The organism is Corynebacterium sp. Z-1, assembly GCF_031844665.1.
Classification (GTDB): domain Bacteria; phylum Actinomycetota; class Actinomycetes; order Mycobacteriales; family Mycobacteriaceae; genus Corynebacterium; species Corynebacterium sanguinis.
In genome coordinates, this window is record NZ_CP134621.1 from 1019992 (window position 1) to 1076388 (window position 56397).

Annotated in this window: 54 protein-coding genes and 1 tRNA gene (2 of these 55 cut by a window edge); 34 read left to right on the forward strand and 21 right to left on the reverse strand. The window is 66.4% G+C overall.

Annotation, left to right across the window (positions count from 1 at the left end):
* Both RIU96_RS05015 and RIU96_RS05020 read left to right on the forward strand, forming a co-directional pair.
* On the forward strand, positions 1-1280 hold the 3' portion of the coding sequence (locus RIU96_RS05015; protein ID WP_144317329.1) for a phosphomannomutase/phosphoglucomutase. The gene continues 94 nt to the left of window position 1, outside the view; the window shows 1280 of its 1374 coding nt (coding positions 95-1374); its start codon lies beyond the left edge, outside the window; it ends in the stop codon at positions 1278-1280.
* 20 nt (positions 1281-1300) lie between these two features.
* A complete protein-coding gene (locus RIU96_RS05020) occupies positions 1301-2272 on the forward strand; it encodes a hypothetical protein (protein ID WP_136652963.1) in 972 nt (323 codons plus the stop codon).
* Positions 2273-2279: 7 nt separating this feature from the next.
* Here the strand turns inward: RIU96_RS05020 and RIU96_RS05025 are convergent, their stop codons facing one another.
* Positions 2280-2981 carry a hypothetical protein gene (locus RIU96_RS05025; protein WP_144690331.1) on the reverse strand — a complete coding sequence of 234 codons (702 nt, stop codon included), beginning with the start codon at positions 2979-2981 and terminating at the stop codon, positions 2280-2282.
* A gap of 215 nt (positions 2982-3196) precedes the next feature.
* On the opposite strand from RIU96_RS05025, the gene RIU96_RS05030 reads away from it, so the two are divergent.
* From RIU96_RS05030 to secA, 9 genes are all read left to right on the forward strand, one after another.
* The gene (locus RIU96_RS05030) at positions 3197-3556 is read left to right on the forward strand and encodes a DUF4259 domain-containing protein (RefSeq protein ID WP_136652961.1); all 360 of its coding nucleotides are present in this window, start codon (positions 3197-3199) and stop codon (positions 3554-3556) included.
* A 124-nt stretch (positions 3557-3680) separates the two neighbouring features.
* The gene (ahcY, locus tag RIU96_RS05035) at positions 3681-5156 is read left to right on the forward strand and encodes an adenosylhomocysteinase (RefSeq protein ID WP_311205158.1); all 1476 of its coding nucleotides are present in this window, start codon (positions 3681-3683) and stop codon (positions 5154-5156) included.
* Positions 5157-5161: 5 nt separating this feature from the next.
* Positions 5162-5767 (forward strand): dTMP kinase, encoded by a 606-nt coding sequence (locus tag RIU96_RS05040; RefSeq protein WP_259789940.1) that lies wholly within the window; start codon positions 5162-5164, stop codon positions 5765-5767.
* A gap of 9 nt (positions 5768-5776) precedes the next feature.
* Positions 5777-6460, forward strand: coding sequence for an MtrAB system response regulator MtrA (gene mtrA, locus RIU96_RS05045; protein ID WP_136652958.1), 684 nt, complete (start codon positions 5777-5779; stop codon positions 6458-6460).
* A 29-nt stretch (positions 6461-6489) separates the two neighbouring features.
* Positions 6490-8037, forward strand: a complete 1548-nt coding sequence (gene mtrB / locus RIU96_RS05050) for an MtrAB system histidine kinase MtrB (protein WP_136652957.1) — start codon at positions 6490-6492, stop codon at positions 8035-8037.
* 3 nt (positions 8038-8040) lie between these two features.
* Complete coding sequence (locus RIU96_RS05055; RefSeq protein WP_311205159.1) at positions 8041-9753, forward strand: LpqB family beta-propeller domain-containing protein; 1713 nt, start codon at positions 8041-8043, stop codon at positions 9751-9753.
* A 7-nt stretch (positions 9754-9760) separates the two neighbouring features.
* Positions 9761-10366: a ComF family protein gene (locus RIU96_RS05060; RefSeq protein ID WP_311205160.1), complete on the forward strand. Its 606-nt coding sequence runs from the start codon at positions 9761-9763 to the stop codon at positions 10364-10366.
* Positions 10367-10464: 98 nt separating this feature from the next.
* A complete protein-coding gene (hpf, locus tag RIU96_RS05065) occupies positions 10465-11148 on the forward strand; it encodes a ribosome hibernation-promoting factor, HPF/YfiA family (protein WP_136652955.1) in 684 nt (227 codons plus the stop codon).
* A 156-nt stretch (positions 11149-11304) separates the two neighbouring features.
* Complete coding sequence (gene secA, locus RIU96_RS05070) at positions 11305-13848, forward strand: preprotein translocase subunit SecA (RefSeq protein WP_136652954.1); 2544 nt, start codon at positions 11305-11307, stop codon at positions 13846-13848.
* A gap of 399 nt (positions 13849-14247) precedes the next feature.
* On the opposite strand, the gene RIU96_RS05075 is transcribed toward secA, so the two are convergent.
* Positions 14248-14613, reverse strand: coding sequence for a hypothetical protein (locus tag RIU96_RS05075; RefSeq protein WP_259810134.1), 366 nt, complete (start codon positions 14611-14613; stop codon positions 14248-14250).
* Positions 14614-14741: 128 nt separating this feature from the next.
* Here RIU96_RS05075 and RIU96_RS05080 point away from each other — a divergent pair, with 128 nt between their 5' ends.
* Together RIU96_RS05080 and RIU96_RS05085 are read left to right on the forward strand one after the other, a co-directional pair.
* Complete coding sequence (locus tag RIU96_RS05080) at positions 14742-15158, forward strand: HAD-IA family hydrolase (RefSeq protein WP_144317325.1); 417 nt, start codon at positions 14742-14744, stop codon at positions 15156-15158.
* On the forward strand, positions 15155-15649 hold the full coding sequence (locus RIU96_RS05085; RefSeq protein ID WP_136652951.1) for a DUF6912 family protein: 495 nt from the start codon (positions 15155-15157) through the stop codon (positions 15647-15649). Before RIU96_RS05080 ends, RIU96_RS05085 begins: the two co-directional genes overlap by 4 nt.
* Here RIU96_RS05085 and rsgA read toward each other — a convergent pair.
* Both rsgA and aroA read right to left on the reverse strand, forming a co-directional pair.
* The gene (gene rsgA / locus RIU96_RS05090; protein ID WP_259792641.1) at positions 15623-16648 is read right to left on the reverse strand and encodes a ribosome small subunit-dependent GTPase A; all 1026 of its coding nucleotides are present in this window, start codon (positions 16646-16648) and stop codon (positions 15623-15625) included. The genes RIU96_RS05085 and rsgA overlap by 27 nt on opposite strands.
* A 6-nt stretch (positions 16649-16654) precedes the next feature.
* Positions 16655-17938 carry a 3-phosphoshikimate 1-carboxyvinyltransferase gene (gene aroA / locus RIU96_RS05095; protein ID WP_259807013.1) on the reverse strand — a complete coding sequence of 428 codons (1284 nt, stop codon included), beginning with the start codon at positions 17936-17938 and terminating at the stop codon, positions 16655-16657.
* Between the two features lie 69 nt (positions 17939-18007).
* On the opposite strand from aroA, the gene RIU96_RS05100 reads away from it, so the two are divergent.
* Positions 18008-18658 (forward strand): SOS response-associated peptidase, encoded by a 651-nt coding sequence (locus RIU96_RS05100; RefSeq protein ID WP_144317322.1) that lies wholly within the window; start codon positions 18008-18010, stop codon positions 18656-18658.
* On the opposite strand, the gene RIU96_RS05105 is transcribed toward RIU96_RS05100, so the two are convergent.
* Positions 18655-19116: an aminoacyl-tRNA deacylase gene (locus RIU96_RS05105; RefSeq protein ID WP_259792643.1), complete on the reverse strand. Its 462-nt coding sequence runs from the start codon at positions 19114-19116 to the stop codon at positions 18655-18657. The two genes, RIU96_RS05100 and RIU96_RS05105, sit on opposite strands and share 4 nt — an antisense overlap.
* A gap of 35 nt (positions 19117-19151) precedes the next feature.
* On the opposite strand from RIU96_RS05105, the gene RIU96_RS05110 reads away from it, so the two are divergent.
* A complete protein-coding gene (locus RIU96_RS05110; RefSeq protein WP_396136762.1) occupies positions 19152-19736 on the forward strand; it encodes a sigma-70 family RNA polymerase sigma factor in 585 nt (194 codons plus the stop codon).
* Positions 19737-20003: a mycothiol system anti-sigma-R factor gene (gene rsrA, locus RIU96_RS05115; protein WP_136652945.1), complete on the forward strand. Its 267-nt coding sequence runs from the start codon at positions 19737-19739 to the stop codon at positions 20001-20003.
* 80 nt (positions 20004-20083) lie between these two features.
* Here the strand turns inward: rsrA and RIU96_RS11955 are convergent, their stop codons facing one another.
* Together RIU96_RS11955 and RIU96_RS05120 are read right to left on the reverse strand one after the other, a co-directional pair.
* Positions 20084-20158, reverse strand: a complete 75-nt coding sequence (locus tag RIU96_RS11955; protein ID WP_095066802.1) for a 50S ribosomal protein bL37 — start codon at positions 20156-20158, stop codon at positions 20084-20086.
* Between the two features lie 95 nt (positions 20159-20253).
* Positions 20254-20517 carry a WhiB family transcriptional regulator gene (locus tag RIU96_RS05120; RefSeq protein ID WP_136652944.1) on the reverse strand — a complete coding sequence of 88 codons (264 nt, stop codon included), beginning with the start codon at positions 20515-20517 and terminating at the stop codon, positions 20254-20256.
* A gap of 492 nt (positions 20518-21009) precedes the next feature.
* Between RIU96_RS05120 and RIU96_RS05125 the strand changes: the two genes are divergently transcribed.
* Entirely contained in the window at positions 21010-21477 is a 468-nt protein-coding gene (locus RIU96_RS05125; RefSeq protein ID WP_136652943.1) for a hypothetical protein, read from the forward strand.
* On the opposite strand, the gene RIU96_RS05130 is transcribed toward RIU96_RS05125, so the two are convergent.
* Together RIU96_RS05130 and RIU96_RS05135 are read right to left on the reverse strand one after the other, a co-directional pair.
* Entirely contained in the window at positions 21474-22667 is a 1194-nt protein-coding gene (locus RIU96_RS05130; protein WP_259810433.1) for an Rv3212 family protein, read from the reverse strand. The genes RIU96_RS05125 and RIU96_RS05130 overlap by 4 nt on opposite strands.
* Positions 22664-23956, reverse strand: coding sequence for a DEAD/DEAH box helicase (locus RIU96_RS05135; RefSeq protein WP_144690343.1), 1293 nt, complete (start codon positions 23954-23956; stop codon positions 22664-22666). Before RIU96_RS05135 ends, RIU96_RS05130 begins: the two co-directional genes overlap by 4 nt.
* Positions 23957-24093: 137 nt before the next feature.
* Here RIU96_RS05135 and RIU96_RS05140 point away from each other — a divergent pair, with 137 nt between their 5' ends.
* From RIU96_RS05140 to RIU96_RS05170, 7 genes are read left to right on the forward strand one after another with little or no spacing between them, the layout of a single operon-like run.
* A complete protein-coding gene (locus tag RIU96_RS05140; protein WP_136652940.1) occupies positions 24094-24318 on the forward strand; it encodes a DUF3107 domain-containing protein in 225 nt (74 codons plus the stop codon).
* Between the two features lie 21 nt (positions 24319-24339).
* Entirely contained in the window at positions 24340-25281 is a 942-nt protein-coding gene (locus RIU96_RS05145; protein ID WP_136652939.1) for a DUF3152 domain-containing protein, read from the forward strand.
* Between the two features lie 31 nt (positions 25282-25312).
* The gene (locus RIU96_RS05150) at positions 25313-26005 is read left to right on the forward strand and encodes a hypothetical protein (protein ID WP_246062717.1); all 693 of its coding nucleotides are present in this window, start codon (positions 25313-25315) and stop codon (positions 26003-26005) included.
* 19 nt (positions 26006-26024) lie between these two features.
* Complete coding sequence (locus RIU96_RS05155; RefSeq protein ID WP_144317314.1) at positions 26025-29081, forward strand: ATP-dependent DNA helicase; 3057 nt, start codon at positions 26025-26027, stop codon at positions 29079-29081.
* Between the two features lie 16 nt (positions 29082-29097).
* Positions 29098-32385, forward strand: coding sequence for an ATP-dependent helicase (locus RIU96_RS05160; RefSeq protein ID WP_144318563.1), 3288 nt, complete (start codon positions 29098-29100; stop codon positions 32383-32385).
* 27 nt (positions 32386-32412) lie between these two features.
* Positions 32413-33504 (forward strand): potassium channel family protein, encoded by a 1092-nt coding sequence (locus RIU96_RS05165; protein ID WP_144318562.1) that lies wholly within the window; start codon positions 32413-32415, stop codon positions 33502-33504.
* Entirely contained in the window at positions 33494-35542 is a 2049-nt protein-coding gene (locus RIU96_RS05170) for an ATP-dependent DNA helicase UvrD2 (protein ID WP_311205162.1), read from the forward strand. Before RIU96_RS05165 ends, RIU96_RS05170 begins: the two co-directional genes overlap by 11 nt.
* 3 nt (positions 35543-35545) lie before the next feature.
* Here the strand turns inward: RIU96_RS05170 and RIU96_RS05175 are convergent, their stop codons facing one another.
* On the reverse strand, positions 35546-36388 hold the full coding sequence (locus tag RIU96_RS05175) for a hypothetical protein (protein ID WP_259884594.1): 843 nt from the start codon (positions 36386-36388) through the stop codon (positions 35546-35548).
* 34 nt (positions 36389-36422) lie between these two features.
* Here RIU96_RS05175 and RIU96_RS05180 point away from each other — a divergent pair, with 34 nt between their 5' ends.
* Complete coding sequence (locus RIU96_RS05180; protein ID WP_181729759.1) at positions 36423-36923, forward strand: M48 metallopeptidase family protein; 501 nt, start codon at positions 36423-36425, stop codon at positions 36921-36923.
* 6 nt (positions 36924-36929) lie between these two features.
* On the opposite strand, the gene RIU96_RS05185 is transcribed toward RIU96_RS05180, so the two are convergent.
* Entirely contained in the window at positions 36930-38315 is a 1386-nt protein-coding gene (locus tag RIU96_RS05185) for a zinc-dependent metalloprotease (RefSeq protein ID WP_136652934.1), read from the reverse strand.
* Positions 38316-38419: 104 nt separating this feature from the next.
* Here RIU96_RS05185 and RIU96_RS05190 point away from each other — a divergent pair, with 104 nt between their 5' ends.
* Complete coding sequence (locus tag RIU96_RS05190) at positions 38420-39493, forward strand: YlbL family protein (protein WP_144317311.1); 1074 nt, start codon at positions 38420-38422, stop codon at positions 39491-39493.
* Here the strand turns inward: RIU96_RS05190 and RIU96_RS05195 are convergent.
* Entirely contained in the window at positions 39490-40122 is a 633-nt protein-coding gene (locus tag RIU96_RS05195) for a hypothetical protein (RefSeq protein ID WP_144317310.1), read from the reverse strand. The two genes, RIU96_RS05190 and RIU96_RS05195, sit on opposite strands and share 4 nt — an antisense overlap.
* 9 nt (positions 40123-40131) lie before the next feature.
* Entirely contained in the window at positions 40132-40656 is a 525-nt protein-coding gene (locus RIU96_RS05200) for a PPA1309 family protein (protein ID WP_136652931.1), read from the reverse strand.
* A 93-nt stretch (positions 40657-40749) separates the two neighbouring features.
* Between RIU96_RS05200 and RIU96_RS05205 the strand changes: the two genes are divergently transcribed.
* Together RIU96_RS05205 and RIU96_RS05210 are read left to right on the forward strand one after the other, a co-directional pair.
* Positions 40750-43698 (forward strand): UPF0182 family protein, encoded by a 2949-nt coding sequence (locus RIU96_RS05205; RefSeq protein ID WP_259787887.1) that lies wholly within the window; start codon positions 40750-40752, stop codon positions 43696-43698.
* A gap of 135 nt (positions 43699-43833) precedes the next feature.
* Positions 43834-43907 (forward strand) — tRNA-Met (locus RIU96_RS05210).
* Between the two features lie 48 nt (positions 43908-43955).
* On the opposite strand, the gene RIU96_RS05215 is transcribed toward RIU96_RS05210, so the two are convergent.
* A complete protein-coding gene (locus tag RIU96_RS05215) occupies positions 43956-45302 on the reverse strand; it encodes a glycosyltransferase 87 family protein (protein ID WP_144317308.1) in 1347 nt (448 codons plus the stop codon).
* A gap of 241 nt (positions 45303-45543) precedes the next feature.
* Between RIU96_RS05215 and RIU96_RS05220 the strand changes: the two genes are divergently transcribed.
* On the forward strand, positions 45544-46302 hold the full coding sequence (locus RIU96_RS05220; protein ID WP_144317307.1) for an SDR family NAD(P)-dependent oxidoreductase: 759 nt from the start codon (positions 45544-45546) through the stop codon (positions 46300-46302).
* Between the two features lie 62 nt (positions 46303-46364).
* Here RIU96_RS05220 and RIU96_RS05225 read toward each other — a convergent pair whose 3' ends face one another.
* Complete coding sequence (locus RIU96_RS05225) at positions 46365-46511, reverse strand: hypothetical protein (RefSeq protein WP_311205191.1); 147 nt, start codon at positions 46509-46511, stop codon at positions 46365-46367.
* A 105-nt stretch (positions 46512-46616) separates the two neighbouring features.
* On the opposite strand from RIU96_RS05225, the gene RIU96_RS05230 reads away from it, so the two are divergent.
* On the forward strand, positions 46617-48059 hold the full coding sequence (locus RIU96_RS05230; RefSeq protein WP_311205163.1) for a flavin-containing monooxygenase: 1443 nt from the start codon (positions 46617-46619) through the stop codon (positions 48057-48059).
* On the opposite strand, the gene RIU96_RS05235 is transcribed toward RIU96_RS05230, so the two are convergent.
* The gene (locus tag RIU96_RS05235) at positions 48056-48958 is read right to left on the reverse strand and encodes a cation diffusion facilitator family transporter (protein WP_259787888.1); all 903 of its coding nucleotides are present in this window, start codon (positions 48956-48958) and stop codon (positions 48056-48058) included. The genes RIU96_RS05230 and RIU96_RS05235 overlap by 4 nt on opposite strands.
* A gap of 48 nt (positions 48959-49006) precedes the next feature.
* Between RIU96_RS05235 and RIU96_RS05240 the strand changes: the two genes are divergently transcribed.
* Positions 49007-49177: a glycerol dehydrogenase gene (locus RIU96_RS05240; RefSeq protein WP_136652564.1), complete on the forward strand. Its 171-nt coding sequence runs from the start codon at positions 49007-49009 to the stop codon at positions 49175-49177.
* A gap of 15 nt (positions 49178-49192) precedes the next feature.
* On the opposite strand, the gene RIU96_RS05245 is transcribed toward RIU96_RS05240, so the two are convergent.
* Complete coding sequence (locus tag RIU96_RS05245; protein WP_144772413.1) at positions 49193-50314, reverse strand: ThiF family adenylyltransferase; 1122 nt, start codon at positions 50312-50314, stop codon at positions 49193-49195.
* A 41-nt stretch (positions 50315-50355) separates the two neighbouring features.
* On the opposite strand from RIU96_RS05245, the gene RIU96_RS05250 reads away from it, so the two are divergent.
* The gene (locus tag RIU96_RS05250; protein ID WP_144772414.1) at positions 50356-52161 is read left to right on the forward strand and encodes a BCCT family transporter; all 1806 of its coding nucleotides are present in this window, start codon (positions 50356-50358) and stop codon (positions 52159-52161) included.
* On the opposite strand, the gene RIU96_RS05255 is transcribed toward RIU96_RS05250, so the two are convergent.
* The 3 genes from RIU96_RS05255 to thiO are packed head-to-tail and all read right to left on the reverse strand — an operon-like array spanning position 52158 to position 54243.
* A complete protein-coding gene (locus RIU96_RS05255) occupies positions 52158-52937 on the reverse strand; it encodes a thiazole synthase (protein ID WP_144741562.1) in 780 nt (259 codons plus the stop codon). The genes RIU96_RS05250 and RIU96_RS05255 overlap by 4 nt on opposite strands.
* A gap of 5 nt (positions 52938-52942) precedes the next feature.
* Positions 52943-53152, reverse strand: coding sequence for a sulfur carrier protein ThiS (gene thiS, locus RIU96_RS05260; RefSeq protein ID WP_136652380.1), 210 nt, complete (start codon positions 53150-53152; stop codon positions 52943-52945).
* Positions 53149-54243 carry a glycine oxidase ThiO gene (gene thiO / locus RIU96_RS05265; RefSeq protein WP_144741559.1) on the reverse strand — a complete coding sequence of 365 codons (1095 nt, stop codon included), beginning with the start codon at positions 54241-54243 and terminating at the stop codon, positions 53149-53151. The genes thiS and thiO overlap by 4 nt, the downstream gene beginning before the upstream one ends.
* A gap of 109 nt (positions 54244-54352) precedes the next feature.
* Here thiO and RIU96_RS05270 point away from each other — a divergent pair, with 109 nt between their 5' ends.
* Positions 54353-54727 carry an ectoine synthase gene (locus RIU96_RS05270; RefSeq protein ID WP_136652378.1) on the forward strand — a complete coding sequence of 125 codons (375 nt, stop codon included), beginning with the start codon at positions 54353-54355 and terminating at the stop codon, positions 54725-54727.
* 103 nt (positions 54728-54830) lie between these two features.
* Positions 54831-56066 (forward strand): Nramp family divalent metal transporter, encoded by a 1236-nt coding sequence (locus RIU96_RS05275; protein ID WP_288725517.1) that lies wholly within the window; start codon positions 54831-54833, stop codon positions 56064-56066.
* Positions 56067-56068: 2 nt separating this feature from the next.
* On the opposite strand, the gene RIU96_RS05280 is transcribed toward RIU96_RS05275, so the two are convergent.
* On the reverse strand, positions 56069-56397 hold the 3' portion of the coding sequence (locus RIU96_RS05280; protein ID WP_144741557.1) for a GNAT family N-acetyltransferase. The gene runs 103 nt beyond the window's last position; 329 of the gene's 432 nt are visible here — the last part of the coding sequence; its start codon lies beyond the right edge, outside the window; it ends in the stop codon at positions 56069-56071.

A 56397-nucleotide genomic window follows, 5' to 3' on the forward strand; every position in this document is an offset into this window, starting at 1 on the left:
TCTCTGACGCGGGCGCGGCGTTCGCGCACATCCTGCGCGGCGAGGGGGAGACCCGCATCGCCGTGGGCTACGACATGCGCCCCTCCTCCCCGGCGCTGGCCGAAGTGTTTGCGCGTGGTGCGGCATCCCAGGGCCTCGACGTTGTCGAGCTCGGCCTGACCTCGACCGACGAGCTGTACTTCGCCTCGGGCAGCCTCGAGTGCGCCGGCGCCATGTTCACCGCCTCCCACAACCCGGCCCAGTACAACGGCGTCAAGCTGTGCCGCGCCGGGGCAAAACCCGTCAGCACCGACACCGGGCTTGCTGCGATCTCACAGCTCATCCTCGACGGCGTGCCGGCGTACGAGGGCGTTGCGGGGGGCGTCGAGAAGCGAGATGTGCTCAGCGACTACGCGGCCTTCCTGCGCGAGCTGGTGCCCGTGCCGTCGCGGCGCCCGCTCGTCGTCGCCGTCGACGCCGCGAACGGGATGGCCGGTCTGACCGTGCCCGCCGTTTTAGACGGGGTTGACGTGCGCCCGCTCTACTTTGAGCTCGACGGCACCTTCCCCAACCACGAGGCCAACCCGCTGGACGCGAAGAACCTCGAGGACCTACAGAAGCTCGTGGTGGAGCAGCGCGCCGACATCGGGCTCGCGTTTGACGGGGACGCGGACCGCTGCTTCGTCGTCGACGAGCGGGGTGAGCCCGTGTCGCCGTCCGCGATCACCGCACTGGTGGCGGCGCGCACGCTCGCCGAGCACCCGGGGGCGACGATCATCCACAACGCGATTACCTCGCGCGCGGTGCCAGAAATCGTCGCTGAACAGGGCGGAAGGGCCGTGCGCACGCGCGTGGGCCACTCCTACATCAAGGCGCACATGGCCGAAACGGGCGCACTGTTCGGCGGAGAGCACTCCGCCCACTACTACTTCGCCGAGTTCTTCAACGCCGACTCGGGCCTGCTCGCCGCCCTCCACGTGCTCGCCGCGCTCGCCGAGCAGGACCTGCCTCTGAGCGAGCTGATGGGCGAGTACGACCGCTACGCCGCCTCTGGCGAGATCAACTCCGAGGTCGACGACCAGGACGCTGCGACCGAGCGCGTTGTCGAGGCATTTGCGGAGCGTGCGGTGGGCGTCGACAAGCTCGATGGCGTCACCGTCGAGCTGAGCGAGACCCCGCCGGTGTGGTTCAACGTCCGCGCCTCCAACACCGAGCCGCTGCTGCGCCTCAACGCTGAGGCCCCGACGCGCGCTGAAGTGGACGCGATCGTCGAGGAAGTCCTCGGCATCATCCGGGCGTAGCCGCCACGTAGGCTGGGCCCATGGACGACCAGCAATACTACGACGGTTCGGGCCGCTACGACCGCGAAACCGTGCTGTTTTTCGACGTCGCGCACGAAGGCGCCCAACTTCGGGCGGTGGCCGAGGCGGCGCAGCGGTTGGATTCGCTGCGCGCCGTTGACCCGCGAAGCGTCGTGGTGATCGCGACCGACCAGATCTCGCGCGCCGCGGCCCAGGCCGTGGTGGAGCTGCGCGCGCCCCTGCGGCTGCCGGTGGTAGTGACGCCCGTGCTGCCCAGCTACGTCGGGCCGCTCGACGTCGTTGTTATCGTGGGCGACGCCGCCGAGGATGACGGGGTCTCGCGCGCGCTGATCACCGCGTCGGCCCGAGGCGCCGAGACCGTTCTGGCTGGTCCCGCGCGCGGCCCGCTTCTCGACGACGCCCCCGACGCCACCCTCATCATCCCCGCGCTGCCCACGTCAGCGGGCACCTCGCCGCTGCGCGCATTCGGTGTGTTTACCGCGGTCCTCGACGCGCTCGAGCAGCCAGCGGAGCTGATTTCCACCCAGCTGCAGGCGATGGCCGAGGACGTTGATGAGGAGCTCGTGGGCTTAAGCCCCCAGCGCGATGAGGCGGTCAACGCCGCGCGGCAGCTGCGTGCGTTCGCTTCCGGGGCACGGGTCATCCACACCGGCTTCGAGCGCTGCGGGGCCGCGGTGGCCTCAGTCGCGGCGCAGGTCTGGTCGGCGCGCTCGATGGCGTCGGGGTTTGTGGAGCACCGCGAGCTTGACCGGGCGGTGGAACAACCCGCCCGCGACATCTTCCACGATCCGTTCATCGACGGGGAGCAACACCATGTGGCGCTCAAGGTAGTGGTGTGGAATCAGGCCGACGTCGCGCTCGCCGACGCCACTGCGCAGTGGTGCGAGCCGTCGTCGGTAGGCGAAGAATCGACGGTTGCGCGGCTGATCGTCCGCGCGCTCGCCGCCACCGCAATGGACGAGCCAGCTTAAATCCGGCTTATTGGAAAACCTGCTGGAGGCGGTCCCACCACGTCTTCGGGTCGGTGGAGGTCGGCGGGAGGGCCTGCTCGACCGGGTCCGGCAGCTGCTGGGGAGCAGCGAGCTGCTCGGCCGGGGCACTCTCCGCCGGGTTCTGCACATCGGTGGAATTAACGCCCGGTGACGCGGGCACAGTTGCGTCCGTCGGAGCGGTTGCGGGTGTGCTCGGCGGCGCAGCCGGGGCCGGAGTCTCCGGTGCGGCCTCAGCCGGGGCAGTCGGGACGGGCTCCACAGCCTGCCCGGTGGGACCTGCCGGTGCAAGATCGGTACCCAGCGCGTCGCCCTGCGGCGCGGCAACAGAGGTGGGAACGACGTTGGAGGGGCGGTAGACGCGCGTTGGGGTGGCCGCGCGTGGAGCCGGGTTAACCACGGCGTTCGGCGGGAGCAGCGGATCGCGCTCTGTATTGCCGGCGGCCTCAGGGCTCTGCGTGTTCTCGGCGGCCTCGCCCTCCGTGGGCGCTGTCGACTCCGGCGACGTGGCTCCGCGCATTACGGGCTGGCTCGTCCGCTCGGTGGTGGAGGGTTCAGCCGCATCGGCCTGGTAGGCGGGATCCGCAGAGGAGGTGGGAGAGGACATCTTCCACACAGCCACGCCGACCCCGATGGCGAGGGCAAGGCCGACCGCCATGAAGACAGAAACGATGCGTTTTGAGTCGTTCATGGCGTGCCCCTTTCCCTGAGATTAGTTACAGCTTGGTAACGGTTTGATTCCGACTTTGATTTTATAGCACGTCGGAGGCCATTTGTGAAGCCACCACACCGACGTTCCGGTGGTGCGTACTAGACAGATGGCGTACTAAGGGGATAGCAATGACAGTGAACACCGGTGGCGCACCCCACCTCACCCTCCGCACCACAGACAGGAGACCAACAGCAATGAGCGCCTGGGACAAGGACATCTTCTCGCGGGAAGAAAACGTCGACTTCCTCGATGAGCTTTCCGAGCTCGACCCCGACGACGTTGCCGAGTCCGTCCGAGATGCGGTGCTACTAGCGGCTAACGCGGACTCGGCGACAGAGGAAGAAATCGCCAACGGTCTTGCCGCCGCGACGATCGCAGCGATCTGGTCCGGAGCTCCATTCAGTGCGGGCGAGATCGTCGATAGCTACCCGTTTATCCGCTCCGCCTCGGCCGAGATCGACGAGAAGCTCGCGGAGGCGGCGGTGTCCGTCCTCGAGGCCGCGGAGACCGAGGACGACCAAGACGTCGACCCCTTCGTCGAAGCCCTCTCCTAACTAGCCGCCTCATTCAGCGCGGCCGCGAAGCCGGTGCGAGGGGGCTGGGCGACTATGGTGGGAGCGAACAATCCATGGGCCACAAGTTTCAAGCCCTCTTTATAACTGGGAGTAACGACAAGAAATGAACGACGCGAGCGGCGCAGCCGACCACGGGACCGACCTCACGGCGGATTACAAGATTGCCGATATCAGCCTCTACGAGGCCGGACGCAAGCAGATCGAGCTCGCCGAGTACGAGATGCCGGGCCTGATGCAGCTGCGCCGCGAGTACGCCGAAGAGCAGCCCTTGGCGGGCGCGCGCATCTCCGGGTCGATCCACATGACCACGCAGACCGCCGTGCTCATTGAGACGCTCGTCGCGCTCGGCGCCGAGGTCCGTTGGTCATCCTGCAACATCTTCTCCACCGAGGACGCGGCCGCCGCGGCCATTGTGGTCGGCAAGGACGGCACCCCGGACAACCCGCAGGGCGTGCCCGTGTTCGCCTGGAAGGGCGAGACCCTCGACGAGTACTGGTGGTGCGTGCGCCAGATCTTCAACTGGGGCGAGGGCGTGTACCCGAACATGATTCTTGACGACGGCGGCGACGCCACTATGGCCGTGATCAAGGGCATGGAGTTTGAGAAGGCCGGTGCGGTGCCCAACTCCCAGCCCGGCGACTCTGACGAGCAGGTCGCGTTCTACTCCATGCTGAGCGAAACGCTCGCCGCCGACAGCGGCGTGTGGACGGCGACGGCGGCCGCGGTCAAGGGCGTAACAGAAGAGACCACCACGGGCGTGCATCGTCTCTACCACTTCGCCAGGGAGGGCATTCTGCCCTTCCCGGCAATGAACGTCAACGACGCCGTGACCAAGTCGAAGTTCGACAACCGCTACGGCACCCGCCACTCCGTCATCGACGGCATCAACCGCGGCACCGACGTGCTCATCGCGGGCAAGAAGGCGCTGGTGTGCGGCTACGGCGACGTCGGCAAGGGCGTTGCCGAGGCGCTCGACGGCCAGGGCGCGATCGTGTCCGTCACCGAAATCGACCCGATCAACGCCCTGCAGGCGCTGATGGACGGCTACCGCGTTGTCACCGTCGACGAGGCGATCGCGGAGTCGGATCTCGTGATCACCGCCACCGGCAACCTGGGGATTATCACCTTCGACGACATGCTGAAGATGAAGGACCACGCGGTGCTGGGCAACATCGGCCACTTCGACAACGAGATTGACATGCACTCGCTGCTGCACCGCGACGACGTCAGCCGCACCCCAATCAAGCCGCAGGTGGACCTGTTCCACCTGCCGTCCGGCAACTCGATCATCGTGCTGTCCGAGGGCCGCCTGCTCAACCTGGGCAACGCCACTGGCCACCCGTCGTTCGTGATGTCGAACTCGTTCGCTGACCAGACGATTGCCCAGATCGAGCTGTTCACCAACGGCGCGCAGTACGACAACGAGGTTTACCGCCTGCCGAAGAACCTCGACGAGAAGGTCGCCCGCATCCATGTCGAGGCCCTCGGCGGCACGCTCACGGAGTTGACCAAGGAGCAGGCGGAGTACATCGGCGTCGATGTCGCCGGCCCGTTCAAGCCGGAGCACTACCGCTACTAGGCGCCATGATCATCGCGGTAGAGGGAATCGACGGCGCCGGCAAAAATACGCTGGTTAACGCCATCAAAGACGGGCTCGGCGCGGAGACTCTGGCGTTTCCGCGCTACGCGGAGTCCATCCACGCGCAGCTCGCGCGGGAGGCGTTGCACGGCCGGATGGGCGATCTCGTGGACTCGGCGCACGGGATGGCTACCTTGTTCGCGCTGGATCGGGCGGGAGCCAAGCCGCTTCTCGACGCCTTCACGAACGCCCCGGACAAAATCATCATCCTAGACCGCTACGTCGCCTCGAACGCCGCGTACACGGCAGCGCGCACCGGCGACGATGCCGCCGCCAGGTGGGTCTTTGAGCTCGAGTTCGAGCGCCTCGGTCTGCCCCAGCCCGACCTGCAGGTGCTGGTGGACACCGACCCCGCGGAGGCGGGGCAGCGCGCGCGCCGCCGTGAGGAAAGCGACGCCGCGCGGGTGCGCGACCGCTACGAGCGCGACGTATCTTTGCAGCATGACACGTTCGCCGCGTATGAGCGACTGGCGGATACCGGCTGGGCGGGTCGGTGGGTCAAGGCGTCCGACGCTGCGACTATTATGCAAGCGGTAGAGAACCTACGTTAAGGAGTCGTCGTGCCCCACAGGATTTTGGTCGTCGATGATGACCCAGCCATCAACGAGATGCTGACTATCGTGCTCGAGTCGGAAGGCTTTGAGACGCAGTCGGTGACCGACGGCGCGGCGGCGGTTCCGGCCTTTAACGACTACGACCCCGACATCGTTCTTTTGGATTTGATGCTGCCGGGGATGAATGGCGTGGACATCTGCCGCGAGATCCGCAAGGTCTCCGCGGTGCCGATCGTGATGCTCACGGCGAAAACCGACACCGTCGATGTGGTGCTGGGCCTGGAATCGGGTGCTGACGATTACATCACCAAGCCGTTTAAGCCGAAGGAACTCATCGCGCGTATCCGGGCTCGTCTGCGCCGCACCGAGGAGGAGCCCGCCGAGGTGCTTACCATCGGCGACCTCACCATCGACGTGCCGCAGCACATGGTCACGCGCGACGGCGCCGAGATCGCCCTGACCCCACTCGAGTTTGATCTGCTCCTGGAGATGGCGCGCAAGCCCAACCAGGTCCATGCCCGTGAGGAGCTGCTGGAATCCGTCTGGGGCTACCGCAACGCCTCTGACACCCGCCTTGTCAACGTCCACGTCCAGCGCCTGCGTTCGAAGATTGAGCACGATCCGGAGAACCCGGAGATCGTTTTGACCGTGCGCGGCGTCGGGTATAAGACGGGCAAGCCGGGGGTGTAAGACTTCTGAACACTAACTCCGTTCGGCGGGTGCGGGAGCACGTCGCCGAGGCATGGCGCACGTCCCTGCAGGTCAGGTTCGTGGGCACGGTGCTGATCGTGTCCACCGCGGTCATGCTGGTCCTGGGCTTTGCGTTGGCCTCGGTGGTGGCCCAGAGGGTGACCACCGCGAAGGTGGGCCTGGCGACGACGGAAATCGAGCGCGCCCGGGTGGTGGCCGAGGAGCAGATTGACGGTTCAGGGTCGACGGGGTCAACCCAGACGCGCTTCAACTCCGCGCGCGCCGTGCTGGGGCAGAGGTCGCAGCAGGATTCGGAGGCTGCCGCCGTCTACGAGCCGGTGCTGCTGTTAGAAAACGCCGATGGCTCGCTGACCACCTCGCCGGAGGGCTATGAGGTGCCGGAGCGGCTGCGCCAGTTCGTTTCTGAAGGCAACGTCGCCTACCAGTTCCACGAGGCGCTGCGTTCCGACGGCTCAAGTTACAAGGCCCTGATCGTGGGCACCCCGACCAGCTCGGATATCCCGGGCCTGCAGGTGTATTTGGTGATGAGCATGGAGGCCGAGGCGTCGACCCTCGCGCTGATGCGCGGCCTGTTGGTCTCGGCCATCCTGGTCGTCGTGGTCCTGCTCGTCGGCATCGCGTGGCTCGCCTCACAGCAGATCGTGGCCCCCGTGCGTTCCGCGTCGCGCACGGCGGAGCGCTTCGCGGCGGGGCATTTGCGCGAGCGCATGCCCGTCGACGGCGAGGACGAGATGGCGGTCTTGGCGCTGTCGTTTAACGACATGGCGGATAAACTGTCGCGCCAGATCACCCAGCTGGAGGAGTACGGTGACCTGCAGCGGCAGTTCACCTCCGACGTGTCGCATGAGCTGCGCACGCCGCTGACCACTGTGCGTATGGCTGCGGACATGATCGCCGCCGACCCGGACAGCTTGGAGCCGACCACGAGGCGCGCCTCCGAGCTGATGACGCGTGAGCTCGACCGCTTCGAGGAGTTGCTGGGGGACCTGCTCGAGATTTCGCGTCACGACGCTGGCGTGGCCGACCTCTCGCCCGCGAAGATGGATGCCCGCGCTCCGATTGAAGCGGCGTGGCAGCACACGCGACACCTGGCTGACGAGCTCGACGTTGAGGTGAACTTCATCGTCCCGGACGAGCCGGTGCAGATCGAGGGCGACTCCCGGCGCATCGAGCGCGTGATCCGCAACCTCATCGCGAACGCCGTGGACCACTCCGAGGGCAACCCCGTGACGGTGGAGCTAACGCAGAACGACGAGGCGGTCGCGATCACGGTGACCGACGAGGGCATCGGACTCAAGCCCGGGGAGGAAGATCTTGTGTTTAACCGCTTCTGGCGCGCGGACAAGTCGCGCAAGCGCCACTCGGGAGGCACCGGCCTGGGCCTGGCGATTGCGCGAGAAGACGCCCTGCTGCACAAGGGAACCCTTGACGCGGCGGGTACCGTCAACGTTGGATCGCAGTTCCGCCTTGTCCTTCCGCGAGACCCGCGCACGGGGTTTGTCACCGCCCCGGTTGACCTGAAAGCGCCCACGGCGCGAACGGCGAAAGGAGCCTAAGTGATGCGTAGTTTCCGCGCGCGGCCCAGCCGTGTTGTTTCGGCGCTCGCGGCGCTGACCGCGGGCGCGCTGGTTACGTCCTGCGCCTCGCTGCCGACGGATTCGGCGCCGCAGGTGATTCGCAGCTTTGACGCCCCGACACAGGTCAACCCCGATATCACGCCTGCGCCTGACAGTGACCCTGACGTACTGCTGCGGGATTTCTTCGCGGCCTCCGCGGTGCCGGCGGGCAACTACGAGGGTGCGAAGAGCTTTCTCACGGACGCGGCGCGCCAGGCCTGGGACCCCAGCGCCTCGACGATCGTCGTGGACCGGATCAGCGTGAACACCCTGGCTAGTGGAGGTGACACCCAGAGCTTCAACGTGCAGGGCAACGTCATCGGGGAGTTGCGACCGGGCGGCTCTTTTATCCCCGCGCGCCAGGGTTACGAGGCGACGATGGAGGTCCAGCGCGTCGACGGCCAGTGGCGGATCTCGTCCCTGCCGGCCGGTGCTGTGATCGAGCGCACGGAAATGCGCAACCGCTACCAGCCGTTTAACCTGTACTTCTTCAACCGCGACGGCACTCAACTCGTGCCGGATCGTCGCTGGGTGTTCGCCGAGCGTGACACCTTGGAAACCACGCTGATTACGCTTCTGCTTCGCGGGCCCTCGGAGCGGGTACGCACGGCGTTCAAGTTCGATCTTCCTGCCGAGGCCGCCTACACCGGGGTGGAAGACGGTGCGTACACGTTCACGGGTCTAAGCGGGTTGGGGGAGCAGGAGCGCCTGCGCTTCGCGGCCCAGCTGGTGTGGACCTTGGCCGGTGCCGGTGTGAGCGGGCCGATTGCGATCTACGCCGACGGTGATCCTCTGCTGCCGGGAACGGAAAGCTTCTCACGCGAGGACTTCCCCAACGTCAGCCCGGCGGCGACGGTGGAGGAAGAGCGGCTTTACACCCTGGCGGGTGGACGCCTGTTCGAGGTGGCCGAGGAGACGGCACAGCCGATGGATGGCAGGGTTGCTGAGCAGGGCAATATCGTCGCCGCTGACGTCACCGCGGCTGGTGACTACGCAATCATCACCGGTGCTGAGGGGGACCAGGTGTTCCGCGCGGGAGCGTTTGAGCAGGGTGCGCGCGAGATTTTAAGGGGCGATAACTTCACGCGACCGACGTTTGAGAGCTCAGGCTCCGGGATCTGGACGGTCATGAATGGCCGCCAGGTGCAGCGCGCCGTGCGGGCCCCGTCGGGGGAGTACTCCACGGCGGAGGTGGTTGTCGAGCTGCCGCAGGGCGTCGACGGAAGTATTTCGGTGCTGCGGCTGTCCAACACGGGGGTTCGCGCGGTCATGGTGATCGAGGGCACGCTGTATACCGGCATTGTTGAGCAGTACGGCGACGGCGAGCGCCGCGTGATTAACGTTCTGGAGTACGCGCCGGATTTGGCGGGCAGCGTGATTTCGGCGGACTGGCAGCCTGACGGGTCGATCATCGCGGGTACCAGTAACCCGGGCTCGCCGGTGGTGCGCGTGGAGCAGGACGGTTCGGGTACAACGGGCAAGCCGATTGGAAATATCACCGCGCCGGTCGTGGCTGTCGCGGCGGGGGCGGACATGATCTACGCCACAGACGCGAACGCGGTGCTGCAGCTGCCGTCGGGTGCGACAGACGTCCCGAACTGGCGCGAGGTGCCTGGGTTGCAGGGTGTGCGATCCGTTCCGATTGTGGCCCGGTAGGCCGGAAATGTTTGAGCTGGTCCTGCCGCGGCGCTGCGCGGGGTGCGCGGCGGCGGGCCAGGTTCTGTGCGAAAAGTGCCAACACGCGCTCGCTGCGCTGCCGTACCGCGTGAGTACGGGCGTCGATACGCTCGCGCCCGTGTTCGTGCTCGGCCCGTACGCGGGCGCGCACCGCGGCATTGTGCTGTCAATGAAGAAGCGCGCCAACCTCGCTGTTCGCAGGCACGCGGGCATGCTTCTCGACGCCGCACTGACGCACCTCGAGGCCCGCGGTGAGATCCCGGAGGGCGCGGTGCTGGTGCCCGCCCCGACGCGCCGGGCGGCGGCGCGTGCTCGCGGCGGCGACCCGGTGGAGGCTCTGTGCCGAGCCAGTGGCAGGCCGACGGCCGCGGTGCTGAGCCTGGCGCGGGCCGCGCGGGATCAGTCGGAGCTCTCCGCCGCGCAGCGGCGGGCGAACCTGGCGGGGCAGGTGCGGTGCGCGGCGGTGCCGGCGGGTGTGGTCATCGTGGTCGATGACGTGGTGACGACCGGCTCGACGCTGCATGCGAGCGTCGCAACGCTGCTTGCCCGCGGAGCCGACGTGCGTGCTTGCGTGGCGCTGTGCGGGGCGTGAGTGCCGCGGAGTTGGTGGCACGTTTGCTCACGGGCGGCCGCGGCCCGCTTGTATAGTGGATATACCACCATATTCGCTGCTAGCAAGGGAGGAAGCAGATGACTTCTGCAGACAACAACGACGCCAACGCCGTCTTGAGCCCGGAGGCGCAGGTGACCATCACCGGGCGCAACGTCGAGGTCCCCGAGCACTTCCAGGAGCGCGTCAACGCCAAGCTCGCCAAGATTGAGAAGCTTGATCCGACGCTGAATTTCTTCCACGTCGAGCTCAAGCACGAGCCGAACCCGCGCCGTGAGGCGCAGGCGCAGCGCATCCAGATCACCGCCACCGGCAAGGGCCACCTCGCCCGCGCCGAGGCCAAGGAGGACAGCTTCTACGCGGCCCTCGAGTCGGCGATTGGCAAGCTGGAGCGCTCGCTGCGCAAGGTCAAGGTGCGCCGCGAGATTTCCCGCTCCGGCCACCGCGCTCCGAAGTCCACCGGCCAGATCGCCGCGGAGCTCGAGGCACAGGCCCGCGAGGCGCGCGCAAACGCCGGCGGCCAGTTCGACGTGGACCCGTACGCTGACCAAATCGAGGACGTTCAGCCGGGCCAGGTCGTGCGCCGCAAGGAGCACCCCGCCACGCCGAAGAGCGTCGACGACGCCCTGTCCGAGATGGAGCTGGTCGGCCACGACTTCTACCTCTTCATTGACAAGGAGACCAACCGCCCGTCGGTGGTGTATCGCCGTCACGCGTTCGACTACGGCCTGATCTCGCTCGTGGAGACGGACGACAACGCCTAAATGAGGTTTCCGCAGCGCCGCCTGTGAGGGTTTTCGCCCTTGCAAGGCGGTGCTCGGTCTTTTAAGGGTGACTTCCCAGCGACGGTTGTCAGCCATGGCGGTACTATGGCTGGTTGGCAGTAGTTTATTTCCACCAACATGAAGGACTCCTAGCACGTGTTTGGACTTTCAAAGCTTCTCCGAGCCGGTGAGGGTCGCACCGTTAAGCGCCTCGCCAAGATGGCCGACGAGGTCATCGCCCTCGAAGACGAGTACGCGAGCCTGAGCGACGCTGAGCTCAAGGCAAAAACCGCCGAGTTCAAGCGGCTCATCGCGGACGGCACCAGCTTGGACGAGCTGCTTATCGACGCCTTCGCCACCGCCCGGGAGGCCTCGTGGCGCGTGCTGGGCCAGAAGCACTACCGAGTCCAGGTCATGGGTGGCGCGGCGCTGCACTTCGGGTCCGTCGCCGAGATGAAAACCGGTGAGGGCAAGACCCTGACTTCTGTGCTTCCGGCGTACCTCAATGGCCTTGAGGGCAAGGGAGTGCACATCGTTACCGTCAACGACTACCTGGCTAAGCGCGATGCCGAGATGATGGGTCGCGTGCACCACTTCCTGGGCCTCGACGTGGGCGTGATCTTGTCCGAGATGCGCCCGCCGGAGCGCAAGAAGGCCTACGCGGCGGATATCACGTACGGCACGAACAACGAGCTCGGTTTCGATTACCTGCGCGACAACATGACCCGCTCGACGGCGGATATGGTCCAGCGCGGACACAATTACGCCATCGTTGATGAGGTCGACTCGATCCTGATTGATGAGGCGCGCACCCCGCTGATTATTTCGGGCCCCGTCGACGGTTCGAGCCAATTCTTCACCGTCTTCGCGCAGCTCGCGCCGCGCATGCGCGAGGGCATTCACTATGAGGTGGACAAGCGCAAGCGCACCATCGGCGTGACCGAGGAGGGTGTGGAGTACGTCGAGGACCAGCTCGGCATCGACAACCTGTACGCCCCGGAGCACTCCCAGCTGGTGTCGTACCTCAACAACGCGATTAAGGCCAAGGAGCTCTTCGAGCGCGACAAGGACTACATCATCCGCAAGGGTGAGGTGTTGATCGTCGATGGCTTTACCGGACGCGTGCTGGCGGGGCGACGCTACAACGAGGGCATGCACCAGGCCATTGAGGCCAAGGAAAACGTCGAGATCAAAAACGAGAACCAGACTTTGGCGACCGTGACCTTGCAGAACTACTTCCGCCTCTACGACAAGCTCGCCGGCATGACGGGTACCGCGGAGACGGAGGCCGCCGAGCTGCACCAGATCTACGGCCTCGACGTCGTGGCAATTCCGCCGAACAAGCCGAACCAGCGCGTTGACCATGACGATTTGGTGTACAAAACCCAGGAGGCGAAGTTCGCCGCTGTGGCGGATGATATTGCTGAGCATGTCGAAAACGGCCAGCCGGTGCTAGTGGGCACGACCTCGGTCGAGCGTTCCGAGTACCTGTCTCAGCTTCTCACCCGCAAGGGTGTCAAGCACAACGTGCTCAACGCGAAGCACCACGAGGAGGAGGGCCGAATCATCGCCGAGGCGGGGCTGCCCGGCAAGGTGACGGTGTCGACGAACATGGCCGGCCGCGGCACCGACATCGTGCTCGGCGGCAACCCGGAGGTGCTGCTCGACGCCCGGCTCCAGGAGCAGGGTCTTGACCCCTTCGAGGACGAGGAGCGCTACCAGGAGGCGTGGAACGAGCAGCTGCCGAAGGCGCGCGAGCGGTCAATGCAGCTTGGCGACGAGGTCCGCGAGGCCGGCGGCCTGTACGTTATCGGCACGGAGCGCCACGAGTCGCGCCGCATCGACAACCAGTTGCGCGGCCGTTCGGGCCGCCAAGGCGATCCGGGTGAGACCCGTTTTTACCTCTCCATGCGTGATGAGTTGATGGTCCGCTTCGTCGGCCAGACCATGGAGAACATGATGAACCGCCTCAACGTCCCCGATGACGTGCCGATCGAGGCGAAGATGGTCTCCAACGCGATCAAGGGCGCGCAGAGCCAGGTGGAGAACCAGAACTTTGAGATGCGCAAGAACGTGCTCAAGTACGACGAGGTGCTCAACGAGCAGCGCAAGGTGGTCTACCGCGAGCGCCAGGAAATCCTCGGCGCGAAAGACATCAAGGACCAGATCCGCCGCATGATCACCGACACCGTCGGCGCCTACGTCGACGGCGCGACGGCGGAAGGCTACGTGGAGGACTGGGACCTCGATGAGCTGTTCAACGCGCTCGACTCCCTCTACGGCCCGTCCGTGACGCCGCAGCAGCTTATCGACGGCTCCGAGTACGGCCGTCCCGGCGAGCTCACCGCCGGCCAGCTACGCGAAGCCCTCGTCGCCGACGCCCAGGCCCAGTACGACGCGCTGGAGGCCAACGTCGCCGCGATTGGCGGGGAGGCGCAGATGCGCAACGTCGAGCGCATGGTCATCCTGCCGGTGATCGACACGAAGTGGCGCGAGCACCTCTACGAGATGGACTACCTCAAGGAAGGCATCGGCCTGCGCGCGATGGCGCAGCGCGACCCGCTGGTGGAGTACCAGAAGGAGGGCGGCGACATGTTCCACGCGATGGAGGAGGCCGTCCAGGAGGAAACCGTGCGCCAGCTGTTCATGATGCGCAAGCAGTTCGAGCAGCAACCGGGAGCTGAGACCGCGACGACTTAGAAGGTGGGCCGTTGTGAGTGACAAAAGTTGCACCAGCGTTGCAACTTTTGTCATTTTCCCAGGTGGTGTGGAGGCCTGATGTAAAACTTGTCACTGCTGACCCTCGGCGATTCACCCGCGAAAGGGTTTCTACTGTCGTACCGAGCTCGGACTTCGGGCTTCCTGCTTCCCGCGTATCGTGCGATGGTCGCAGTCATGTTGAAGAACCCGCTAGTCATTCTGCTGATCCCCGTCACGTGCGTGGGGATACTGCTGAACGGAGTGCAGATTGTCACCGGCGACTTCTCCCACCCGCTGTACTCCCAAGGAAAAACCCTCACCTTGCTGGGAGGTATAGGGTGTGTCCTTTACGCGCTCAGCGTTTACCGCCGGCGGCGCCGCGGGAAGTAGCGTGTCGACCTACAGCACCTTGAACGACACTAGGCGCGCGTCGCGCACGCGGGCGACGTAGCCGAAGCGCCGCCCGCCAACGTCGACGGTGCCAAACAACTCCCCGCCCTCGCGTGCGTGGCACGTGACAATGCGCACCGGTCCGCGCACCGCCAAAGCCCTTTGCTTAGCCTTGACGTGGTTGCGCACCCCGAGCGCGTACAGCTTCGATTTAAGAGTCGCCGCGTCGCGGTTGCCAAAGGCCGCGTCGAGGGCACCGCGCACCAGGGGTGAGACGTTAGCCGTGGGCTCGGCGCGGTCTTGGGGCCTGGCCGAGGGCAACTTCCTGGGCACCAAAACGTGCATGTACTGCTGCCCTGGCACTGGGTAGAACACGTTTGCTCCTTACGCGGTTGGAAAGCGGGGTAGGTAGGATTGTGGCACGATTAGGCAGCGCCGCAAGGGCGCTAGCGCACAATAAAGTAAGCACGAAAACTAAGCTCACAGAGAGGTTTCCTATCCTGATGCAGGCACTCATCATTGACTACGCCGGAGTTCTCGACACCGATGCCGAGGACCAGCGCCGGTGGCGCACCTTGATTGAGTCCGTGAAGGACACGGGCATTAAAACCGCCATCCTCTCCAACGTCGAGGCCGAGGGGGAGCAGGCCGACCAGGTGCGCGAGTGGGAGTTCCGCGGGATAGTCGATGCGGTCGTGCTCTCTGGCGAGGTGGGTGCGCGCAAGCCCGAGCGCGCCGCGTTCCAGGCCGCCGCGGACGCGGTCGACGCCCCGCTGGCCGACTGCGTGATGATCGACGACGACATCATGAACGTGCGCGGCGCCGTGGAAAACGGCATGATCGGCATCCTGCACACCGCCTTCGAGCGCACCGCTGTGGAGATCCAGTCCCTGTTCGACATTGAGGGTGAGTTCGAGTGAGGGTCTACATCCCGGCGACGTTTTCCATGCTGGCCTCGCTCAAGGACAACGGCGTTCTCCACCCCCGCAACGGCTGGGGTTTCGCCGCGACACCAAAGCTGACGGAGCTTTTCACCTCGGGCGATCAGGAGGAGATTGAGGCGATTGCGTTCGACGAAGCTGCGTTGGCGTCAATACGCTTGCTCACGATTGGGGACGAGGAGCAGTTCCCGCACCGCCGAGTGGTTGTCTCCGCCGATGTGGAGGCCACCGGCGAACCCGAGATGGGGGAGTCCGTGGTCCGCATCGCGGGGCCCGTTGAGCTCAAAGACGTCGCCGCGCTGCATATCGACGTCGCCGAGGCCGAGGCCGCCACCGCGAAGGCGATTGACAACGTCGATGCCGCGGATCTCGGCGACGAGGACGCCGAGCTGGCGGTGGGCGACGCCCAAGACAACTACATGGCCTTCTACGACCCCAGCGAGCTACCGTTTATCATCGAGCTGCTTTAGCTCCCACTCGTTGTTCGAGTGCAGCGCCTCCAGCAGGCGTCGGACAGCGAGCGCGCGCCTGCCCACCGGGGAGGAGTGATCGAGCTCGTCCCACGAGCACTCCGGGTCGGCGGGCGGGCCGAGGTGCGTGCAGCCGCGCGGGCAGTCCTCCGCTGCCGCGGCGAGCTCGGGGAACACGCCGACGATCTCGTCGGGACTGACGTGGGCCAGCCCGAAGGAGCGGATGCCGGGGGTGTCGATGATCCAGCCGCCGCCGGGCAGCTCGAGCGCTACCGACTGGGTGGAGGTGTGGCGGCCCTTGCCCACCCCGGAAACCTCGCCGGTTTCCCGGTTGGCGTCGGGAACGATGCGGTTGACCAGTGTCGATTTGCCCACGCCGGAGTGGCCGATGAGCGCGGAGAGGCGACCCGTGATGCGTTTGGTGAGCTGCTTGATGTCGTCGTCGATGCCGACCTCCATCACGTCGACGTCGAGGTCTTCGAGCTCCGCGCGGAAAATCGCCGGGTCAGCCAGATCAGATTTGGTCAGGCACACGATTGGGGTGACGCCCCCGACGAACGCGGCGATCAGCGCGCGCTCGACAAACCCGGTGCGCGGCGGGGGATCGGCCACCGCGCTGACAATCAGCAGCAGCTGCGCGTTGGCCACGATGATGCGCTCGTAGGGGTCGGTGTCGTCCGCGGTGCGGCGCAGCACCGAGGTGCGGTCCTCGCGCTTGACGATGCGCGCTAGGGTGTCCTTGTCGCCGCTGGTATCGCCCACCACGCCGACGCGGTCGCCCACCTCGACGGAGACCTTCTTCAGCTCCCGCGCCCGCATGCACTGGACCACCGCCCCGGTGTCGTCGAGCACGACCCCCCAGCGGCCGCGGTCTTTCGTAACCACCATCCCGCCCACTGCGTCGTCGTGGGAGGGTCGATCCTTGGAGCGTGGCCGCGAGCCCTTGCCGGGGCGGACGCGGACATCGGACTCGTCGTAGTCGGAAAACCGCCTCGCCACGAAAACTTACGCCTCCACCATCTCGGCCCACATGGTCTCGAACCCGGGCAGGGTCTTGGCGGTGGTGGCGATGTTTTCGACCTCAACACCCTCGGTGGTCAGGCCGATGATCGCCCCGGCGGTGGCCATGCGGTGGTCGTCGTAAGAGAGCCACTGGCCCCCATGTAGGCGCGCTGGGCGGATGCGCAGGCCGTCGGTGAGCTCCTCGCAGTCGCCGCCGAGCTTGTTGATCTCGGCCGTCAACGCCTTGAGCCTGTCGGTTTCGTGCCCGCGCAGGTGCGCGATGCCGGTGAGCTCGGACGGCGTCGTCGCTACCGCTGCGAGTGCGGCGACGGTGGGGGTCAGCTCACCGAGGTCGCTCATGTCCAGCCGGATGCCGCGCAGCATGCCTCGCGACGGCCCCGTCACGCGCAGGGTGTGGCCACCCGCGCCGTCGGCCTCGAGCACGGTCTCGCCGCCCATGCGCTCCACAATCGTGCGGATCGCGTCGCCCGGCTGCGTGGTGGACACCGGCCAGTGTTTCACGGCCACGGAACCGCCGGTGACAGCCGCTGCGGCGATGAACGGGGTTGCGTTCGACAGGTCCGGCTCGACCACCCACGTGCGCCCGCGGATCGGCTGCGGCGCAACGCGCCAGGTGTGACCGGAGGTTTCGACGGTCACGCCGGCGTCGGCAAGCATGGCGAGCGTCATCTCGATGTGCGGCATCGAGGGCAGGGTGCCGCCGGTGTGGGTGATGGTCACGCCTTCGTCGAAACGCGCGGCGGCGAGGAGCAGCCCGGAGACGAACTGGGAGGAGCCGGAGGCGTCGATCTCCACGGTGCCGCCGCGCGCGTGGGAGGTGCCGTGAACACTAAACGGCAGGCTGTCGCCCTCGATGTCGACGCCGAGGTCGCGCAGGGCGTCGAGGATGGTGGCGATGGGGCGCTGGCGGGCACGATCGTCGCCGTCGAAACGCACCTGCCCGGACGCAAACGCGGCAACCGCGGGCACGAAGCGCATCACGGTGCCAGCGAGCCCGCAGTCGACCTCGGCGCCGTGCAGGTCGCCGGGGGTCACGGAGATTGTCTCGCCCTCGGTGTGAAAACGCACGCCCATGGAGGCGAGCGCCGCCTCCATTAAGTCCGTGTCGCGCGAGCGCAGCGCACCGATAATCGTTGAGGGCCCCTGGGCCAGCGCGGAGAGCACGTAGGCGCGGTTGGTCAGCGACTTTGACCCCGGCACGCTTACGGTGTGGGTGATCGGGGTCGCCGAAAACGGCGCTGGCCACAGTTCAGTCATGCAAACCATCATAAGGACAAACCGCGTGACAGCACCATTATTGCGCCAACGCGCGTGATTAGGGCGATAATGGCGAGCATGTGCGGACGATTCGTTCTCTTCACCAGCGGCACCGACCTCATCGAGGAGGTCGCGACTCTGCCGGGCATCTCGCGTGTCGACGCCCCAGACGGCACCCCGCCGCCGCGCTACAACGTCGCGCCCACCCAGCAGGTGCCGCTGATCCGCTTCGACGGCGAGGTCGCCGCCCTCGACTCGGCGCGCTGGGGTCTTCTGCCGAGCTGGAAGAAGGACGATTCCGGCCCGCCGCTGTTTAACGCCCGCGGTGAGACCGTCGCCGAGAAGCCGGCGTTTCGCTCGGCGTTCAAGGCTCGGCGCGGCCTGATGGTGCTCGACGGCTACTACGAGTGGAAGGACAAGCAGCCCTACTACGTCACCCCCTCGGAGGGCATGCTGTACGCGGCCGCGCTGTGGGAGACGGGGCTCGACATACTTTCCACCACGATGGTCACCACCGACTCGGTGGGCGACGACATGACGTGGCTGCACAACCGCCTGCCGCTGTTTCTCGCCCGCGACGAGATCGAGCAGTGGGTGCGCGGCACGCCGGAGGAAGCGCTCGAGCTGGTGCACCCCTCGCGCGTTGCCGGCGACCTGTCGTATCGCCCGGTATCCAAGGATGTGGGCAACGTCCGCAACGATTTCGCCGAGCTTATCGACGCTCCCTAGACGCCCAGCTGAACAAACTCCGCGCCGGTGAGGCGCGCCAAGTCGCTTGGGGCGAGGGAGATGGACAGGCCGCGCTGGCCGCCGGAGACGGTGACGGTGGGCAGGGCAGCGCAGGGGGCATCGATAAGCGTGCGCAGCGCCGTTAAAGTGCCCAAAGGCGAGATGCCGCCGATGATGTAGCCGGTGGCGCGCTGGGCGCGGCCGGGGTCGGCGAGTTCGGCGTTTTTCCACCCCAGGGTGTGCGCGGCGGCCTTGAGGCTCAGGCGCTTCGAGACGGGGACTAGGCACAAGGCCAGGTCGCGCTCGTGCTGGACGACGAGGGTTTTCAACACTGCGTCGGCGTCGAGGCCCAGCTCGGCGACGGAGTGCTCCCCAAAATGATCGTGGCTGGGCGCGTAGCTCAAGATCTCGTGGTCAATCGCCGCCACGGCCTCGACGGCCCGGGTTCTTTTCGCCATGGTGCCCCACAATAGGCCAGCGGCCGGTAGCTACAATGATCCCCATGGCCGACACTGACGTGCACAAGCGCTTCACCGAGGAGGCGATGCCGCTTCTGGACCAGCTCTACGGCGGCGCCCTGCGGATGACGCGCAACCCCCAAGACGCGGAAGACTTGGTGCAGGAGACCTACCTCAAGGCGTTCAACGCCTTCGAGAGCTTCAAGCCCGGCACCAATTTGAAGGCCTGGCTGTATCGGATCATGACCAACGCCTACATCAACACCTACCGCAAGAGGCAGCGCAGGCCGACTGAGACCTCGACCGAGGACATGACCGACCACCAGCTCTACACCACGAGCTCGCACGACTCGACGGGCCTGGAATCCGCCGAGGTCGCCGCGCTCAAGGGCATGCCCAACGGGCGGATCTCGGAGGCGTTCGACGAGCTCAACGAGGACTACCGGATGGTCGTTTACATGGCCGATGTCGAGGATATGGCGTACAAGGAAATCGCCGAGGCCCTCGACATTCCGCTCGGCACCGTGATGTCGCGGCTGCATCGGGGAAGAAAACAGCTACGCGTGTTGTTGAAGGATGTGGCCAACGAGCAAGGAATCGGTCTGGAGGAGAAGAAGTAGATGAGCACTGATTGCCCGAAGTGCGAGAACGCGCACCGAATGTTGTGCGAATTGCTCGACTCCGAAACTAGCGCCGAGCGCGCCGCCGAGATCCGCGACTTCATCCAGTCCTGCCCCGAGTGCTTCAGCCGCTACGAAAACGAGCTGGCCGCGCGCACGATCGTGCAGAAGTGCTGCGGCGCCTCCCACGCCCCGGACCACCTTCGCCAGCGCATCATCGCCTCGCTCACGACCGTGTCCATTACCCAGATTCACTACCGCGGGTAATTTCGCCGGCTGCTTGAGAGATGCGAAACGCCCTCCCTGCCTGAAATCCGGCGGGGAGGGCGTTTGCGCGTGCGCTCTATTTAAGAGTTGGGGCGCTTGCCGCGGTTGGCGCTCTTCTTGCGGCGGTCCTTCCGCTTACGACCACGCTTGCTCATGGTGCCTCCTTTAAGGGGTAAATGGTGTCTCGTTTCCCCACTTTATCGCCCGCCTAGGCGTGCGGAGAAATCGGGCCACTCAGTTTTAGAAGGGGTTAGGCGGTCAGGCGTGCGCGGCTGCGGGCGCGCTGCTTGTTACGGCGCTTGAGCGCGCGGCGCTCCTCCTCGGACAGGCCGCCCCAGACGCCGGCGTCCTGGCCGGTCTCCAGCGCCCACTTCAGGCACTGGCTGGTAACGGGGCAGCGGTTGCAGACGAGCTTCGCCTGCGCGATCTGGGTGAGTGCGGGGCCGGAGTTTCCGACGGGGAAGAACAGTTCGGGGTCTTCGTCGCGGCAAACGGCTTCGTGGCGCCAATCCATGGTCAATACTCCTTTAGTCGGTGGTTTCAGTCGGTTTTTAAGATTTTGTGCGCACCACAAGTGCCCCCAGATGATCTGGGTGCACTGTACGTTTCAACACCGCAGGTGTTGGGCGGAGCTCCCCGGTGGATCCGGGATCCGTCATCCATTTCCCTGCTGTTAACCCCGTGGTGGCTTGGGGTTAAGGGCTGTGTAACCAGCCTGTCGTTTGAGCTACCCGGAAATAATGGCATGTCCCAGCGAACTCCGCTAGGGGTAGAGTGCAAAATGTGACGGAGATCATATTTTTCCATTCATCAAAATCGGGTCGAATTGGTCAACACCCACGAAATTTGGCCGGTGCTTCAACGCCGTGGCCTGCATGTTTAGGTGTTTTTGGGGGAGCACGCGGCCTAGTGCGGGGTCAAATCGCTGGCAGCCGTGCTGTAGACGCCGGAGTAGCGTTTACGAGGTGTTTACGGGGAGTTTGCGGCGGGGATAGACTTGAAAACCGTGACTGAGAAACGGAATCCCATTGACGAAACCGAGCTCGCCGCGCTCAGCGTCCCAGCTGTGGTCAAGTTCGGCGCGGCGGTCGTCCTCGCGCAGTGCCTTGTCCTGTTCGGCTACTCGATCTGGCTGATCGTGACCAACGTGCGCGGCACGGCGGCGTCAAGCTTGGAGTCCGCCTCCGCTGCCACGGACTTCGTGGGCATTGGCACCGCGGTGTTCCTACTCATCGTCTTCGGCTTCGTCGCCTTCCACGCCGCGCGCACTCTGGCCGGACAGCCCTCTGGCCGTGGCGCGATCGTGCTCATCGAGGCCATCCTGCTCGGCGTGGCCGTCTACATGTTCAGCGGGGGAGCGGTGCTGCTCGGCATCGTCACCTTGATCTCCGCGCTCCTCGCGCTCGTCGGTGTGTTCCACCCCGCCGCGGTCCACTACTGGGAAGCGCGCTTTATCGCCCGCACCCGCGGCTAATTCGCCGAAAACACCACCAGCTCGCCGCCTCGCTTTTCGACGACCACGCCCCCGGCGCCAGCAACCCCCACCGTGCCCGTGTAGCCGCCGCGATCAATACTGATCACCCGCTCCACCTCGCGGGTGTCCCAGTTGGCCACGGCCACACCCTGGTCCGTGGCGAAGAGCAGCCTGTCGCCGGCCGCGACACCGGGCCCGAGCGCGCCTTCAAACTCCCCGCTAAAACGCAGGCTGTCCGGCTCAAACAACCCGAGCGTGTTCGGGGCAAAGTAGGTCATGTGGTGGGGCAGGTCGGCGGCTTCGTGTGTCGCCGAGTCGGGCGCGGGCCCGAAATCCGGGGCGGGTGACGCCGACACCTCCTCGCCACCGGTGTTGTAGGCGCGGACCTCGCGGGAACCGGGGTCGTACACCGCCGCAACCTCCGGTGACACCGCGATCAGATAGGCCGACTCGGCGATCGAGACATTGGCCTCGATCTCCGGCTTGCGGGAATCCTCGGGCGTGGTGGTTTGCAGGCGCAGCCACGTGCCGTCGTCGCAACGCTCGGTCACCGCGAGCAGCTCTTTGCGGGTCAGCGCCGAGGTGATCCCGCAGGCGTGCGGCTGCATCCCGGACTCCTGTGGAGCCTCGACCCGGCCGTACTCCACGGTGCGGACAAGGTCCGAGCGCCACAGCTCCACGCGCTCAGAGCTGACGTAACCCACGCGATCGTTTGACGACAGCGAGGCCACCTCGTCCGGCGCCACCGACGAGCGCGTGGCCGAGTACGTGCCGGCCAGCGCGTCCAGCGCCACGACATCGCCGCACCCCGCGTTGCCGCGGTAGGTGGCGATCACCTTGCCCCAGGCCTGGTCAAGTGTGCACAGCTCGAGGTCGCGCTGATACGTCCACGCCGTCTCGCCCTGCGGCGTCGACGCGCGGAGCGTGCCGTCGGCGTAGGAAATGATCATGCCCTCCGCGATAACCGGGGAGACTCCCGGCGAGGTGTCGGGCAGGCGGAAGGACTCCTGGAGCGTTGTTGGGGGCGTCGATAAGCGAGCGGCGCTTTCGTACTGCTTCTCGGCAGGCGATAGCTGGGAGGCGCGGATGGGAGCGGTGAGAAAGGCCGCGGCCACGAGGACCAGCGAGACCACGGCGATAACCGCCGATGCGATCAGGTCGCCACGGGTGCGTCGATACGGAGCACTCACCGGCGCTTCCTTTCGCGCGAGCGGCGCGGGGTCGGGTCGCCGTGGACGGTGACCGCCGGGCCGACGCGCTCGCCCGCGGAGTCGGGGATGTCGAATCCCTGGTAGAGCTCGGGCGAGGTGGAAAACCACTCCGGCGGCTCGGGCATCTCTAGGCCCAGCTCGGTGTTGATGGCGGCCCACTTCGGGCCCTCGTCGAAGCCGACGAGCGTGACCGCGATCCCGGTCTGGCCCGCGCGGCCCGTCCGGCCGATGCGGTGGACGTAGGTCATGGGGTCATCCGGGGTCTGGAAGTTGATCACGTGGGTGACGTCGTCGACGTCGATGCCGCGCGCGGCGACGTCCGTGGCCACAAGGATGCTCACCTCGCCGCTGCGAAACGCCTTGAGCGCCTGCTCGCGAGCGCCCTGGCCCAGGTCGCCGTGGACGGAACCGACGTCGAAGCCGCGCTCGGCAAGATCGCGCGCCACCTCGGCGGCGGTGCGCTTGGTCCGCGTGAACACGATCGTGCGGCCGCGGCCGCGGGCCTGCAGGATCCGCGCGGTGACCTCGAGCTTGTCCATGCGGTGCGAGCGAAACACCACCTGGCGCGTAGTCGAGTGCGTGCTCGGGGTGTTCGCGGCCTCCGCGCGGATGTGCACAGGCCGGTTCATCAACGAGCGCGCGAGCGTCAAAATTGCCCCGGGCATCGTGGCCGAGAACAGCATCGACTGCACCGGCTGCGGCAGCGCCGCCCACAGCTTCTGAATGTCCGGCAGGAAACCGAGGTCGAGCATCTCGTCGGCCTCGTCGAGAACCAACACGGCCACGCGATCGAGCTGCAGGTTGCCGCGGTTGAGTAGGTCGATCAGGCGCCCCGGTGTTCCCACCACGACGTCGACGCCGCTGCTCAGAGTGGCGATCTGCGCCTCGTAGGGGCGGCCGCCGTAGACGGTGGTGATCCGCACCGGGGTGTACTTCGCCGCCCGGGTCAGGTCGTCTCCGACCTGGACGGCCAGCTCGCGCGTGGGCACGATAATCAGCGCGCGGGGGGTGCCGTCGAGTTCGGCGACGTCGGCATCGTCGAACACCCGATCAAGCAGGGGAACGCCGAACGCGTAGGTTTTGCCCATGCCCGTGCGCGCCTGCCCGATAACGTCCTTGCCCGCCAGCGCCAGGGGGGCCGCGAGCTCCTGGATGGAAAACGTATGCGTGATCCCGAGCTCACCTAACGCGTCGACAATCTCCGCCGCGACACCGAGCTCAGCGAACGTCGGCGCGAGTTTCTCTGCGGGATCTTTTGCGTCTGGCACACGCTCATCTTAGCGTTGGTGCATTTTCGTCGGCGGATGCAGTGGATGCTGCTGGCGATAATGCCCTCTATACAATGGTGTCCACTTGAGAAAACCAATGAAAACCAATCTGAGACAAGGACAGTGAATCTAGGCACATGGATATCAGGATCGGACTTTCCGACAGCCAGCGCGAGCTCGCCGTTTCCAGCAACGACCTGCAGGAGGACGTACTCGCCCGCGTGAGCACGGCGATCGCGGAAGGCCAGCCAACGCTGACGTTGGAGGACGACAAGGGACGCAAGTTCCTCGTCCGCACCGAGCGCATTGCCTACGTTGAGGTAGGTAACTCCAACGCGCGCGCCGTTGGCTTCGCCCGCTAGCGCCGGGTTAGATTGAGGCGTATGACACATAGGCACGGCCACGAGCCCCACCCCAGGCCCGAGACTCGCGAGAAGGAGCCGTCGTTCTTCGTCCGCTTCGCCCGCGAGTACGGCTGGCGTGCTTACGCCATCCCGGTGCTCGCCGTGCTGACCGTCTTCGTGCTGGTCAACATGGTTTCTAACCCGGGGGAGGCGGTGGTGGCCTCGCCGGTGGCGGACACCTCTGATTCGCGCCAGGGCGATAGCGCGCACAACCACGAGGCCAGCCCCGCGCGCGAGCCCGCGAAGCTGCCAGAGGGCAGCGTCGGCTTGGAGGACCTGCCGCCCGGCGGGCCGTTTACCGAGCGCGGCGAGGGCACGTTCCGCACGATCGGGGCGCCCGGCGCGGCGGCGGGCCGGGGTGAAGAGCTGGTCTTGCGCTACATCGTCGAGGTGGAAAACGGCCTCGACACCAGCCTGTACGGCGGCGACGACGCGTTTGCGGCGCTTGTCGACGCCACCCTCGCGGACCCGCGCGGGTGGACCAACGACCCGCGCTTCGGCTTCGAGCACGTCGCCGCCGACCAAAACCCCGACCTGAAGATCCAGCTCACCTCCCCGGGCACGACGAAGGCCAACTGCGGCGGCGACCTCGGGCTGGAAACGAGCTGCCGCACCATGGCCACCGGCGTGAGCACGGTCGTGATCAACGAGGCCCGCTGGGTGCGCGGCGCCGCCCCCTTCGAAGGCGATCTGGGACGCTACCGCCAGTACCTGGTCAACCACGAGGTCGGGCATGCCCTCGGTTTCGCCGAGCACGTTCCCTGCCCAGAAAACGGCGCCTTGGCGCCCACGATGATGCAGCAGACGCTGAGCCTGAACAACGCTGAGCTGCACAGCCTTGACCACGACGAGGTGTACCCGGACACGAACGAGACCTGCCTAGCTAACCCGTGGCCGTACCCGCGTCCGGCCGTTCTGTAAAGAGGGGGACAGTATGCCAATTCCGGGGCACGTGTTATCCGCATTCCAGGTCGACGGGATCGCACCCGTTAAGCTGGGCGCGGCGTGGGATTTCGGCGCGCGCTACGACCGCGTCGTGGTGTCAGCAGCGACAGCCACCTCCGCGTGGTCTGCGAAGGTCCGAGAGCGCTTTACCTCCCCGGGCGTCCTCGTGGCACGGCCCGTGCGCGCCACCGATGGCCGAGTCGTCGTCGGCGGCTTTCGGGCCAGCGAGTTCATCGAGGGCGATATCGCAGCGCGTGCCGACGAGGCAGTCGCCGCCGCGCTGGCCTTCGACGAGGCGATGGCCGGCGTGGACGCCCCGACAGTCGAGCGCACCGACATGTGGGCGGAGGCGGATCGCGCGGTGTGGGATGCGGCGGCTCCAACTGGACGGGTGTCTGTGGCCCACCTCGACTTCTTCGCCTGCTGCCTGTTTTCGGGCACGTTGCCGCCAGCGTTGACCGACATCGTCCCGTCTGCCGAGCCGCGCCCGCGCGGGTACACGGCGGCGCTCACGCTTGTCGACGCCCTTCTCAACGAGGCCGTCGATGAGCGCATTGTCTCTCGCTGGGCGCACATCCCAGACCTGGGTGCGCTGGCGCTCAAGGCGTGCGAGTTTCGTGAACTCACCAGCGCGTCTTGCCGCGGCGAATCGAATGTGAGTGCTAATTTGGGGCGGGTTCGCGCGCTGGTGTCGATCTAGCCTGGCACAATCGGTGCCCATGGCGACAGACAACTCTCTTCCCGCACCACCGCGGGCCTACCTTGTGCCGCGCCGCCGCCGCACTGAGCAGCGCTCGTGGGCCCAACCCCTGCCCACGAGCGGGACCTGGAAGGTCACGGGCGAGGCGGGCTCGGGAGTCAGTAGCTTCCTCATTGACACCGTCGTGCGCGCCGTCGAGTCCGGCGCCGACCCCCGCGGCATCCTGGTCATCAGCTCGTCTAAGGAATCGGGCGCGCGCCTGCGCGTCGAGCTGTCCGACCGGCTCGCTGCCTCCGGGTTCGTCATCGACGAGCCGATGGTGCGCTCCGTGCACTCCCTGGCGTTCGCCTTGCTGCGTCAACGCGTGGACGGTGATATCCGGCTGATCTCCGGCGCCGAGCAGGACGCCGCCATCCGCCAGCTCCTCCAGGGCCACGCCGAGGACGGGCGCGGCACATGGCCGGAGCAGCTGCGCCCCGCGCTTTCCATGGTGGGCTTTGCCCGGCAGCTGCGCGACTTCCTCCTGCGCGCCGTGGAACGCCAACTCACCCCGGATGACTTGCGCGCCCTAGGGCAGGCGCACAACCGCCCGATCTGGTCCGCAGCCGGCGACTTTTTAGACGAGTACCAGCAGGTCATGGCGCTTAACCCGGCACGCTTCGTCAGCGCCTCCGAGCTCGTCTCCTCGGTACTGCGCGGCGAGATCGACGGTCGCTGGCACACCGTCGTCGTCGACGACGCGCAGCACCTCGCGCCTGCAGCCGGCGAGCTCGTGCGCCGCCTTGTAGAGCACGCCTCGCTGGGTGTCGTCGGCGGCGACCTCGGCCAGAGTGTGTTTCACTTCCGTGGGGCGTCGCCACGCTTTTTTGCGAACCTCGGGGGGCTCGACCACGAGGTCATCGACCTCGGGGCGTCGCGGCGCGCACCGATTGCCCAGGCGGCGGTGTGTGACAGTAGCGCGGCCCAGCACTCCATCGTCGCCGACACCGTGCGCCGCGCCCACCTCGAAGGCGGCGTTGACTACCGCGAGATGGCCGTGATCGTGCGCTCGGTCGGCTCGATCGAGTCCGTTCGGCGCGCTCTGCTGCACGCCGGCGTTCCGGTCATGCTCAACCCCACCGACGTGGTCTTGAGCGAGCAGCGCATCGTCGCCGCGCTCATCCTCGGCCTGCGCGCGCTGGAGGGGGAGCTGAGCTCCGCCGAGTGGCGCGACCTTCTGCTCGGCCCGGTCGGCGGCACCGACCCTGTCACCCTGCGCCGCTTGTTGCGCGGGTTGCGCCGCTGGCAGCCGGAAGAACGTGCCGAAGACACTCTGCGCCACCTGCTGCGATCGACCCAGCCCCTGCCCGATTTCGGCGTCATGCTCACCGAGCGTGAGCTGTCCATCCTGGGCCACGTGCGCGCCGTGCTCGACGCCGGGCGCGGCGAGCTTGCCCAGGGCAGCATCGAGGACGTCCTGTGGGCGGTGTGGAACGCGACCGGCCTGGCGAACCGCCTGCTCACCGCCGCGCTGCGTGGCGGGGCGACGGGATCCCAAGCCGACCGCGACCTCGACGCCGTGATGGCGCTTTTCGACGCCGCCGGCGACTACGTCGAGCGCCGTGTCGGCGGCTCCAACGTCGCAGGTTTCGTCGCGCACATCGCGGAGCAGGAGCTGCCCACCGGCGTGCGCGATAGGCGCACCGCCACGCCGGACGCGGTCGCCCTGCTCACGGCGCACGGTGCGGTGGGGCGTGAGTTCCACACCGTCGTCGTCGCGGGTGTGCAAGAGATGCAGTGGCCGTCGTTGGCGGAAACCGGCACGATGTTCTGCCAAGAAGAGCTCGTTGATCTTGTCGACAACAACGTCGACCCCGCGGTGCCGGTGAGCCGGAAGGCGGAGCAGCTGGCGGAGGAGAAGCGCCTGTTTGACGTGGCCACCAGCAGGGCCACCCACTGCGTGCTGGTCACGGCCGTCGACGAGCCTGACGGCGAGGAGGTGATCCAGCCCTCGCGCTTCATCGAGGAGTTCTGTACCAGCCACTCCATTGCACCAGCACGCGTGACAACGGCCTCGAGCTCCGCCGACCCCGCCCCCGGGGCGGACGAGCTCACCGCCGTTCGCGTGCTCGCGCGCGACGACGTGATAGCGGAGCTGCGCCGAGCCCTTCAGGATCCCGGCGTTGGTGAGGCGGGGCGTCGACAAGCTGCGCGACAGCTCGCGCGCCTTGCCGACGCGGGCGTGCCCGGCGCGGACCCCGGAGAATGGTGGACGACGACCGAGGTCGCCTCGCACGAGGCGCTCGCCGTGCCCGAGAGGCTCTCGCCTTCGCGCATCGAAAGCCTGCTGGCCTGCCCCATGCGCGAGGTGCTCCAACGCATGGTCGGCCTCGACTCCTCGCTGCACATGGTGTGGGGTTCGATGGCGCACGCCTACTTCGAGGCCCTCGGCCGCGGGGTCGATGAAGCCTACGCCCGCGAAGCGGTGCTCGACGCGCGCCGCAGCGTCGACGACGCGCCCGGGTGGAAGCTCGAGCGCGAGATCGCGGAGTTCGACGCGCTGCTGCAGCGCACGCATCTCTGGCTGCAGACCTCCCGCGCGGCGTTCGAGCAGGTCGCCGTCGAGGCCGACATCGACGTCACCATCGCCCCGGGCCTGCGCATCGTGGGCCGCGCCGACCGCATCGAGCGCGACGGCAGCGGCGCACTGCACATCGTCGACCTGAAAACCGGCTCAGCCCTGCCTTCCCAAGCAGAGGCCGAGGCCAACCCGCAGCTCGAGGCGTACCAGCTCGCGCTGTCGCGTGGCGTCGTGGACGGTGAGACGGTGCGCAGCGCCGCGCCGGGCGAGGCACCCAGCGACGTCGGCGGGGCGGTGCTCGTCTACCCCAAGGCGGACAGGAAGGCAGTGGCGACGCGGGAGCAGGCGTCGAAAAGCGAGGAGCGGCTCACGGAGTTCGCGGAGGTCGTTGCCCCGCTCCCGCAGCTGGTGGCAGGCCCTGAGCTGCTCGCCTCCGCCGGTGCCCACTGCGACAGGTGCGCGGTGCGCGCGCTGTGCCCCGTACAACCAGAAGGACAGGTGGTTCCCCGTGGCTAACGCCCCCCACACGCCGATGAGCCCCACGGTGCTGTCGAAGTACCTCGGGCAGGCCTACCCGCCGACTGAGCAGCAGGCGGACATCATCGGGGCCGACCCGGGGCCCTTGCTCGTCGTTGCGGGCGCCGGAGCCGGCAAGACGGAGACGATGGCGGCGCGCGTCGTCTGGCTCGTTGCCAACGGATACGCGCGCCCCGAAGAGGTTCTCGGGCTGACGTTTACGCGCAAAGCTGCCCAGGAACTGAGCAAACGCATCCGGGACCGGCTCGGCGTCCTCGCAGCGAACGATGCGCTGCTGCGCCGCCTCGACCCGAGCGGAGAGCTCGCCGACACGCTGCGAGTCATCGCACCGACTGTCGCCACCTACGACTCGTACGCGGGGGACCTGGTGCGCGAGTACGGGCTGTTGGTTCCCGTCGAGCCGGACGCGCGCCTGATCACGGCTGCGGAGCTGCACGCGATCGCCCACGAGGTCGTCCTCGGCTACCGCGGCACGCTTGTGGCGGAAAGCGGGAAAAACCCGAGCGTGGCCACGGTCGTCAAGAATGTCCTCGGCCTGGTCACCTCGATGGGGAACTCTCTGATGCAACCGGAGTTTATCGCCGAGCATGCGCACGACTTCCTCGCTGAGACCGAGTCCCTGCCCGGCCGGGGCAACCCCCCGACCTTTACCGGTAAAATGACCGGCTGGCGCGACACCCAGGAGCTGCGTCGCGCCTACCTGCCGCTGGTGGAGGAGCTCAACGCGCAGCTGCGCGAGCGCGGGCTGGTCACCTTCAACGAACAGATGTCTGTGGCCGCCCGGCTCGCCCACGACCACGAGTTCGTCGGCGCGTCCCAGAGCCAGCGCTACCGGGTAGTCATGCTCGACGAGTACCAGGACACCTCTCACGCCCAACGCGTGCTCCTGCGCAGCTTGTTCGGGCAAGGCCCCGACGACGACTCCCGGCGCCACCCGCTGACCGTCACCGCCGTGGGTGATCCGATGCAGGCGATTTACGGGTGGCGTGGAGCAACGGCTGCCAACCTCGCTGCCTTCGTTGAGGACTTCCCGGAGCCGACCGGCGCGCTCGCGCCCACGAAGCAGCTGACCACGTCGTGGCGCAACCCGGCAGAGGTGCTCACCCTGGCTAACTGCGTCTCCGACTCTCTGCTGGGCACCGGCAGTGACCGCGTCGTCGCCGCGCTCGAGCCCCGCCCTGGCGCGGGCGCAGGCGAGGTTGAGCTGGGGTTCTTCGAGTACGAGGATGAGGAGCTCGACTTCGTCGCCGACACTCTTGCGGCCCAGTACGAGGCTGCCCGGGCCGCGGGTGAGCCGTTCAACGCGGCCGTGTTGGTCCGCGCGAACAAGACCTCGCCCGAGGTCGCGGAGGCGCTCGACGAGCGCGGCGTGCCCTTCGAAATAGTCGGGCTCGCCGGGCTGCTCGACGTCCCCGAGGTCGCCGACGCCATCGCCATCGCGGCGATGCTGGTGCGCCCCGGAGACTCCGCCGCCGCACTGCGCATCCTGGCTGGCCCCGCCGTCGGGCTGGGTCTGGCCGACCTCGATGCGCTCTCGCGCCGCGCCGCTAACCTGCGCGGGGTGACGCCCACCGCAGTACAGCTGGATGAAGCCGCCGACCCCACCAGCCGGTTTGAGGCGCAGCTGCAGGAATCTGTGGCGGAAGCCCAGCGCATCACCGCCGGCGCCGACACCCCGGCGGGGCTGACCGACGCGGTCGCGGACTTGGGCGAAACCGAGCGCTACACCCCCGAGGGCCTGCAGCGCATCAAGTCGCTGGCCTCGAAGCTGCGCTGGTTGCGCACGCACGCGCTCGGCAAGCGCCTGCCCGATGTCTTCGCCGACATCATCTCGGTATTCGGAATCCGCACGGAGGCGCTGGCGCGCCCCTCGACGACGGGCACCGTCCACCTCGACCGTCTGCTGGAAGAGGTCGCCTCGTACCCCGGAACGAGCCTGACGGCGCTGCTGGACTACTTCGAGCTCGCCCGTGAGCACGAGGGCGGGCTGACCCCGGGCACTGTGCCGGTGCGCACCGACCGCGTCCAGATCCTCACCGCCCACAAGGCGAAGGGACTGGAGTGGGACACGGTCGCCGTGGTCCGGGCGGACGCGGAAACTTACAAACCGATCGTCTCGACCTTCCTCACTCAAGCCCAGATCGTGCCCGACGAGGATTTCGACGCCTTTGACGACGCCGAGACGCGCACGCAGTTCGCCAAAGCCGCCAACGCCTACTGCGAGTCGGTGCGCACCAAGTTGGAGGAAGAGTCTGCGCGGCTGTTCTACGTGGCGGTGACCCGTTCGGCGCGCAAGCTCATCGTCACCGGCTCGGCGGTAAAGCATGGCCGCAAGAAGGTCGCCGAGCCCTACAAGCACTTCGCCGCTATCCGTGACCTCGTGCCCGAAACCAGCGTCGTTCACTGGTACGACGGCCACTCTGCAAGAGACGACGAACAAGTCGAAGAGCATGAAAATGCCGCGCCGGAGCGCACCGGGTTGTGGCCCCACCTGCGCGTCGAGCCGGGCGATGCCGAGGCCGCCGCGCTGGTCGCGCAGGCGCGCGAGAACCTGCCCGAGCTCAGCGCGGGCGAGCTCTACGGCCTCTGGGAGCGCGACACGAGCGCCCTCATCGAGGAACACGTTGCCGCGGCCAGCGGGGAAGTGCCCGTCATGTTGCCGGGCGAGCTCACCGCCTCCGACGTGGTGGCGCTCAGCGCCGACCCGGAGCAGTTCGCCCGCCGGGCCCGCCGACCCGTCCCGTTCAAGCCCAACACCTACGCCAAGCGCGGCACCGCGTTCCACGAATGGCTGGAGGAGTTCTACGGCGCGCGCCCCCTGCTCACAGAAGATGAGCTGCCCGGAGCCGATGAGTCCGAGGTGGATACGGGCACGCTTGAGCAGCTCAAGAGCAACTTCGAGAGCAGCCACTGGGCGCAGCGCACCCCCGCTTTCGTGGAGCACCCCTTCGAGCTCGCGCTGGGCGAGTCGGTCGTGCGCGGCCGCATGGACGCGGTGTTTGTAGACGACAACGGGTGGACGGTGGTCGATTGGAAGACGGGTACAAAGCCCGCGCCCGCGCAGATGAAAAGCGCGATGCTGCAGCTTGCGGTGTACCGCGAGGCGTGGCGTCGAATAGCGGGCGACGGCCGGGATGTGCGCGCGGTGTTCTTCTACGTGCGTACGGGGGAGGACTACGAGCCCTCCGACCTGCCGGGTTCGAATCAGTTGGAGCAGCTGCTTCGGCAATCCTCGGCGGAGGGGATAAAGTTCCTCTCAGATTCAGCTGAGGAAAGGGAGTAAACAGCAGTGAGACTCCGCAGGAACCCCATGGGGGTGACGTGGCGCGACCGGTTTCAGGCCGACGCCGACGTCAGCAGCATGCCCGTGCACACGCTGCTCGACGTCGTCACCATCCCCACTGCGGAGCAGGCGACCCCCTGGGCGATCATCCTGCGTCGCTTCCTTTATGCCTCAATCTTGATGGTCGTCGTTTCCGTCATCGTGTACGTCGACCGCGATGGCTATTCCGAGCCGCTCACGTTTATCGACGCCCTTTATTATTCGGCGGTGTCGCTGTCGACAACCGGCTACGGCGACATCACACCTGTGACGCAGGGCGCGCGACTGATGAACATCTTCGTGATCACGCCGCTGCGCATCGCGTTCCTATTGTTGCTCGTCGGCACCACGTTGTCGGTCCTCACCGAGGATTCCCGCAAAACCCTTCAGATCCAGCAGTGGAGGAAAACTGTGCGCAACCACACCATCGTGCTCGGCTACGGCACCAAGGGCCGCTCCGCCATTGACGCTTTGCTTGCCGACGGCGCCTCGGCGTCCAACATCGTCGTCGTCGATAAGGACGCGGCGGTGCTCACGCGCGCCGAGAAGCGCGGCCTGGTCACCGTGCACGGAAACGCGACGAAGTCTGACGTGCTTAAGGTCGCCGGTGTGACCCGGGCGCGCTCCGTCGTGGTCGCCCCGTCTAGCGACGACACCGCCGTGCTGATCACCCTGTCGGTGCGCGAGCTTGCCCCGAGCGCGATGATTGTGGCGTCGGTACGCGAGAGCGAAAACCAGCACCTGTTGATGCAGTCCGGTGCGGACTCGGTCGTGGTGTCTTCCGAAACCGCCGGCCGTCTGCTTGGCATCGCGACGGTCACCCCGCCGGTGGTGGCCATGGTGGAGGACCTGCTCAGCCCGGACGACGGCTTCGCGGTGGCGGAGCGCCCGATTGGCGACGACGAGGTCGGGGCAAACCCGCGCCACCTCGCCGACATCGTGCTGGGCGTGGTGCGTTCCGGCGAGCTCTACCGCATCGATTCGCCGGAGGCGGAAACCGTCGAGCCGGGCGATCGCCTCCTCTACGTGCGCCATACCCGCGACCTGCCGGGCAAGGCTGAGGGCGTCAATGGCAATTGATCTTTCGCTTCTCGACGACGACCAGCGCGTCGCCGCGACCGCCCCGCGCGGCCCGGTCTGCATCTTAGCGGGCGCAGGCACTGGCAAGACCCGCACGATTACCTACCGAATCGCGCACCTCATCGACCAGTCCGTCGTGTCGCCGCAGAAGGTCCTCGCCGTGACCTTTACCCAGCGCGCGGCGGGCGAGATGCGCGATCGCCTGCGCGTTCTCGGCATCGGTGGTGTGCAGGCGCGCACCTTCCACTCCGCGGCGCTGCGTCAGCTGCGCTACTTCTGGCCACAAATTGCCGGGGACTTGCCGTGGCGGCTGCTGGACAACAAGTTCCCCCTCGTCGGCCGCGCCGCCCGCGCCGCGGGTCTCGACTCCGGCAAGGAAATGGTGCGCGACCTGTTGAGCGAGATCGAGTGGGCAAAAGCGTCGGTGATCGGCGCGGACGACTACGCGGAGAAGGTCGCTGGTACCAAGCGCACCCTGCCGGCGGACCCGGTGAAGGTGGCCCACGTCTACCGCCTCTACGAGGAGGCCAAGACCAGCCCGGAGGGGATGCTGCTCGACTTCGACGACCTGCTGCTGCACGTCGCCGGCGCCCTGGAGAACGCCCCCGCGGTGGCAGAGGAGTTCCGCATGCAGTACCAGACGTTCGTGGTGGACGAGTATCAGGACGTCACCCCGCTGCAGCAGCGCGTGCTGGAGGGCTGGCTCGGTCAGCGCGACGACCTGACCGTGGTCGGGGACGCGAACCAGACGATTTACTCGTTCACCGGCGCGACCCCGGATTACCTGCTGAACTTCTCGCGCACCTACCAGCACGCCACGGTGGTGAAACTGCAGCGCGACTACCGCTCGACGCCGCAGGTCACGGACCTGGCGAACACGGTGATTTCGCGCGCGACGGGCCGCGCCGCGGGCACCCGCCTCGAGCTCGAGGGCATGCGCCCGCCCGGCCCCGCTCCAACCTTCGCCGCGCACGACGACGAGCCGACCGAAGCGCGCGAGGTGGCCCGGGCGATCCGCTCGCTTCTCGACGCCGGCGTGGCCGCCCGCGAGATCGCCGTGCTCTACCGCATCAACGCCCAGTCCGCGGCGTTTGAAGCGGCGCTGGCGGACGCCGGTATCGTCTACCAGGTGCGCGGCGGTGAGGGGTTCTTCCACCGCGCGGAGATCCGCGAGGCGATAAACACCCTGGTCGCCGCAGCGCGTCGCGACGACCTGCCGGACGACCCGGTGGCCGTCGCGCGCGCTGCGTTCGCGCCGCTGGGGCTCTCGGCGCAGGAACCGGAGGGTGCGCAGGCGCGCGAGCGCTGGCAAACGTTAAGCGCCCTGGTGGACCTGATCGAGGAGATCGTGAACACCCAGGAGGCATCGACGCTGACCGACGTGCTGCGCTCCCTGCGTCAGCGCGCCGACGCGAAGCAACCGCCAAGCGTCGATGGTGTCACCCTGGCCAGCCTGCATGCCGCGAAGGGCCTGGAGTGGGACGCGGTGTTTTTGGTGGGGCTGGTGGAAAACACCCTGCCCATCTCGCACGCGATCAAGGCGGGCGACGCCCAAGTGGAGGAGGAGCGCCGCCTGTTCTACGTCGGCATCACCCGCGCCCGGGAGCACCTGCATATGTCATGGTCCCTGGCTCGCCAAGAGGGCGGGCGGAAATCGCGCAGCCGCACTCGCTTCCTCGACGGCATCGCTCCCGAGCTCGACGTGGAGAAATCCCCCGACAGGTTGAAGCGCTCCCGCGCGTGCCGGGTGTGCGGCAACCCGCTGGACACCCCGGCGGAAAAGACGTTGGGCCGCCACGCGGACTGCGAGCCGGAGTACAATGAGGACGCGTTTTTCGCGCTCAAGGCGTGGCGCCTCGATGTCGCCCGGGAGGCGGGACACCCGGCCTACATGGTGTTTTCCGACGCTACCTTGCTGGCTATTGCGGAAGCCATGCCGTCAACAGAGGCGGAACTGCTGGACATTTCGGGTGTCGGCCCGGTCAAGGTGGAAAAGTTCGGCCACGGGGTTCTGGAGACGCTGAACCAGTTCCTTTAGGCCCTAGTAGCACACGGGGCAGCGCGGGTGCGGCCCGTGTGCCGAGCGCACGAGCGGCACCGGCCCGAAGGGGTCGGCGATGAGCATCTCACCCCGCGCCGGCGCTTTGGCGGAGACCCCGGGTGGGTCGGGCACCCCGGCGAGTCGGTGCAGCACGGTGGCGGCGGCGACTGCCCCAGCCGCGGTCGTCACAGCGTCGGGTTGCGCGGGTGCTGCCGCGAGCGTGTCGACGAGGTGTTCCCACTGCGCATCGCGCTGGGCGTGGTAGAGGTGCGCGCAGTACAGGCACGGCCCGGCGCGCCCCACGCCGAGCGGGCCGATGAACACGCGAGCGTCGACGGTCGAGACGGGCAGCGACGCCCCGCTGCGGTGGCGCACCAGGCGGGCGATGTCGCGCGCGTGGGGCAGCTGGTCGACGAAGGCCGCCGGCGTGCTCGGATCGGCAGACGCCAGCGCCCGGCTCAGCGGTTCGGAGGCCAGCGGCGAGCGCACGGTGATGCCGGAGGCTCGCAGGAGCGTGGACAGGGCGTCGGCAAGCGGGCTTGAGCCGATGAGGAGGACGGCGAGGGGGTGTTCGGCGACGATGACGCGGTAGGCCACGAGCTCGTCGATGAGGTTGCGCGCTGCCGCGGGCACCATCCCGGCCTGGGCAAGGGCGTCGAGCACCTCGCCCAGCGGCGCCGGTGCACTCAGGCGCTCGAGCACGGGCTGGAGGTGCTCGGCGAGAGAGGTGTCGATGACGCCGCAGCGGGTCGCGTCGAGCCCGAACTGCAGCACGCCGCGCCCACGCACGAGCACGCGCACGCCGGGTGCGAGGCGAATGGGCGTGGTCGCGGTTAGCTGCACGAGAACTATTGCAGCACAGATAGAATCACTTTTCATGTGGTCGACAGAACAGGTGCGCGTGATTCGTTCGCCGCGGCGCAGGCGCACTGTGCAGGCCCGCCTCAACGGATCGGTGGTTGAGGTGCGCATCCCAGCCACGTTCACGGCCCGTCAGGAGCGCGAGGCGGTTGAGGAGATGCTGGGCCGGCTCGAGCGCAAGGCCATGGCGTCGGTCAGCTCGGACGAGGAGCTTCTGCAGCGTGCGCAGCGACTCAATAAGGAGGTCTTGGCATCTCGCGCTCGCGTCACGACGATCCGCTGGTCACCCAGGCAGAACTTCCGCTGGGGCTCGTGCACCGTCGCCACGGGCGAGATCCGCATCAGCGATCGTCTCAAGCATGTGCCCGACTACGTCCTCGACGCGGTGATCGTGCACGAGCTGGCGCACACGATCATCGCGGAGCACTCGGCGCAGTTCTGGGAGCTGGCGGACCGGGCCCCGCTTGCTGAGCGGGCGAAGGGCTACCTCGAGGCTTACCAGCGCTTCGGTTCCTAGCGCGGCCTAGTCGTCGTCGCGGTTGTCGCCCTGGTTGCGCAGCTCTTCTTCGAGCTTGGCTACTTCGGCGTCGAAGTCGGTGTCGGGGGCGTCGTCAAGCAGGGTGTCAATGAACGCCGCGGGGTTGTCGATGTGCTCGGCGGTGGGGAGGAAGTCGGGGTGGTCCCAAACCTTGTCGCGGCGCTCCATGCCAACCGCGGTGTTAGCGCGGCGCCACAGCTCGGCGGCTTCGCGCACCTTGGGGGCGGACAGCTCGATGCCGACGATGTTGGCGAAGGCCTGCTCGGCAGACCCTCCGGTGGCGCGGCGGCGCGCCCACGCCTCGGCGAGCTGCGGCGTGGACGGGATACGATCCGCGAGCGCTTCGGTGACAACGACGTCGATCCAGCCCTCCACCAGCGCCAGCAGCGTTTCCAGGCGGGAGGTGGCCAACTCGTTGCGAGAACTGACCCGCGGGGTGAGGTCCATGCCCTGGAGCTCGCCGAGCTTTTCCTGCAGCTGCTGCGGGTCGCCCGACTCGAGGTCGAGGTTGCGCGCGATCTCCTCGATGTGGGAGGTATCGATGACCAGGCCGGCGGCGTACTCCTCCACAGAGGACACGAGGCGTTCGACCAGCCACGGCACGTGGGTGAACAGGCGCTGGCGGGCGGCCTCGCGCGCGGCGATATAGACCAGCACCTCCTGACCCGGCACGCCGAGGTCGTCGGAGATGGCCGAGACGTTCTTCGGCAGGATCGCCGCGATGTTGCGGGGAGCGACCGGCAAACCGAAGTCGGTGCCGGTCAGCGCCTGCTGGGCGAGGTCGCCGAGGGCGTGGCCGAGCTTCATGCCGAAGTTCATCGCGTTCATGGAGTTCATCATCCCCGCCATCGGGCCCATCATCTCGCGGGCCTGCTCGGGCATCGACTCCATCTGCGCCCGATTCATGTTCTCGGCGACCGGGTTCACCATCCGCTTCCACATGGGCATCGTGTTGGAGAGCCAGTCTTCCGCGTTCCATGCCGCGGGCTGGGCGGAGGAGGCGGGCAGCGTGGTGGCGTTATCGATCCACAGATCCGCCAGGCGCAGGGATTCGGTGACCGCAGTGGTGTCGGCCGAGGACACGGCCGGCGACGAGCCAATACGCTGGCGCGCCATGCGCAGCGCCAGCTCGAAGTTCACGGCGTCGCCGCCGGAGCGCTCGTTGAAGCTCGTGCCCATGCCGGAAAGCATCTGGCCGAACTGGTTGAGGATGTCGCCCAAGTTGCCTCCCTGGCCTGGTTGCGCGCCGAATCCGAAGGCGGCGAAGGGGTTCTCGCCGCCCTTGCCGGTGCCGTCGTTGTTCTCGCCGTTGCCCTTGTCGCGATCGTTGGGGTCGTTGTTGGGGAAGGAGAAACCGAATCCGTTGCTCATACGACCACACTACTAGCCGCGCCGAACGCACGCGATGGCCTAGCGGACGCTGACAGCGAACGCGAATAGGGCCGCCGGGGCGGCGGCGGATAAGATGTTGCCCCGTGACGGAGACGACGGCTTTGAGGCAGCGGCGCTGGTCCACCATCGTGTGGGGCGCCCTGCCCGTGGGCCTGCTCGCAGTAACACTGTCGGTGGACCACATTCCCTTCACTGACGTGTCGCTGACGGTGCCCTACGCGGCCCAGGGGCCGGGGCCGACGTTCAACACCCTGGCCGAGATCGACGGCACCCCCGTGGTCGACATCGAGGGCACCGAGACGGACAAGACCTCCGGAAATCTGAACATGACCACGGTCGCCGTGCGTACGAACATGACGCTCGCCCAAGCGCTGGCCAGGTGGATCGGCTCCCAGGACACGCTGGTGCCTTTGCAGCAGGTCGTTCCGCCGGACGTGTCCGAGGAGGACTTTCAGAAGTTCAACGAAGCGGCGTTCGTCGGCTCCGAGGCCGCGGCGACCGTGGCGGCGATGAACTACCTGGGCAAGCCCACCACCGTGGTGGTCCACGACGTTGTCGACGATTCCGCAGCTCAGGACATCCTTGCTGCGGGCGACGTGATCACCGCGGTCGACGGGGTGGAGGTCTCGGAGCCGGGCGAGGTCCAGGATGCAGTGCTTGCCCACGCGCCGGGGGGGACGATCACGCTGACTATCGCGCGCGAGGGCCAAACCCGCGATGTGGAGGTTGAGCTCGGGGAGAACCCGCAGTCACCGGGCGCGGCCCAGCTCGGCATCCTGATGACGTCGGAGCCCGCGGGCGGGATCTCGGTGGAGTACAACCTCAACGACGTCGGCGGCCCGAGCGCGGGCATGATGTTCTCTCTCGCGGTGATAGACAAGCTTTCGCCTGGCGCGCTCAACGGCGGCAACTTTGTGGCCGGCACCGGCACGATTAGCGAGGACGGCGAGGTCGGCCCGATCGGCGGCATCACCCACAAGATCCGCGCCGCGCGCGATACGGGGGCGGAGCTGTTCCTCGCGCCCGAGGGCAACTGCGCAGAGGCATCGCGGGTAAATTCCGGGGATATGGTCGTTGCGAGCGTCGCCACGCTTGACGACGCCGTGCGTGCCATGGCCGACTTCAACGAGGGCCGCGACGTTCACACCTGTAGCTAGCTGGCAGGCTCGCTCTGCTCAGTCTCTTGCGCCGTCTCGGTTTCGGCCGCAGCCGCGCTGTCCTCGTCGACAAGGCCCAGCTTGATGATGCGCTCGCGCGGGTCCTCCCGGTCGGACGAGACGAGCTGCTGCATCACCTGCCCCTTGGAGTTGTCCACCACGGTGATAATCGCCGAGGTGCCCAGCGTCGACCAGCCGACGACGCGTTCGCCGGTGTCCTCCACAATGCGCGAGCTGCGCAGCTCGGTGAGAAGCTGGGTCGTCGAGGCCGCCTTCGAGTCCGAGTCGAAGAATTGGAACTGGCCGATATCGGCGCCCGAGCAGTCGAAGGAGCTCTCCACGTCGACAGCGACGCACGTATCAAGCTGCTCGAAAAACTCGGGCGGGGCGAGCGTCGAAAAGCGTTCCGCGACCAACTCCACGGCCGCTTCTTCCTCGGCCTGCGTCGTCGTTGCGCTTTCGCTTGACGACGCCCGGCTCGACGTCGTTTCCTCTGCCGACGATGAGGTCACGGGAGTGGTAGGCGTTGCGGTTGGCTCAGGGGCTCGCTGGGTTGAGCACGCGGAAAGCGCCATCGCAGCGCTGACTGCGAGGGCGGCGGAGCTCAGGCGCACGGTGGAAAAAGACATAACCGCAGACTACTCGAACTCGGCTTCATCCAATGGTTGCTCAAGCCCGTAGCGCAGCGCGGCGATGATGTTCGGCGCTACCCCGGGCCCGCCGCGCAGCTCGATGTCGTCTTGAGCAAACGGGCCGCGCTCGGTGAGCTCGTCGTCCGTGGGGCGTAGCTGGAGAAGCGTGAGCTCGGTGTCGTCGTCACGCAGCACGCCGGAGAACAAGCGCGCCGGCCGTGGGCCCTGCTCGGCGGGGGCGGAGGAATCGACGAAAGAAATCTCCTGGGCCAGCACCACGCCCTCGACCTCGCGCGGCCAGGCCAGGCGCGCGACGTACTCGGCCAGCTCCTCCGAACCGGGCAGGATCGTCGCCGGAAGGTCCTGCACCACCAGCGTCAGGGGAGCGTCGGCCAGGTCGGGGTCGAGCTGGTCGATCAGGAGCGAGGTGGGAACGAGCCCGAACAGGGTCGGGCCCGCATCCCAGCCCTCGGCGTGGACAAACTCCACAGCCTCCATCATCGCTTTGTTCAGCGCCTGCTGCTCGGACATGGGGAACCTTTCCGGTATCTCTAACGTTGGACACCTTAGGCTATACACACAAAGTGTGCCTTCGACGAACAACCTAATTCTTAAGGAGCAGGATTGGCTACCCGCCTAACCCCGCCGCAACCAGGCGCCAAGAAGACGAACTCCGGATTGATGGCCACCATCGCGGTCATCGGCGTGATCCTGTTCATCGTCCCGCTCGCCGTGGGGGTTTACACCGACTGGCTGTGGTTCGGCGACCTCGGTTTCCGCGGCGTGTTTACCAAGGTGGTTCTCGCCCGCGTCGTTCTCTTCCTCATCTTCGCCGCCCTCGGTGGTGCCGTGACCTACGCCGCGGCAATGGTCGCGTGGCGCGGCCGGCCGAAGGACGGCCCCGAGGCCGACCCGTTCTCGCAGGCGTCGCCGTACCGCGCGCAGATCGAATCCGGCGTGCGCACCCTCCTAATTTGGGTCCCGCTTGTTGTCGCGGTTTTTTCCGGTTTGGCGGGGCAGCGGGCGTGGCGCACGGTGATGCTCTGGCTCAACGGCGGGGACTTCGGCATGACTGACGCGCAGTTCGGCCGCGACCTCGGGTTCTACGCGTTTGCGCTGCCCGGGATCTCCGTGCTGCTCGGCATGCTGTCGATGCTGCTTGTCGTCGCCTTCCTAGTCGCGCTCGTGGCCCACTACCTCCTCGGCGGGATCCGCATCGGCTCGAACGTCAACGGAATCCGCGGCCACATCTCAAGCTCCGCTCGCATCCAGCTCGCGGTAACCGCGGGCCTGTGGATGCTGATCAAGGCTGTGTCCTACTGGCTGGAGCGCTACACGCTGCTGTACCAGCAGAACGACATCTTCACCGGCGCCTCCTACACCGCCATCAACGCCACCTTGCCGGCGAAGATCGCCCTGATGGTCATCGCGGTGATCGTCGCCGCGGCCTTCTTCGCCTCCATCGTGTACAAGGATTTCCGCATCCCGGTCCTGGCGACCGTGCTCATGCTCGTCTCCTCGCTGGTGATCGGCAGCATCTGGCCGGCCATGCTCGAGCAGTTCTCCGTCAAGCCCAACCGCCAGGCCAAGGAGTTCGAGTACATCGGCCGCAACATCGAGGCCACGCGCTACGCCTACGGGCTTACCGACGACAAAGTGACGTACCTGGAAAATTGGAGCGCCGAGGACGTTTCCGACGAGCAGGTCGCAGCCGACGAGGCGACCATCTCCAACATCCGCCTGCTGGACCCGGACATCATCGCTCCGACGTTCACCCAGAACCAGCAGCTGCGTAACTTCTACGGCTTCCCGGAGACGCTGGCCATGGACCGCTACCAGGTGGACGGGGAGATGCGCGACTTCGTCGTCGCCGCCCGCGAGCTTGACCCGAACGCGCTGCGCGAGAACCAGCGCGACTGGATCAACCGCCACACCGTGTACACCCACGGCAACGGCTTCATCGCGGCGCAGGCGAACACTGTCGACGAGGCGGCTCAGGACGCCGGCTCGACCCGCGGTGGATTGCCCATCTTCACCGTGTCCGATTTGCAGACCAACGCGATTGCCACCCAAAGCGATCAGGCCGAGGAGCTCGGCATCAAGGTCGATGAGCCGCGTATTTACTTCGGCCCCGTGATTGCGTCGTCAAGCGATGGGCTCGACTACGCCATCGTGGGCGACAACGGCCAGGGGCCCGTCGAGTACGACACCGACAACCTGAACTACACCTACGAAGGTGACAGCGGCGTTGAGATTGGCAACTGGTTCAAGCGCGCCGCGTACGCAATGAAGTACCAGGAGCTTAACTTCATCCTGTCCGACCGCGTCGGCCCTGCATCGAAGATCCTCTACGACCGTGACCCGCGCGAGCGTGTCGAGCGCGTTGCACCGTGGCTGACCACGGATTCGGCGACGTACCCCGCGGTTGTCGACGGCCGCGTGAAGTGGATCGTGGACGGCTACACCACGCTGTCCCACCTGCCGTACTCCGCGCGCACCTCGATGGAGGACACCACGCAGGACGCACTGAACCCGGACGGCACGACCCAGCGCCTGGTGAACAACAACCTGGGTTACATTCGCAACTCGGTCAAGGCGACCGTCGATGCGTACGACGGCACGGTCGAGCTCTACGCCTTCGACGAGGAGGACCCTGTGCTCAAGGCGTGGATGGGTGTGTTCCCGGGCACGGTGAAGCCGGGCAGCGAGATTTCCGACGCGCTGCGCGAGCACCTGCGCTACCCGGAGGACCTGTTCAAGGTCCAGCGTGAACTGCTGGCTCGCTACCACGTCGATGACCCTGGCGTGTTCTTCAACAACGACGCGTTCTGGTCCGTGCCCAACGACCCGACCGCGCCGGAGGGCCGCCAGGAGCTTAACCAGCCGCCGTACTACATCGTCGCGGCCGACCCGGAAACCCGCGAGCCGTCGTTCCAGCTGATCACCCCGTACCGCGGCCTGAACCGGGAGTTCCTCTCCGCGCACATGTCGGTTGCCTCGGACCCGCAGAACTACGGCAACATCACGGTCCGCGTGCTGCCGACCAACACGCAGAGCCCTGGACCGAAGCAGGCGCAGGATGCGCTGATGTCGTCCGACCAGGTCGCCCGCGACCGCACCCTCTGGGAGGGCACTAACGACATGCAGAACGGCAACCTGCTGGCGCTGCCTGTCGGCGGCGGCGAGGTGCTCTACGTCGAGCCGGTGTACTCCCAGCGCAAGGACCAGGAATCGGCCTTCCCGAAGCTGCTGCGTGTGCTGGTGTTCTACCAGGGCCGCGTGGGTTACGCGCCGACGATTTCGCAGGCGCTGAGCCAGGTGGGTATCAACCCCGCCGCAGCCCAAGAGATCGAGGTCGTCGACGACGGCGCTGCCACCACCGGCGAGGATGCCGCACCTGAGGCACCTGCGGCCCCGCAGGCGTCTGGCAGCACCGATGAGGCGCTCAACCGCATCAACACCGCTCTGCGCAACCTGGAGACCGCCCGCGGCGGCTCCTTCGAGGAGTTCGGCAGCGCACTCGACGAGCTTGACCGCGCGGTGCAGGACTACCAGGCGCTCAACACCCAGTAGGTCGCACTTATGTCCCCTGGCGAATCCTCACCTCGCCAGGGGATTTGGTGTTTAGTGGGGCAATCACTATAGTTGGTACACGTTGCCGATGCAGTGCAAACCGCACAGGCAGCAGGTGAATTACATAACACCCGTCGCGGGGTGGAGCAGCTCGGTAGCTCGCTGGGCTCATAACCCAGAGGTCGTAGGTTCGAATCCTGCCCCCGCTACTAAGAAAGACCCCCTCTCTGTAATCGGAGAGGGGGTCTTTGTGTTGATTATTCCGCCGGGGCAGAACGTCCCTTGGCCAGCCCGATACCTTTGGGCCCAGAGGAGGTGCTACGGACGCCGCTCCCACGCGGCATGAACCCGAAGATCGCGTAACCGACGATGAACAGGAGGCACAGCGTGGTCCAGATCGCGCCGAGCCACGGGGTGGTTTGGGAGAGCTCGTCGATTCCGCGAGACGACATAGCGCGCCACACCGGGTAGGAGACGAACGGGATGTGGAAGCAGACGATGGCCGCGAGGGACGCGAGGCCAGCGAGGGCGCCGTTAAACGAAGCGCCGAAGCGGTCGGCCGCCCACTCGTTGACGGCGATGAAGAGCACCATGCTCAGGGGTACGAGCCAGACGAAGTGGTGGTACCAGGAAAAAGGGGACACCAGACAGGAGCTGATGCCGGTGAGCGCGAACGCCATCGAGCGGTTGTTACGCAGCATTGCCGTGCGCAGCGCGAGGCAGGTGAAAACGAAGATAACAATCACCGAGAGGATCCACACTGTGCCGCCCTCCAGCCCGAAGGTGCGCTGCATCACGGAGAGGACGGATTTGGACCCTGTGTTTTCGGAACTGCCGACGCGCGAGGAATCGAACATAGCGTGTTCCCAGAAGTGGCGGGCGTCGGGCACGAAGGCGAAACCGATGATCACGGTCGCGAAGAAAGTTAGCACCGAGATAACGGCAGCCCACCAGCGCTTTTGGAAAAGCAGCACCAAACCCATGTAGGCCGGGGTTAGTTTCAGCCCTGCGGCGATTCCGATGCCGATCCCCGGCAGGCGCCGACGGGCGGGGAGGATATCGAGCGCGACGAGGAGCATGAGGAAGATGTTGATCTGTCCAAAGAAGAGCGTGCCGTGGACAGCTTCGTTGCCGATGCTGGCGCACGACAGCAGCGCGCAGACCAGGAGGGTCAGTGGGGTGAGCTTGAAGCCTCGCTCGCGAAACACCAAAGCGATGATTGCCGCGAGGGCGGCGAGCATACCGATCTGCCACAGGATGATGAGCGCGTTGTCCGCCAGATACGCGAACGAGGTAAACAGCACACCTGCGAACGGCGGGTAGGTAAACGGCAGGTCGAAGATGTAGGCCTTGTCGTACAGGTTCTCGCCCCGCAGCAGCGCCTGCCCGCCCATGCGATAGATCTCCAGATCGAGGGGGACTCGCCAGCGCAACGCGTGGTCCTCGGGCTGGGTGAAGATGCGCACAACCATCCATGCGATCAGCGCGCCCAACCCAACGATAAGAACGGGCGCCCCGGCGAGTTCCTTTTCCGGGGGCGTTGATATGCCGGCACGAGGTGGTGTCACCGCGTGGCGCGGCTTGGGCCTGTTCACGAAAGTCATCTATTCAACCTTTTAGATGAGCTCCGATGGTGAGCTCGTTGCGGGCAAGGATCTTGGTCTTGTCGGCATGATCTGCTTTTGCCACCACATCGTTTCACAGCACGCCGCTCAAACTTGGTTTCATGGATCCAACGGCGTGCCGGATTGCGTCGAGCTGCGCGGACCTTTGGCCCACTGCGCACTTCTTATACGTGGGTACACTAGTTGCTACACCATCAACAACACATTAAGGGGAAAGAATATGTCTACTTTTCAGGGCAAAGTTGCACTCGTCACCGGTGCCGGTTCGGGAATCGGCGCGGCGGTAGCCAAGAAGCTCGCCGCCGATGGCGCGAAGGTCGTCGTGGCAGACCTTAAGCTCGACTCCGCCGACAGCGTTGTGGAGGAGATTGTCAACGCCGGTGGAGAGGCCGCGTCGTTCGAAATCGACACCGCTGATGCGGAGAAGAACAAGGAAGCGGTTGCGTTCGCCGTCGAGAACTTCGGTTCGCTGGAGCTTGCTGTGAACAATGCTGGTATCGGCGGCAAGTCCAACAAGGTCGGCGAGATGGACCTGGAGGATTGGGACAACGTTATCGCGATTAACCTCTCCGGCGTCGCTTACGGCAACCGCTACCAGATCGAGCAGTTCCTGACGCAGGACAACACGTCTGAGTGCGCCATCGTGAACATGGCGTCGATCCACGGCGCGGTCGCAGCTCCCGGCAACTCCGCCTACACCGCCGCAAAGCACGGCGTCGTCGGCCTGACCAAGAACGCCGCTGTCGAGTACGGCACCGAGGGCATCCGCGTCAACGCTGTCGGCCCGGCCTACATCGACACTCCGCTGCTGCAGAACCTGCCTAACGACGCCCGCGAGGGCCTGACTGCCAAGCACCCGGCTGGTCGTTTGGGCGAGGCGGACGACGTCGCCGCGCTGGTCGCGTTCCTGCTTAGCGACGAGGCGTCCTTCATCACCGGTAGCTACCACCTTGTTGACGGTGGCTACACCGCTGTCTAACTAAGACAAGCGCGAAAAAAGGCCCCTTTCGAGGGGCCTTTTTGGATTCAACAAGCTACGGATTAGTGCTCGTCGTAGTGGTCGCCGTGAGCGGCGTGGCGGTGGCCGTCGTGGATGTAGTCCACGTGGTCGCCGTGGGGGATGGCGACGTGGCCGCAGCCCTCACCGTGGGTGTGCTCGTGGGTTTCGTGAATGGTGTGAGTGCTCATAAGAGCAGTCCTCTCAAGATCGTGTTTTCAACTAGTTTTCATTTAAGCACGGTTCCATTTAGCTTTCAATAAACCTTCCGCGCGAATAGTTTATACTGCAAAACTATGTCCACTATTGACACACTCCACCGCGACGTTCTCATCATCGGCGCGGGACTATCCGGCATCAACGTCGCCTACCGCTTGCCGCAGGGAACCACCTACGAAATCATCGAGGCCCGCGACCGCATCGGTGGCACCTGGGACCTGTTCCGCTATCCCGGGGTGCGCTCCGACTCAGACGTGTTCACGCTGTCCTATCCATTTCGACCGTGGACCGGCCACAATTCCATCGTCGATGGGGCAGACCTGCGCGACTACATCGAGGACACTGCGGACCACTACGGCATCTCGGAGCGCATCACCTTCAACACCCGCGCCGTCGCCGCGAACTGGGACAGCGAGTCGGGTCAGTGGACCGTCAGCTGCGAACAGGACGGCAACCGCGTTGTCTACACCGCCAGGTTCCTTGTCGCCGCGAGCGGGTACTACGACTACGACAACCCCCACGACCCCGCCTTCGCGGGCGTCGAGGACTTCACCGGGACCATCCTCCACCCGCAGTTTTGGCCCGAGGACATAAGCTTCACCGGAAAGAACGTCGTGGTCATCGGCTCGGGCGCGACAGCAATGACGCTTGTGCCTGTGCTGGCGGAAAAGGCCGCCAAGGTGACTATGCTGCAGCGCACGCCCACCTACGTGCTCAGCCAGCCGCGGGTGGACAAGCTTGGCAACGTCATCCGCTCGGTGTTGCCGCGCAAACTGGCAAACACCGTCATGCGGAGCAAAAACAGCGCGCAACAGTGGGTACTGGTCGCGCTGAGCGCGCGTTTCCCGAGCGTGGTCAAGCGGGCGCTCAACATTGCAACCATCGTCTCGACCCGGTCGCGAACCACCGCGCACGAACACTTCACCCCGCCGTACAACCCCTGGGAACAGCGCCTGTGCGTTGTGCCCGACGGTGATCTCTTCCGCGCCCTCAGGCAGTCGCGGGCGCAGGTCGTCACCGCACACATCGATCACTTCGTCGCAGACGGCATCAAGCTTGTCGACGGCGGCGTCGTCCCCGCCGATGTCATCGTCACCGCCACGGGCCTGCGCATCAAACTGCTCGGCGGGGTGGAGCTATCCATCGACGGGCGCGCGGTCGATTTCTCCGAGCGCTACACCTGGTACGGCACCATGTACTCTGACGTGCCGAACTTCGCGGCCGTGATCGGCTACATCAACCACTCGTGGACGGTGCGCTCGGACCTGACGGCGAAGATGATCGCGCGCATCCTGCGTCGCCTGCGCGCCAGCCAATCGACATCGGTCACCCCGGTCACCCCGGCGACGGTGGGCGAGGGCAGACCGTACATGGACATGCAGTCCGGCTACCTGTCGCGCGCAGCGGCCGTGATGCCGAGGTCGACGCAGAACTACCCGTGGTCAGCCAAGCAGAACGTGCTCGAAGACACCTGGAACACCTCCCGTGCGCGCCTTGACGACGGCCTGGTCTGGTCTTAGATCCAGTTGAACTCCACGTCGGTCTCGGTGCCCAGCGGCTCGACGTGTACCACCGTCGTCGCGCCCCCGAGCGTGACATCGATGCCCTCTTCGATCATGTCCGCGTACTCGTGGGAGCGATCCACGCTCCACTGGCCCGGCACCTGCATGACCACGTTGACAAAACGCTCCCGGCCGAAGGCGGCGGTGCGCACGTCGGTGAACTCCACGTCGTGATCTACGGAGAACTCGTCGAGGAATGCTTTGATGGCAAGTCGCTCGTCTTCCGGCAAGGCCTCCGAGAGCAGGCTGATGAAGGAGTTTTTCAGGAGCATGTAGCCGGTGAACAGGATGTTGACGCCCACCGCCAAGGCAATGAGCGGGTCGAGGATCTCCCAGCCGGTCAGCCACACGAGCACGATGCCTGCGATAACGCCCACGGTGGTCCACACGTCGGTAAGCAGGTGGTGGCCGTCGGCGCCCAGCGTCGCCGAGCGGTACTTCCTGCCAGCGCGAACCAGCGCCATGCCGACGCCGAGGTTGAGTCCGGCGGCGAGCGCGGAGAGGACCAGGCCCACGCCAGCCTGCTCGATGGGCTGGGGCTCAATCAGGCGCTGCACCGCGGTGTAGATGATCGCTACCGCCGCCAGCAGGATCATCGAGCCCTCTACCTGGGCGGAGAAATACTCCGCTTTGGAGTGGCCGAAGTTGTGGTTCTCATCCGCCGGTTTCGCAGCGACCTTCAGCGCGATGAGCCCGACAATAGCGGCCGCCAGGTTGATAAAGGATTCGATGGCGTCGGAGAGGAAACCCACGGACCCGGTGACCCAGGCCGCGGCGAGTTTGAGCGCAATCGTTGCCACGGAGGCCGCGATGGACAACCACATGAACCGCTCGAGCAGCTTCTGTTCATCAATCACAAGACGGTTGTCCTTCCCTGTGGCCCCAGTCCTCTACACTTGGCGGGCATGGATATGAGTCGCTGGATCATCGCAATCGCAGGCGCCGTTATCGGAGCGCTGTTCTTCGGCTGGCTGCTGCAGATGCTGGGCGTAACCGGCATTTTATACACGGTGCTCGTGCTCGTCGGCTCGGCCGCAACGTCCTCGCTGGCCGGCACCCTGTTCAAGCCCCGCTAGAGCCACGCGACCTAGTTATTCTATCCCGTGCATGTTTGCCCCGCCGGGCAGGCTCGTCAGCGTGATGCCGCGGCGCTGCGCGACGTCGGCGAAGCGTTCCACAAAGCGCTGCGAGCGCGAGCCGGAGGCGCAGTAGACCACCACCTCGGCATCGCGGGGTAGGGCATCGAGCAGCGAACGCGCCGCGGCGTCGTCGTCTGCCTCCCATTCGCTTGTGGGCAGGTGGTGGGTCGCGCCGGGGATGTCGGAGAGCGCCCTCTCGTGCTCCTCCCGCACGTCCAGCCCGAGGACCTCGCCGCGCGCCATCCTGCCTAGCAGCTCGCGTGTCGACGCCCCCACCACCTCGCACCTCCCTCCGCCGTACACGCCGAATCCCGTCACGAGGTCTCGCCCCGGATCGCGGGCAACGTCGAACGTACGAATCGCTGCGGAAAGCGCGTCGTACATCCTTAGCCGGCCCACCACCGAGTCCCCGACCCCGGTGACGTACTTGATTACCTCGGTGGCCATCAGCCCGCCGACAACGCTGGTGGTCACCCCGAGCACTCCCGCGGTGGCGCAGTCGGGCACCGAGTCCGCGCCGGGTTGGGTGGGGTAGAGGTCGCGCAGCCCCGCCCCGTTTGCCGGCGCGCCGGGGCCACTGAACCACAAGGCAACATCACCGCGGTAGCGCAGCACCGAGCCCCAGACGAGGGGTACGCCGGCAATTTCGGCGGCGTCGGCGGCGAGGAACTTGGTGGCAAAGGTGTCGGAGCCGTCGACAAGCACGTCGACACCCGCGAGCATATCCAGCGCGTTGGATGCAGTGAACCGGCCGTTGATGCAGTTCAGCTCGATGCCGGGCTGCAGTGCGCGAAGCCGCTCGCCCGCGACGTCGACCTTCGCGCGGCCGACGTCGTCCGCGCCGAAGAGAATCTGGCGGTGGATGTTGCTTACGTCCACGGTGTCGTCGTCAATCACGGTGATTCGCCCGATTCCGGTGGCGGCCAGGGTCTGCATCAGCGGGCAGCCGAGCCCGCCGGCGCCGATGACAAAGACGTGGGCGTTGTGCAGCGCCGTCTGCTGCTCGAGGCCGAACCCGGGCAGGTTCATCTGGCGGGCGGTGCGGCGAAGTTCGTGGTGGGGCAGGTCACGCATATCTCCCACCCTATTGAAGCGACGCGCTACACTGCGCACTTATGTCGACGAACACATCCGTTAAAAAGCGTGGGTTGCAGTCCGACCCGCTGATTTTCTGCACCTCCGTGGGCTTCATCGCCCTGTTCGTCGGGCTCACCGTCATCTTCGGCGACCGCGCCCGCGAAGCGTACTCGTCGATTTCCACGGCGCTGATGAACAATTTCTCCTGGTTCTACATCGGCGGCGTGTCCATGGTCCTGGTGTTCCTGATCGTGGTGTTCGTGTCCAAGTACGGCAACTTGAGGCTCGGGGACGACGATGACGAACCCGAGTACACCTTGCCTGTCTGGTTCGCGATGCTATTCGCGGCCGGCATGGGCGCGACGCTCATGTTCTGGGGCGCCGCGGAACCGCTGCACCACGCCTACAACCCGCCCCGCGGTGACTACGAGCCGATGAGCCGCGAGGCGATCACCCAGGCGTTCGAGTTCACCTACTACCACTTCGGCATCCACATGTGGGTGATTTTCACTCTCCCAGGCCTGGCCATGGGCTATTTCAGCTACAAGCGCAAGATGCCGGCGCGCATGTCCTCGCTGCTTTCTCCGCTTCTGGGCAAGCGCGTCTACGAGTGGCCGGGCAAGCTTATCGACGCCGCCGGCATCATCGGCACAGTCTTCGGCATCGGCGTCTCCGTCGGCTTGGGCGTGCTGCAGATTTCCGCCGGGATGAACATTATGTGGTCGGTTCCGCTGATCACCCCGGTGCAGCTCGGCATCATCCTCGCGATCACGGCTGCCGCGTGCCTCTCCGTCGCCTCCGGCCTGGATAAGGGAATCAAGATCCTGTCCAACCTCAACATCGCCGCGACCGTCGTACTGATGCTGTTCGTGCTGCTGGCGGGCCCGACGCTCAGGCTCATCGGGCAGATCACCGAGTCCTTCGGCATCTACGCCAACTCGCTTCCGGAGCTGATGTTCTGGGTTGATTCCTACAACGACAACCCGGGCTGGCACGCGACGTGGACCTCGTTCTACTGGGCGTGGACGATTTGCTGGGCGCCGTTCGTGGGCATGTTCTTCGCCCGCATCTCTAAGGGCCGCACGGTGCGCGCGTTCATCGGCGGCACCCTGCTTCTGCCGACGACTTTCGACATGATCTGGTTTTCCATCTTCGGTCGTGCCGCGACCGAGATCGAGACGGCCAACCCGGGCGTGCTCACCGGCCCCGTGGTGGAGCAGGGCGATACCCCGCAGGCGTTGTTCACCCTTTTGTCGCAGTACCCGCTGTACGGCATCGTCGGCTCGCTGGCCCTGGTTGTCATCATCCTGTACTTCGTCACCTCGATGGACTCCGCCGCCATGGTGATGGACATGTTCGCCTCGGGTGAGGAGAACAAGACCCCGACGTACTACAAGGTCGGCTGGGTCATCGCCATCGGCGTGGTCACTGCGGCCCTGCTGTTTATCAACGACACCGGCATCCAGGCGCTGCAGGAAGTCGTAATTATTATCGCGCTGCCGTTCTTCATCCTCTACTTCTTCATTATGTTCGCGCTACTCAAGGCGATGAACGACGACTCCGCCGCGCGCCGCCGCGTCCGCACCCGCCAGTGGGAAAAGACCGATAGTGCCGAGAAGCTTGAGGAGGCGGAAAACCGCCCCGCGCCGGGCTACGACGCCGAGGGCAACGAGCTGGCCCGCCCCGAGCTCGAGTACGACCCGGAGGAAGGCGGTTGGAGGCTGTCGGACTCGCTGATCATCGAGGGTGACCTCGCGATCGGCGGCGAGGTCGACCAAGAGTGGAGCGAGGAATCAGAACCCACGGTGAAAATCGTCGACGAGGAAAGCCCCAAGCGCCGCTAAAGCACCTGGTCGGCCCAGCTCGCCAGGCCTTCAAAGCTTGACGACGCCACCGCGTGCTCCCGCTTCGGAATCCGCCCGGCGCCCGCCGCCAGCGCCCCAGCCTCGACAGCGAGGCGCATCGCGTGGGCCATAGTCTCCGGGTCCTGGCTGCGGTTGATGGCGCTGGCCAGCAGCACCCCGGAGCAGCCGAATTCCATGGCGAGCGCGGCGTCGGAGGCGGTGCCGAGGCCGGCGTCGATAAGCACGGGCACCTCCGCGCGCGAGCAGATCAGCTCGATGTTGTGCGGGTTGAGGATGCCCAACCCGGTGCCGATCGGCGAACCCAGCGGCATCACTGCCGCCGCGCCGATGTCCTCGAGGCGCTTCGCCGCCACAGGATCGTCGGAGGTGTAGGCGAGCACGGTGAAACCGGCGTTGATGAGCATCTCGCAGGCGTCGACGGTCTCGACCACGTCGGGCAGCAGAGTGCGGTCGTCGGCGATGACCTCGAGCTTGACCCAGTTGGTGTGCAGCGCTTCGCGGGCGAGCTCGGCGGTGATCACCGCGTCGCGGGCGGTTCTGCAGCCCGCCGTGTTCGGCAGCGGCGAGATGCCCAGCCGCCGCAGCATGTCGAAGACCGACTCACCGCTGCCGCCGGCGGCGTGGCGCCGCATGGCGACGGTCGTCAGCTCCGTGCCCGAGGCCACCAGGCAGCGCTCGAGCATGTCCATCGAGCTCGCCCCGCCGGTGCCCATGATGAGGCGGGAGGAAAATTCCCGGCCAGCGATAGTCAGCACGTGCGCTAGCCTCCCTGGACGGCGGTGAGGATGTCCACGCGCGCACCGTCGGCAAGCTGGGTCGATTCCCACTTCGAGCGCGGGACGACGGCCGAGTCGATCGCGACGGCCGTGCCGGCGTCGGGCACGTGCCCGAGCACCTCGTGCACGAGCTCGCTCACCGTCGCGGCGTGGGTGTCGCGCGCGGTGTCGTTGACCAAGATGTGTGTGCTCATTGTGTCCTCCTGTGGCGCATCGGGTCGCATGCACTCAAGTCTAGGCAGGGCTTTTGCTTCTCGACGAGCTCCGCTGCGCACCGCGCCGCCAGTGCCGCCAGCAAAATCCCGTGGCGGAAGTACCCGGTGCTGACAACCACGCGCTCGCTAACACGCCCGAGGTAGGGCAGATCGTCCGGCGTGGCGGGCCGGGCGCCCGCGCCGGCTTCCGCGAAGTCGCAGTCCTCAATGCCGGGCAGAATTTCAATCGCGTCGCGCAGAAGCTGGTACACGCCCTGGGCCTGCGCGCTCGCGCGGCCATCCTCGCGGCTGGTCGCGCCGACCGTGAGCGTCGCGTCCTCGCGCGGGATGACGTAGATCGCCCTGCCCTCCACCACGCCGCGGACCACACGGGTGGCGAGGGGATGCAGGTGCGCCGGGGCCCGCAGGTGCAGGATGTCGCCGTAGACCGGGCGCAGCTGCAGCGGGCTAACGTTATCGTCGCCCCACCCGGCGATGTCTTGTGCCCCGAGGCCGGCGGCGATGACGACTTGCTCCTGCGGCAGGTGGGAGACGTCGGTCACGAGCTCGCGGATGAAGCTCACCCCGGCGTGGGTGCAGGCGTCGATAAGCGAGCGCGTGAACAGCCGCGGTTGGACCTGGTGGTCGCCGCTGCTGAGCACCGCTGAGGACAGCGCGGGTGACAGGGCCGGTTCCAGTGCCCGGGCCTGGCGCACCGTGAGACGCTGCGCGTGCACCCCGCGCGCTTGCTGGTAGCTGAGCAGATCGTCCAAGAAGGAGCTATCCGCGCGGTCGCGGGCGACCACGATGGTGCCGTCGGTGCGGTAGCCGGTCGGCAAATCGGAGTACTTCGCGCACAGCGAGATCAGCTCCGGGTAAAGAGTCGCCGAGGCCTGCATCAGCGGCAGCAGCGGGTCTTGTTTGTACACCACCTCCGAGGCTGGCGCGAGCATTCCGCCCGCGTAGTGGGAGGCGCCGCTGGTGGGCTCGGGGTCGTACACGGTGACCGCGTGGCCGCGATCCGCCAGGCTTAAGGCCGTGCTCAGCCCGATGATTCCCGCGCCGATGACGGCGGTTGGCGTGCCAGACATGGGCCCATTGTTCCACACCCCAGGTTGCGCGACGGGCCTGCCCGAGCGCGCGAAGTTTCCGTAGGGTTGGAAGGTGCAACACAAAATTCTGGGATTCTAGGAGGATTTCATGTTCACGAGGTCTCGTAACGATGTGGAAACGGTTGAGTGGGGTGGAGGAACCTCCGAGCGCGTGCTCACCGCGAAGGACAACATGGGCTTCGCCGTGGCGCACACGGTGGTCCACGCAGGCACCGAGTCTAAGCTGCAGTACCGCAACCACCTGGAGGCGTGCTACTGCATCGGCGGCTCCGGTGAGGTCGAAGACACCGAGGGCAACGTCTACCCGATCACCCCGGGCACCATCTACGTGCTCGACGAGCACGACGCCCACTACCTGCGCGGCGGCAAGGACGAGGACCTGATCCTGGTCAGCATCTTCAACCCGGCGATCACCGGCGATGAGAAGCACACCCTGAGCGAAGACGGGTTCAGCTCCTACTAAGGGCACTTATGGGGCGATCCGTCGGCCCAAAGCGCCGCGCGGTGGTGCGGCCCACACTATAATGTGATCCAACTCACATTCAATGACGGATTCGAGGTCCGCGATGTCCACTGTTGAAATCACTCCAGCGCCGAAGCGCAAGTCCGGCCTGTTCGGCCCGGGGCTGCTCATCGCTGCCTCGTTCATCGGCCCCGGCACGGTCACCACCGCCACGGTGACCGGCGCGAACTTTGGCTACGCGCTCGTCTGGGCGATCGTCTTCTCCATCGTGGCGACGATCATCCTGCAGGAAATGTCGGTGCGCCTCGGTCTCGCCGCGCGCCTGAGCACCGGCGAGGCACTGCGCCAGACGTTCAACTCGCAGATTATCAAGTCGCTGATGATCATCCTGGTCGTCTCCGCAATCGGCATCGGCGGCGCAGCGTACGCCGGGGGCGACACGACGGGCACCGCGCTCGCGCTGGCCAGCGTCACAAGCCTGCCGCACGTCGCGCTCTCCGTCGGTGTCGCCGCAGTGGTGCTGATCCTGCTGCTCTCTGGCAGCTACACCTTCCTAGAGAAGGTGATGACGGTGCTCGTGGCCATTTTGGCGCTGACCTTCGTTATCACCGCCATCAGCGTACGCCCCGACCTCGGGGCAATGCTGCGCTCCACCTTCATCCCCACCGTGCCGGACGGCGCGCTGCTCTCCGCGGTCGCGCTGATTGGCACCACCGTCGTTCCTTACAACGTCTTCCTGCACTCCAACCTGGTGCAGGAGAAATGGGGCGATGAGCCGCGCGATCCCGCCCTGAAAAAGGCAAGGGTAGACAACGTCGTCTCTATCAGCCTCGGCGGCCTGATCACGCTCGCGATCGTCGCGACGGCTGCGGCGGTCATGTTCGCCCAGGGGCTTGAGGCTACCTCCGCCGCCGACCTCGCCGCGCCGCTTCGCCCAATGCTTGGCGACGCCGCCCCGTGGCTGCTCGCCATCGGCCTGTTCGCCGCGGGCCTGACCTCCGCGGTCGCCGGCCCGATGGGCGCGGCGTACGCGATCTGCGGCGTCATGGGCTGGCCCACCGACATGAAGAGCCAGCGCTTCCGCATCATCGTCGTCGTGGTGGTCCTCTTCGGCGCGGCGATTGCCATCTCGGGGTTCAACCCGATCCAGATCATCATCCTCGCCCAGGCCGCAAACGGCATTCTGCTTCCCGTCATTACGTTCTTCCTGCTGCTCACGATGAACAACAAGCGCCTGCTGGGTGAGCACGCGAACTCCATCGTGGGAAACATTCTCGGCGGGCTGATCTTCCTGGTCACCCTGGTTCTCGGCGGGCTCTCGCTCGTCGACCTGTTCTAGCGTTAGCGCGCCAGCCGCATAGTAACGTGGGGGATGCCGGCGTCGAGGACTTCTTCGCCCTCCGCGACGAACCCGAAACCGGCGTAGTACCCCACCAGCCCGGACTGGGCCTCGATGACCAGGTCGCCTGGAAAGCGGCGGGTGTAGTCGATGCCGGTGCGCATGATGTCGTGGCCAAGGCCCGTGCCACGCGCGGCCGGGTCGACAACGAAGCGCCCAAACCGGCTGCCCGAGTCTGTGGGGAAAACTCGGGCGCACCCGAGCAACTCGGAATCATCCCACGCTAGAAGGTGGCGGGTGTCTGGGTGCGCGTCGATGTCGTCGATTTCCG

What these genes read in the sequence shown, in the direction of transcription:
- RIU96_RS05020 (WP_136652963.1), top strand. Translation starts at nt 1,301, where the DNA reads ATGGACGACCAGCAATACTACGACGGTTCGGGCCGCTACGACCGCGAA.
- thiS (WP_136652380.1), bottom strand. Translation starts at nt 53,152, where the DNA reads ATGAGCACACACATCTTGGTCAACGACACCGCGCGCGACACCCACGCC.
- RIU96_RS05155 (WP_144317314.1), top strand. Translation starts at nt 26,025, where the DNA reads ATGGCGACAGACAACTCTCTTCCCGCACCACCGCGGGCCTACCTTGTG.
- RIU96_RS05055 (WP_311205159.1), top strand. Translation starts at nt 8,041, where the DNA reads ATGCGTAGTTTCCGCGCGCGGCCCAGCCGTGTTGTTTCGGCGCTCGCG.
- RIU96_RS05245 (WP_144772413.1), bottom strand. Translation starts at nt 50,314, where the DNA reads ATGCGTGACCTGCCCCACCACGAACTTCGCCGCACCGCCCGCCAGATG.
- RIU96_RS05105 (WP_259792643.1), bottom strand. Translation starts at nt 19,116, where the DNA reads ATGGCGAAAAGAACCCGGGCCGTCGAGGCCGTGGCGGCGATTGACCAC.
- RIU96_RS05025 (WP_144690331.1), bottom strand. Translation starts at nt 2,981, where the DNA reads ATGAACGACTCAAAACGCATCGTTTCTGTCTTCATGGCGGTCGGCCTT.
- RIU96_RS05030 (WP_136652961.1), top strand. Translation starts at nt 3,197, where the DNA reads ATGAGCGCCTGGGACAAGGACATCTTCTCGCGGGAAGAAAACGTCGAC.
- RIU96_RS05060 (WP_311205160.1), top strand. Translation starts at nt 9,761, where the DNA reads ATGTTTGAGCTGGTCCTGCCGCGGCGCTGCGCGGGGTGCGCGGCGGCG.
- rsrA (WP_136652945.1), top strand. Translation starts at nt 19,737, where the DNA reads ATGAGCACTGATTGCCCGAAGTGCGAGAACGCGCACCGAATGTTGTGC.
- RIU96_RS05120 (WP_136652944.1), bottom strand. Translation starts at nt 20,517, where the DNA reads ATGGATTGGCGCCACGAAGCCGTTTGCCGCGACGAAGACCCCGAACTG.
- RIU96_RS05230 (WP_311205163.1), top strand. Translation starts at nt 46,617, where the DNA reads ATGTCCACTATTGACACACTCCACCGCGACGTTCTCATCATCGGCGCG.
- RIU96_RS05140 (WP_136652940.1), top strand. Translation starts at nt 24,094, where the DNA reads ATGGATATCAGGATCGGACTTTCCGACAGCCAGCGCGAGCTCGCCGTT.
- RIU96_RS05180 (WP_181729759.1), top strand. Translation starts at nt 36,423, where the DNA reads ATGTGGTCGACAGAACAGGTGCGCGTGATTCGTTCGCCGCGGCGCAGG.
- RIU96_RS05110 (WP_396136762.1), top strand. Translation starts at nt 19,152, where the DNA reads ATGATCCCCATGGCCGACACTGACGTGCACAAGCGCTTCACCGAGGAG.
- RIU96_RS05195 (WP_144317310.1), bottom strand. Translation starts at nt 40,122, where the DNA reads ATGTCTTTTTCCACCGTGCGCCTGAGCTCCGCCGCCCTCGCAGTCAGC.
- thiO (WP_144741559.1), bottom strand. Translation starts at nt 54,243, where the DNA reads ATGTCTGGCACGCCAACCGCCGTCATCGGCGCGGGAATCATCGGGCTG.
- RIU96_RS05165 (WP_144318562.1), top strand. Translation starts at nt 32,413, where the DNA reads ATGGGGGTGACGTGGCGCGACCGGTTTCAGGCCGACGCCGACGTCAGC.
- RIU96_RS05275 (WP_288725517.1), top strand. Translation starts at nt 54,831, where the DNA reads ATGTCCACTGTTGAAATCACTCCAGCGCCGAAGCGCAAGTCCGGCCTG.
- RIU96_RS05170 (WP_311205162.1), top strand. Translation starts at nt 33,494, where the DNA reads ATGGCAATTGATCTTTCGCTTCTCGACGACGACCAGCGCGTCGCCGCG.
- RIU96_RS05100 (WP_144317322.1), top strand. Translation starts at nt 18,008, where the DNA reads ATGTGCGGACGATTCGTTCTCTTCACCAGCGGCACCGACCTCATCGAG.
- RIU96_RS05250 (WP_144772414.1), top strand. Translation starts at nt 50,356, where the DNA reads ATGTCGACGAACACATCCGTTAAAAAGCGTGGGTTGCAGTCCGACCCG.
- RIU96_RS05080 (WP_144317325.1), top strand. Translation starts at nt 14,742, where the DNA reads ATGCAGGCACTCATCATTGACTACGCCGGAGTTCTCGACACCGATGCC.
- RIU96_RS05040 (WP_259789940.1), top strand. Translation starts at nt 5,162, where the DNA reads ATGATCATCGCGGTAGAGGGAATCGACGGCGCCGGCAAAAATACGCTG.
- RIU96_RS05270 (WP_136652378.1), top strand. Translation starts at nt 54,353, where the DNA reads ATGTTCACGAGGTCTCGTAACGATGTGGAAACGGTTGAGTGGGGTGGA.
- aroA (WP_259807013.1), bottom strand. Translation starts at nt 17,938, where the DNA reads ATGGTTTGCATGACTGAACTGTGGCCAGCGCCGTTTTCGGCGACCCCG.
- ahcY (WP_311205158.1), top strand. Translation starts at nt 3,681, where the DNA reads ATGAACGACGCGAGCGGCGCAGCCGACCACGGGACCGACCTCACGGCG.
- RIU96_RS05215 (WP_144317308.1), bottom strand. Translation starts at nt 45,302, where the DNA reads ATGACTTTCGTGAACAGGCCCAAGCCGCGCCACGCGGTGACACCACCT.
- RIU96_RS05160 (WP_144318563.1), top strand. Translation starts at nt 29,098, where the DNA reads ATGAGCCCCACGGTGCTGTCGAAGTACCTCGGGCAGGCCTACCCGCCG.
- RIU96_RS05185 (WP_136652934.1), bottom strand. Translation starts at nt 38,315, where the DNA reads ATGAGCAACGGATTCGGTTTCTCCTTCCCCAACAACGACCCCAACGAT.
- RIU96_RS05220 (WP_144317307.1), top strand. Translation starts at nt 45,544, where the DNA reads ATGTCTACTTTTCAGGGCAAAGTTGCACTCGTCACCGGTGCCGGTTCG.
- RIU96_RS05200 (WP_136652931.1), bottom strand. Translation starts at nt 40,656, where the DNA reads ATGTCCGAGCAGCAGGCGCTGAACAAAGCGATGATGGAGGCTGTGGAG.
- RIU96_RS05225 (WP_311205191.1), bottom strand. Translation starts at nt 46,511, where the DNA reads ATGAGCACTCACACCATTCACGAAACCCACGAGCACACCCACGGTGAG.
- RIU96_RS05240 (WP_136652564.1), top strand. Translation starts at nt 49,007, where the DNA reads ATGGATATGAGTCGCTGGATCATCGCAATCGCAGGCGCCGTTATCGGA.
- hpf (WP_136652955.1), top strand. Translation starts at nt 10,465, where the DNA reads ATGACTTCTGCAGACAACAACGACGCCAACGCCGTCTTGAGCCCGGAG.
- RIU96_RS05145 (WP_136652939.1), top strand. Translation starts at nt 24,340, where the DNA reads ATGACACATAGGCACGGCCACGAGCCCCACCCCAGGCCCGAGACTCGC.